Annotated in this window: 41 protein-coding genes and 2 tRNA genes; 9 read left to right on the forward strand and 34 right to left on the reverse strand. The window is 37.7% G+C overall.

The features are described from left to right. Nucleotides 1-152 precede the first annotated feature (152 nt). Nucleotides 153-599 carry a hemolytic protein gene (locus EPJ90_RS06610; protein WP_125163671.1) on the reverse strand — a complete coding sequence of 149 codons (447 nt, stop codon included), beginning with the start codon at nt 597-599 and terminating at the stop codon, nt 153-155. A 234-nt stretch (nt 600-833) separates the two neighbouring features. On the opposite strand from EPJ90_RS06610, the gene EPJ90_RS06615 reads away from it, so the two are divergent. Genes EPJ90_RS06615 through EPJ90_RS06625 form a run of 3 tightly spaced genes read left to right on the forward strand, consistent with a single transcriptional unit; the run spans nt 834 to nt 4,297 of the window. Next, entirely contained in the window at nt 834-2,258 is a 1,425-nt protein-coding gene (locus EPJ90_RS06615; RefSeq protein WP_200542830.1) for an ABC transporter permease, read from the forward strand. Between the two features lie 10 nt (nt 2,259-2,268). After that, nucleotides 2,269-2,961 carry an ABC transporter ATP-binding protein gene (locus EPJ90_RS06620; protein ID WP_161637423.1) on the forward strand — a complete coding sequence of 231 codons (693 nt, stop codon included), beginning with the start codon at nt 2,269-2,271 and terminating at the stop codon, nt 2,959-2,961. Continuing rightward, nucleotides 2,954-4,297 (forward strand): PASTA domain-containing protein, encoded by a 1,344-nt coding sequence (locus EPJ90_RS06625; RefSeq protein ID WP_200542831.1) that lies wholly within the window; start codon nt 2,954-2,956, stop codon nt 4,295-4,297. The genes EPJ90_RS06620 and EPJ90_RS06625 overlap by 8 nt, the downstream gene beginning before the upstream one ends. 40 nt (nt 4,298-4,337) lie before the next feature. Here EPJ90_RS06625 and ppdK read toward each other — a convergent pair whose 3' ends face one another. Then, the gene (gene ppdK, locus EPJ90_RS06630) at nt 4,338-6,932 is read right to left on the reverse strand and encodes a pyruvate, phosphate dikinase (protein WP_200542832.1); all 2,595 of its coding nucleotides are present in this window, start codon (nt 6,930-6,932) and stop codon (nt 4,338-4,340) included. 179 nt (nt 6,933-7,111) lie between these two features. Between ppdK and EPJ90_RS06635 the strand changes: the two genes are divergently transcribed. Then, nucleotides 7,112-7,558: a hypothetical protein gene (locus tag EPJ90_RS06635; RefSeq protein ID WP_125163667.1), complete on the forward strand. Its 447-nt coding sequence runs from the start codon at nt 7,112-7,114 to the stop codon at nt 7,556-7,558. Between the two features lie 34 nt (nt 7,559-7,592). Here EPJ90_RS06635 and galE read toward each other — a convergent pair whose 3' ends face one another. The 3 genes from galE to EPJ90_RS06650 form a co-directional block, all read right to left on the reverse strand. Further along, nucleotides 7,593-8,606: a UDP-glucose 4-epimerase GalE gene (galE, locus tag EPJ90_RS06640; protein WP_161637426.1), complete on the reverse strand. Its 1,014-nt coding sequence runs from the start codon at nt 8,604-8,606 to the stop codon at nt 7,593-7,595. A 130-nt stretch (nt 8,607-8,736) separates the two neighbouring features. Then, nucleotides 8,737-9,495 (reverse strand): hypothetical protein, encoded by a 759-nt coding sequence (locus EPJ90_RS06645; RefSeq protein ID WP_200542833.1) that lies wholly within the window; start codon nt 9,493-9,495, stop codon nt 8,737-8,739. Between the two features lie 19 nt (nt 9,496-9,514). After that, the gene (locus tag EPJ90_RS06650) at nt 9,515-11,275 is read right to left on the reverse strand and encodes a MucBP domain-containing protein (protein WP_200542834.1); all 1,761 of its coding nucleotides are present in this window, start codon (nt 11,273-11,275) and stop codon (nt 9,515-9,517) included. 335 nt (nt 11,276-11,610) lie between these two features. On the opposite strand from EPJ90_RS06650, the gene EPJ90_RS06655 reads away from it, so the two are divergent. The 4 genes from EPJ90_RS06655 to EPJ90_RS06670 are packed head-to-tail and all read left to right on the forward strand — an operon-like array spanning nt 11,611 to nt 15,147. Continuing rightward, nucleotides 11,611-12,573 carry an ABC transporter permease gene (locus tag EPJ90_RS06655; protein WP_200542835.1) on the forward strand — a complete coding sequence of 321 codons (963 nt, stop codon included), beginning with the start codon at nt 11,611-11,613 and terminating at the stop codon, nt 12,571-12,573. After that, nucleotides 12,563-13,477, forward strand: coding sequence for an iron chelate uptake ABC transporter family permease subunit (locus tag EPJ90_RS06660; protein WP_161637430.1), 915 nt, complete (start codon nt 12,563-12,565; stop codon nt 13,475-13,477). Before EPJ90_RS06655 ends, EPJ90_RS06660 begins: the two co-directional genes overlap by 11 nt. Continuing rightward, nucleotides 13,470-14,243, forward strand: coding sequence for an ATP-binding cassette domain-containing protein (locus tag EPJ90_RS06665; RefSeq protein ID WP_161637431.1), 774 nt, complete (start codon nt 13,470-13,472; stop codon nt 14,241-14,243). The genes EPJ90_RS06660 and EPJ90_RS06665 overlap by 8 nt, the downstream gene beginning before the upstream one ends. Next, nucleotides 14,233-15,147, forward strand: a complete 915-nt coding sequence (locus EPJ90_RS06670; RefSeq protein WP_161637432.1) for a siderophore ABC transporter substrate-binding protein — start codon at nt 14,233-14,235, stop codon at nt 15,145-15,147. The genes EPJ90_RS06665 and EPJ90_RS06670 overlap by 11 nt, the downstream gene beginning before the upstream one ends. 29 nt (nt 15,148-15,176) lie before the next feature. Here the strand turns inward: EPJ90_RS06670 and EPJ90_RS06675 are convergent, their stop codons facing one another. From EPJ90_RS06675 to EPJ90_RS06800, 26 genes are all read right to left on the reverse strand, one after another. Next, complete coding sequence (locus EPJ90_RS06675; RefSeq protein WP_200542836.1) at nt 15,177-16,157, reverse strand: ArsR/SmtB family transcription factor; 981 nt, start codon at nt 16,155-16,157, stop codon at nt 15,177-15,179. An 11-nt stretch (nt 16,158-16,168) separates the two neighbouring features. Further along, complete coding sequence (locus EPJ90_RS06680; protein ID WP_200542837.1) at nt 16,169-17,902, reverse strand: ABC transporter ATP-binding protein; 1,734 nt, start codon at nt 17,900-17,902, stop codon at nt 16,169-16,171. After that, the gene (locus tag EPJ90_RS06685) at nt 17,886-19,607 is read right to left on the reverse strand and encodes an ABC transporter ATP-binding protein (protein WP_200542838.1); all 1,722 of its coding nucleotides are present in this window, start codon (nt 19,605-19,607) and stop codon (nt 17,886-17,888) included. Before EPJ90_RS06685 ends, EPJ90_RS06680 begins: the two co-directional genes overlap by 17 nt. Nucleotides 19,608-19,739: 132 nt before the next feature. Further along, nucleotides 19,740-20,543, reverse strand: coding sequence for a hypothetical protein (locus EPJ90_RS06690; protein WP_161637439.1), 804 nt, complete (start codon nt 20,541-20,543; stop codon nt 19,740-19,742). A 101-nt stretch (nt 20,544-20,644) separates the two neighbouring features. Further along, nucleotides 20,645-21,334 carry a pseudouridine synthase gene (locus tag EPJ90_RS06695; protein WP_200542839.1) on the reverse strand — a complete coding sequence of 230 codons (690 nt, stop codon included), beginning with the start codon at nt 21,332-21,334 and terminating at the stop codon, nt 20,645-20,647. 131 nt (nt 21,335-21,465) lie between these two features. Beyond that, nucleotides 21,466-23,589 (reverse strand): SpaA isopeptide-forming pilin-related protein, encoded by a 2,124-nt coding sequence (locus EPJ90_RS06700; protein WP_200542840.1) that lies wholly within the window; start codon nt 23,587-23,589, stop codon nt 21,466-21,468. Nucleotides 23,590-23,887: 298 nt separating this feature from the next. Beyond that, complete coding sequence (locus EPJ90_RS06705) at nt 23,888-25,753, reverse strand: lantibiotic ABC transporter permease (RefSeq protein WP_200542841.1); 1,866 nt, start codon at nt 25,751-25,753, stop codon at nt 23,888-23,890. Then, nucleotides 25,750-26,604, reverse strand: a complete 855-nt coding sequence (locus EPJ90_RS06710) for an ATP-binding cassette domain-containing protein (RefSeq protein ID WP_200542842.1) — start codon at nt 26,602-26,604, stop codon at nt 25,750-25,752. Before EPJ90_RS06710 ends, EPJ90_RS06705 begins: the two co-directional genes overlap by 4 nt. Next, the gene (locus tag EPJ90_RS06715) at nt 26,585-27,622 is read right to left on the reverse strand and encodes a hypothetical protein (protein ID WP_200542843.1); all 1,038 of its coding nucleotides are present in this window, start codon (nt 27,620-27,622) and stop codon (nt 26,585-26,587) included. Before EPJ90_RS06715 ends, EPJ90_RS06710 begins: the two co-directional genes overlap by 20 nt. Nucleotides 27,623-27,849: 227 nt before the next feature. Next, nucleotides 27,850-28,542, reverse strand: a complete 693-nt coding sequence (locus EPJ90_RS06720; protein ID WP_200542844.1) for an ATP-binding cassette domain-containing protein — start codon at nt 28,540-28,542, stop codon at nt 27,850-27,852. Further along, nucleotides 28,543-30,684, reverse strand: a complete 2,142-nt coding sequence (locus tag EPJ90_RS06725; protein WP_200542845.1) for a bacteriocin transporter — start codon at nt 30,682-30,684, stop codon at nt 28,543-28,545. 173 nt (nt 30,685-30,857) lie between these two features. Further along, nucleotides 30,858-30,933, reverse strand: a tRNA-Arg gene (locus EPJ90_RS06730). Nucleotides 30,934-31,000: 67 nt separating this feature from the next. Further along, the gene (locus EPJ90_RS06735) at nt 31,001-31,933 is read right to left on the reverse strand and encodes an alpha/beta hydrolase (RefSeq protein WP_161637442.1); all 933 of its coding nucleotides are present in this window, start codon (nt 31,931-31,933) and stop codon (nt 31,001-31,003) included. A gap of 137 nt (nt 31,934-32,070) precedes the next feature. Further along, entirely contained in the window at nt 32,071-32,580 is a 510-nt protein-coding gene (locus tag EPJ90_RS06740; RefSeq protein ID WP_200542846.1) for a hypothetical protein, read from the reverse strand. Continuing rightward, nucleotides 32,574-33,221 carry an ATP-binding cassette domain-containing protein gene (locus tag EPJ90_RS06745; RefSeq protein ID WP_200542847.1) on the reverse strand — a complete coding sequence of 216 codons (648 nt, stop codon included), beginning with the start codon at nt 33,219-33,221 and terminating at the stop codon, nt 32,574-32,576. Before EPJ90_RS06745 ends, EPJ90_RS06740 begins: the two co-directional genes overlap by 7 nt. Continuing rightward, nucleotides 33,208-33,897, reverse strand: a complete 690-nt coding sequence (locus tag EPJ90_RS06750; protein WP_200542848.1) for a hypothetical protein — start codon at nt 33,895-33,897, stop codon at nt 33,208-33,210. The genes EPJ90_RS06745 and EPJ90_RS06750 overlap by 14 nt, the downstream gene beginning before the upstream one ends. After that, a complete protein-coding gene (locus EPJ90_RS06755) occupies nt 33,894-34,496 on the reverse strand; it encodes a hypothetical protein (protein ID WP_200542849.1) in 603 nt (200 codons plus the stop codon). The genes EPJ90_RS06750 and EPJ90_RS06755 overlap by 4 nt, the downstream gene beginning before the upstream one ends. After that, entirely contained in the window at nt 34,483-35,391 is a 909-nt protein-coding gene (locus EPJ90_RS06760; protein ID WP_244660392.1) for a hypothetical protein, read from the reverse strand. The genes EPJ90_RS06755 and EPJ90_RS06760 overlap by 14 nt, the downstream gene beginning before the upstream one ends. Before the next feature lie 306 nt (nt 35,392-35,697). Next, nucleotides 35,698-35,773, reverse strand: a tRNA-Val gene (locus EPJ90_RS06765). Between the two features lie 96 nt (nt 35,774-35,869). Beyond that, a complete protein-coding gene (locus tag EPJ90_RS06770) occupies nt 35,870-36,865 on the reverse strand; it encodes an SIS domain-containing protein (protein WP_123171107.1) in 996 nt (331 codons plus the stop codon). 9 nt (nt 36,866-36,874) lie between these two features. Further along, a complete protein-coding gene (locus tag EPJ90_RS06775) occupies nt 36,875-37,699 on the reverse strand; it encodes a PTS system mannose/fructose/sorbose family transporter subunit IID (protein ID WP_013853305.1) in 825 nt (274 codons plus the stop codon). After that, nucleotides 37,686-38,456 carry a PTS mannose/fructose/sorbose/N-acetylgalactosamine transporter subunit IIC gene (locus EPJ90_RS06780; RefSeq protein WP_123171105.1) on the reverse strand — a complete coding sequence of 257 codons (771 nt, stop codon included), beginning with the start codon at nt 38,454-38,456 and terminating at the stop codon, nt 37,686-37,688. Before EPJ90_RS06780 ends, EPJ90_RS06775 begins: the two co-directional genes overlap by 14 nt. 15 nt (nt 38,457-38,471) lie before the next feature. Further along, nucleotides 38,472-38,936, reverse strand: coding sequence for a PTS sugar transporter subunit IIB (locus EPJ90_RS06785; protein WP_003774783.1), 465 nt, complete (start codon nt 38,934-38,936; stop codon nt 38,472-38,474). A gap of 9 nt (nt 38,937-38,945) precedes the next feature. Continuing rightward, entirely contained in the window at nt 38,946-39,359 is a 414-nt protein-coding gene (locus EPJ90_RS06790) for a PTS sugar transporter subunit IIA (RefSeq protein ID WP_161637443.1), read from the reverse strand. Further along, on the reverse strand, nt 39,360-40,172 hold the full coding sequence (locus tag EPJ90_RS06795; RefSeq protein WP_161637444.1) for a sugar phosphate isomerase/epimerase family protein: 813 nt from the start codon (nt 40,170-40,172) through the stop codon (nt 39,360-39,362). Next, nucleotides 40,169-42,871 carry a sigma 54-interacting transcriptional regulator gene (locus tag EPJ90_RS06800; RefSeq protein WP_161637445.1) on the reverse strand — a complete coding sequence of 901 codons (2,703 nt, stop codon included), beginning with the start codon at nt 42,869-42,871 and terminating at the stop codon, nt 40,169-40,171. Before EPJ90_RS06800 ends, EPJ90_RS06795 begins: the two co-directional genes overlap by 4 nt. Before the next feature lie 462 nt (nt 42,872-43,333). On the opposite strand from EPJ90_RS06800, the gene nagE reads away from it, so the two are divergent. Further along, nucleotides 43,334-44,770, forward strand: coding sequence for an N-acetylglucosamine-specific PTS transporter subunit IIBC (gene nagE, locus EPJ90_RS06805; protein WP_161637446.1), 1,437 nt, complete (start codon nt 43,334-43,336; stop codon nt 44,768-44,770). 41 nt (nt 44,771-44,811) lie between these two features. On the opposite strand, the gene EPJ90_RS06810 is transcribed toward nagE, so the two are convergent. From EPJ90_RS06810 to EPJ90_RS08620, 3 genes are all read right to left on the reverse strand, one after another. Beyond that, the gene (locus EPJ90_RS06810) at nt 44,812-45,660 is read right to left on the reverse strand and encodes a PRD domain-containing protein (RefSeq protein WP_161637447.1); all 849 of its coding nucleotides are present in this window, start codon (nt 45,658-45,660) and stop codon (nt 44,812-44,814) included. A gap of 123 nt (nt 45,661-45,783) precedes the next feature. Continuing rightward, nucleotides 45,784-48,366 carry a calcium-translocating P-type ATPase, PMCA-type gene (locus EPJ90_RS06815; protein WP_161637448.1) on the reverse strand — a complete coding sequence of 861 codons (2,583 nt, stop codon included), beginning with the start codon at nt 48,364-48,366 and terminating at the stop codon, nt 45,784-45,786. Nucleotides 48,367-48,701: 335 nt separating this feature from the next. Then, nucleotides 48,702-49,602: DUF1542 domain-containing protein (locus EPJ90_RS08620; protein ID WP_244660393.1), on the reverse strand; the 901-nt coding region annotated here is incomplete at its 5' end.

The following is a 49,602-nucleotide window of genomic DNA, read 5'->3' on the forward strand; positions in this document are numbered from 1 at the left end:
GTCTTTCATTTTTTTATCTAATTGTTTATACTTCATATGGGAGCTCCTTTTAGTCGGGTGGGCTCCTTTTATTATACAAAAACAACCGCACCTTGGGTGGTGCGGTTGAGATTTGAATTTAGGAAAGCACCCGAATCCGGGTGCTTTTTATATTATTTTCCTGAACAGCTGAATGAACCTTCTGATTCAAGAGCTGCTTTAACAGCATCAACGCTTAAGTCTTCTTGATCAAGAATAATTTTTTGACCGGACTTGCTTAGATATGAGAAATATTTCTCTAATTGAGTCCCTTTAGCAACTGCAAGATCAACAGTTGTTTTAACTGTGATTGCGGTATCGGATTTCTCATATTCAAAGGTAACACCATCCGTTACTTTTGATTCAGCAAATTGCTTATACAAGTCATCATAGGTATTCATTTGAGTTGCTTTATCCATTTGGATTACAGTTTCTTCTTCTAAACCAACAACTTCAGAATTTTTCACATCCAACTTAAGTGTACGTTTAATGCCATCAGCTTCTACTGTACAAACGTTCTTATTTGCGGAACATCCAACAAGTACAAGTGAAAATAATACTGCGACAATTATTTTTTTCATTTCCTTCTCCTTTTAACCTTATAAATCATATCATAGATTTAATTTTACGGAATGAAATTTTATTAAAAATCACCATATTTTTGAAAATTTCATACACCACCTTACGGATTGCTGTATCATCCCTTATGGAATATAAATATCTTTTCCACTTATGATATTTTTCTTGCTTTACGGTAATGTAAACGCTATTATAATCTCAGGCGTACTATTGCAAGTAGTACAGTAGGAGGTATCATGAATCATTTTAAAAGAGCCTGGTTGAGTGTCTCACGACGCAAAGGGAAGTCTTTCATTCTTTTAACCGTTGTATTTATTCTCGGTAACTTAATTGCAGGAACATTTGCCATTAAACAAGGCACATCCCGTGTTGAAACTAACCTTAAGGAGAAACTTGGTTATAATGCAACCGTAGCGCTTGACTACGAAGCGTTTGATCGCATTGATTTCGAAACGCTGAAGATTAGCGAATCAACCATTCAAAAATTAGGAAAACTACCTGAGGTCGCATTTTTTGATTATGCGCTAAAGCATGATATTCAATCGCGTTCTCTAAAATCATACCAAATGCCACATGCGCGAGATCGTGCCGATTCTGAAGAACCGATTCACTATTTCTCATTTCAGGGTGTCGAATATCTTGACCTTCTTGATACAAAAACCGGGCGGATCGAACTCACGTCAGGCCGTACCTTTAACGATGATGATTTAAAGTCTGATGTCTATCCAGTCATTCTTTCGGATATTGTGATGACTGAAAACAACATTCGTCTTGATGAAGTCATCGAACTTAAAACGATGCTCCCTAATTATGGTGTTAATGAGAGTGAAGCAGCGCAAAACATAAGCTTTAAAATTAAAGTGGTTGGATCGTTTAAACCGGTCTCGTTTAGTCAAAAATCTGATAATGAAAACTGGGGTCTAGCCTCGATGTATAACCGAATCTACATTCCTAATCATCGTTTACGAACGCTCCGCGCTGAAGAAGCGAAGATTGCGGAAACACAAGGGATCGATATCCTCGGTAATGACTCAATCTATAATGAAGAAAAATATAACTATAGAGATTCCGTATTTGTAATGGAATCGGAAGCAGATTTAAACGCCTTTACACAACAAGCAAAAGATCTTTTGGAAGATGGCCTCATGGTTCGAACCTCCCAACAATCGTTTGAAATGATTGCAGCACCCATGGCAATGTTGAATGTAATGGCAGACTATACCTTAAAGGGTGCAGCCATTACCACAACCATCGTGCTATCTCTTGTGGTGATTCTCTTTTTAAGAGATCGTAAGCATGAGATGGGTATTTATCTTGCGTTAGGAGATCGCCAATGGGGCGTATTGGGGCAAGTAACCTTGGAAGTTCTCATGATTACACTTATGGGTTTAACCTTGTCGTTTGGAACGGGTTTAATGCTTGCGAATAAGGTTTCTGATGTTCTTATTTCGGATTCTTATATGGATGACGTATTTATTGATACGGAAAGTTCGTATCTCCCTTCAATTAATATGATTGAAGTAAATGGAGATTATCGCATCGAGCTGTCCCCTTCTTATGTCTTGTCTGTCTATCTCTTGGGTGCAGGTGTTGCGGTTGCTTCAAGCATCCTTCCAATGTTTTATGTTACACGCATGAAACCAAAGAAAATCTTAATGTAGGAGCGCGATCATGAAACTATTAGAAACCAAAAACATTAATTATTTTTACCAAGATGGCGATCAACGTCGCTTCATTTTGCGCGATGTGAATACCAGTTTTGAAGCCGGTACCTTTTATGCCATTTTGGGCCAATCCGGGTCTGGAAAAACGACCTTTTTATCCCTACTGAGTGCACTGGATACACCGCGTGAAGGTGCTGTTTATTATAAAGATAAAAACATCTCTGAGATTGGGCTTGCGGAATATCGGCGCAATCAAATTGGGATTATCTTTCAAAGTTATAATCTAATTCCTCATTTAACGGCTGTTGAAAATGTACTTGTAGCCATGAACATCACCACCAATCAAATTCCCGAAGAGACAAAAGAAGTTGCATACAATCTGCTTGATTTTATTGGCATTACCCGAAGTAAGGCCGATCGTCTTGTCACCATGCTTTCTGGAGGAGAACAACAGCGGGTTGCCATCGCGCGTGCCTTATCAACCAATGTGGATGTAATTCTAGCGGATGAGCCTACTGGAAACTTGGACGAAGAAATGGAAGCCGAAATTATTAATATCTTCCAACACCTTGCCCATGATCACCAAAAATGCGTTATTGTTGTGACGCACTCCCAAGAAATCGCAAAGCAAGCAGATAAAATTTTATATCTAAAAAAAGGATCGTTGGAAGAAATTAGTAGAGGTGACTTGCATGAGTAATTTTCTTGATCAATTTAAACCCGGTGTTTATGACCGTCATAAAGTTCATATCGGAACTGAAAAATCAGAGAAAAACGTAATGGAAATGGATGACCTTGAAACCACAACTACCTATCAAGATGAAGAGCGTTTCTATGTTCGTGAAGAAGAAACGGAGCTGGATCCTTCTTATAAAGCAAAAAAACAAAAAAGGACGGTCCTTATCGGAATCGCTGCCGTTCTATCACTCCTGCTTATTGGTTTAATATGGAATAAACAATCACATACACTCATGCCTGATTTTACGGACAAGCAACGTCAAGAAGTCGAAATCTGGGCAAAAAAACATAAAGTAGAAGTTGACTTCAAAGACGAATTCAGTTTAGAGTACGATGAAAATGTTGTCATTTCACAAGAATTTGAACCTAAAACTAAAATCCGAAAAGGCAGCATGGTAAGTGTCGTCATAAGCAAGGGACCCGATCTCGAAGAAGTCGTGACACTCCCTGATTTCGAGAAACTCAGTGGAGCTGAAATCAATGCATGGATTGAAGAACAAAAAATGCGTTACATCCAAGTCGAAAATGTATTCTCCAAAGATGTCGCAAAGGGTAATTTTATTTCGTTTGAAATCAAAGATAAAAACGTCACAAAAGATCATTTCCAACGTAAAAACAAAGCACTCATTAAAATTTCAAATGGCCCCGAACAATACGAAAAAAACATCATCGTTCCAGACTTTAAAAATCGTACAAAGATGGATGTTGAACTTTGGGCAAAAGAAAAAGAATTTGTAAGTACCTTTACGTATGAAGAACAATTTGATGACAAAATCGAAGCGGGCGGTGTGATCTCACAAAGTGTGAGTGCAGCAGAGAAAGTTGCGAAAAATGACGAACTTACCTTCGTAATTTCAAAAGGGAAAGCCGTACGTGTCCCGGATTATTCCTCTTCTGATCTCAATACTTTCGACACGATTAATTCCATGGGAGCCCAAGTGATTCAAAAACAAATTTATACAATGAATTACCCGTATGGCGCTTTTGTTGAACAAAACACAGAACCCGGAACCATCCTAAACGATGATCCGGACACGATTGTGATTGTTTACTACTCCATGGGTCAGCCTTATATTAAAGGGCTTGTCGGTCTTACCGAAGGCGATTTACCGGCATATTTCTATGAATTCAGTGGTAAAGGCGCACACATCACCTATGATGTGACACGCGTTTCGGAATGTGGTGAAAAAGGAACGGTCGTACGTGCTTCCAAGAATAACCAATTTGTATCCACCACCGACCACATTAATATTTACATCAGTGATGGTACCAAAGCTTGTGCCACACCCGATGCCTAAACAATACAAAAAACACCTCGTGTAAACGAGGTGTTTTCTATTAGACAGTTTGCGCTGCACTAATGCGTGCAATTGGAACACGATACGGTGAACAGGATACATAATTAAATCCTGCATCTCGGAAAAATTTAACCGAACGTGGATCACCACCATGCTCGCCACAGATTCCAATCTTTAAGTTTGGCTTTACGCCACGTGCTTTTGCTATCGCAAGTTGAATTAATTGCCCAACACCCTCTTGATCTAATGACGCGAAGGGATCCTGTTGATAAATGCCTTGCTCATAATAATCTTTTAAGAAAGATCCTGCATCATCACGGGAAAAACCATAGGTCATTTGGGTTAAGTCATTGGTTCCAAATGAGAAGAATTCCGCTTCTTCCGCAATCTTATCCGCAAGTAAACACGCACGCGGAAGCTCAATCATCGTACCAATCCGATAATGAACTTCTACACCCGCCTTCTCAATTAAGGCGTCCGCAAGGTTTCGAATACGACTTGCAAGATAGTTGAATTCCTGAACGTCTCCGACAAGAGGAATCATGATTTCTGGATTCACATGGTAACCTTTTTGATTGACATTGATTGCAGCTTCAATCAATGCTTGTGTTTGCATGAGTGCAATTTCAGGATATGTGATTGCAAGACGGCAGCCACGATGTCCCATCATAGGATTATATTCATGCAAGGATCTCATAACCGTCTTAATCTCTGCAACACCCATGTTCATCGATGCCGCTAATTCCTCAATTTCTTGTGTTGTGGTTGGCATGAACTCATGTAGGGGTGGATCAAGGTATCGCACGGTAACACTTCGATTTTCCATGACCGTAAAGATTGCTTCGAAATCCTTTCGTTGAATGGGTAAGATTTTCGTTAATGCAGCCTCACGTTGTTTAGGCGTTCGACTTAAGATCATCTCACGCATCGCCCGAATACGATCGCGTTCAAAGAACATATGTTCAGTACGAATTAAGCCAATTCCTTTCGCACCAAACTCAATTGCGGTTTGCGCATCACTTGGCGTATCCGCATTGGTGTATACATCTATTGGACTCAATTCATCAGCCCATTCAAGGAGGGTTTCAAATTCCTGTGACATGGTTGCTTCTTGTGTTTTAAGTCGGCCATGGTAAACACAACCAGTTCCTCCATCAATTGAAATTTCATCACCAAGTTTATAAACCTTGCCATCAATCTCACACGTATTATCATCATGCACAATCACATCACTGCATCCTACAATACAGGATTTCCCCATACCACGCGCTACCACAGCGGCATGTGAAGTCATCCCACCACGACTAGTTAAGATACCCTCAGCAAGATGCATCCCTTCAATATCCTCAGGAGACGTCTCTAAACGAACTAATATTACAGGTTTTCCTTTTTGAGTGTATTTGACTGCCGTAAGAGTATCAAAGACAATCAACCCGCTTGAGGCTCCAGGTGAAGCCGGTAATCCTTTCGCAATCGGTTCAATTGTTTTAAGATTTTCGGTATCAAATTGAGGATGGAGTAATCCATCCAAAATGGATACATCGAGATTGTTGATGGCTTCTTGTTTGGTAATCGTTCCTTCATGAACCATATCATAAGCAATTTTCACAGCTGCTTGAGCCGTTCGCTTTCCACTTCGTGTCTGCAACATATAGAGTTTTCCTTTCTCAATCGTAAACTCCATATCTTGCATATCATGATAACGTTTCTCAAGTTTCTCTGCAAGGCGTTCAAATTCATGATATGCCTCGGGCATTGTTTCTTTTAAAGTTGAAATGGGTAAGGGTGTATGCGTTCCCGCAACAACATCTTCACCTTGAGCATTGTATAAAAACTCTCCATAAAGCTCATGTTCTCCCGTTGCAGGATTTCGTGAAAAGGCTACCCCTGTAGCGCACCCGTCACCACGATTTCCAAAAACCATTTCTTGAATGTTTACAGCGGTTCCCCAATTATCGGGAACATCATGCATTCTGCGATAATACTTCGCTCTTGGATTATTCCAACTTCTAAAGACTGCCTCTACAGCATGAACCAATTGAACTTGAGGAGAATCCGGGAAGGGTTCACCCACTTCAATTCGATAAGTTTCTTTAAGACGCTGAATCAATTCCTTCAAAGCAATAACACTTAAATCATGATCACTGTCTACACCATATTTATGGACCACCAATGCGACTTCTCGGTCCATCTTCACTTTCTCAATCCCCATAACCACATCCGCATACATCTGAATCAGACGTCGATACGAGTCATAAGCCATCTTTTCATTATCTTTCGCCAATGCTTCAACCACTTCATCATTTAAACCAAGGTTTAAGACGGTATCCATCATCCCTGGCATGGAAACACGGGCACCACTTCGAACGGAAACAAGCAATGGTTTCTCTGTTCCCCCAAACGTTTTCCCCGTCAACGCTTCCAATTGACTGAGGTTTGCGAAAATTTCATCCAGTATATTTTGTGCGATTGCATGGTCTTTTTCATAATAATGAAGACACGCATCCGTACTGATTACAAATCCTTGGGGTACCGGTAACCCCAAATTCGTCATTTCACAGAGGTTTGCGCCCTTACCACCGAGAGTTGGACGCATCGCTGCACTTCCTTCAGAAAACATGTAAACATATTGCATATCGAAAAGCCCTCCTTATACACTTTTCATTATACATTGTCCGTTTTATTTTTTGGGTGCACGCCAACAAGGTAGTACCTACAAATTATAAATCTCACCGTAATTACACAAGGATAGCAATATCCTTAAAGCAACTGTTATATCTTAGTGATACAATGACTGTAAAGGGGGGCGTGTTTATGAAGCGTTTCATGGTTTTTCTAATCTTAATTACTGCACTTACTGGATGTAATGCGAAAAACAGTGCTGAGTCGATGCATGATGGAATCCGAACGGTAAGTCATACAGATCTTTGTTTATCCACCATTCAAAATGAACTGACTACCGTCAACGAAGGGTTTTACTTCATACGCGACACCCAGGACAATGCTTATTTTTATATTTATTCGAAAGCACGCAACTTTGAACAGATGAGTGTTTCCAATAAAGTAATTGATAGAGTACCTCATGTCATCTTTACTGCCACAACCAAAAATCTTGTCGATCATTATGATGAGCCAAAGCTTGATGGATTTATGGCTGTGAATGTGAATGAACAAGTGGAGCAATTTAAGTTTATGGTTGATGGGAATGAAATTTATCCACAAATTATTACCTCCCGCATTCAACTTGAATCAGCACGTTAAAAAAGAGATCGCATGCGATCTCTTTTTTTTAAGATTATTGTTCGTATCCGTTTGGATTTGATTTTTGCCAGTTCCATGAATCTTCACACATTTTATGAAGATCACGTTTTGCTTCCCAACCTAACTCTTCACGAGCCTTTTGTGGATCAGCATAACATTCCGCAATGTCACCCGGACGACGTTCTTTAATTTCATAAGGAATTTCATGTCCCACAACATCACTAAATGCTTTAACCATCTCAAGAACCGAATATCCTTGACCTGTACCAAGATTATAAACGCGGTATTCCGGTGTTTCGGTCATTTTCTTAAGGGCTGCCACATGGCCTAAAGCAATATCAACCACATGAATGTAATCGCGAACACCACTACCATCAACTGTGTCATAGTCATCACCAAATACAGATAGATGATCTAATTTTCCAACTGCTACTTGAGTAATGTAAGGTACAAGGTTATTTGGAATACCTTTTGGATCTTCGCCAATCGTTCCCGATTCATGGGCACCAATTGGATTAAAGTAACGTAAAATCACAACATTCCATGAAGGATCTGCAATATTTAAATCGCGCAACATATCTTCTGCCATGAGTTTTGTACTTCCATATGGACTCGTCGTGGAAAGTGGGAATGATTCATTAATTGGAACCGTTTTAGGTGCTCCATAAACCGTTGCGGATGAACTAAAGATAATATTCTTTACATTATTATCACGCATTACCTCACAAAGTGTAAGTGTTCCTGTAATATTATTTTGATAATATTCTAAAGGTTTGGATACACTTTCACCAACTGCTTTTAGGGCGGCGAAATGAATGACGGCATCCACGGATTCCTTTTCAAAGATTGCATTTAAGCTTGGTTTATCCAAAACATTGGTTTCATAAAACGTAACGGTTTTTCCAGTAATTGCTTCAACACGTTTGAGTGCTTCGACACTTGAGTTACTTAAATTATCAACCACAACAACTTCAAATCCTTGGTTTAATAATTCAACACATGTATGACTCCCGATATAACCAGCACCACCTGTAACTAAAACTTTCATACTACCTCCCAAGGCCAATTCTTGGCTTCTTCTATGTTTATTTTATCAGTTTACAAGATTAATGCAATGTAATAAAAAAACAAGAAATGTTATTTTCTTGCTTTTTTTATTGCGTAAATTTTACTAATGTTTACTGGTATAACTGAGTCATGTCGATGAATGTATCAAAGTTTGGGAACGACATTTCTACTGAATCGTTTAATCCTACAACTTCAATATTAATCAACATTTCCAAGGATTCCATCGAATTTTTTTCAGTTACCATGAAGCTTAAATCGATGGTCTCAATTTCGTCCCCTACCTTCACAATTGCTTGACCTTGCTTGAAGTCTAAGTCCACATCTTGCCCTTGTTCAGCCAATGCTTTTTTAAATGTATCAGACTGTAAGAAGTCATTTAGGTCGAAGGTATAAACAAGTTGATTATTTTCCGATACAACGGTTGCTTTTTCAAAGTTAATATCTGCCGGTTCGGATTGCACATCATTAAATGGTAATTCTAAGAACATACCCACTTGTGGAATTTGTTTAAGATCAATCTTCATTTTTTGTTCCATAAAGTCCATATAAACATCAGTACCTTTTTTATAGAAATTCATTGATGTATCGTCTTCATCAGGTATGTTAATTTTAAAAATCAAATCAAAATCAAGCGGTAATTTTGCTTTCGCATATTGGATTTCCATATTTGCGGATACCGCATCGTTAAGCTGTTCACGCTTTTCTGGTTTCATCTCAAGTGTTAAGTCCATATCAATTGCATTTGCATTCATTAAACGATCTGAAGCTTCATTGAGTTTTGCTTTTTGTTCATCATTTGGTTTGTTTGATTTGGAACATCCTGATACCAAAACAAGAACGATCAATGCAGCAGTAATAATTTTTTTCATATTTGATTCCCTATTCAGTCTAGGACTGACCTTTTCTATTTTTTTGATTCAATAAAGATCCTACACATACAAGTACTCCTGCAATTAGGATCATTGCACCTGTATCATTCGCTTGGATTCCAGTTTGAGGCAACGTCGGTGTTTCCGGTGCTGGATTTTCTGGAGTTGGCGTCTCTGGCGTTGGGGTTGGCACTGGTTTCTCAGGAGTTGGCGTATTTTTGGGGGAATAAATGTACGTCACATTTAAAGTTCCATTAATATACAAGCCGTCCACATTATCACCTTTTACTTCTTTAAAGGTATAGCCATCCACTATTTTTTGAATTGTTTTATATGATGTTCCGACATCACCCGTAGTGGTTTCGAGATCCGCAATGATGTTACCGTTTTCATCCACATAGTGGGCATTAACGGTACCCTTTTGTGGAATCACAATGGGCACATCTTTTTCATAAACATATACGACGTTAAGGACACCATCAATGTAGTTTCCTTTAATTGAATCCCCTTGATTCACCTTAAATGTGTAACCTGGGAATGAAAGTTTCTCAGTATCATAAGCTGTCCCAACGGGTTCTTTCGTTGTTTTCGTTGCTTCTAATGTATTACCATCAGTATCCACATAAGAAACATTAAGCGTTCCTTCAATGATTGGATTTTCCGTTAAGATGGCTTCGCGACCTAAGGCATTTTCGCCTTCGGCTTGTTGCGTATCAAAAGGTGATTTCCAATTTGTTTTTGAAATTGCGGTATTAAAGTCGGGTTGGTAGCGACTGATATCTGTGATTCGTCCTATCAAGACTTCATTGGACGATGCTTCGGTAACGGCAGCTCCGTTCACATCCCACAATTTATAACCATCATGATTTATGCGAACTGTAAGTGTATTATGACTGTCCGTAAATGAGTAAGCTGCTCCTTTAGTATTTGAGAAGATAAACTTACCATTCGCATCGGTTGTGGTTGTCGCAACATCCACATCCCCGGCTGGGGTGTTTTCGACAAGCGTAATGGATACACCTTCTTTTAAGTTTGCATCATTCCATACTGGTGTCTCCCCATCATCAATGATTTGATGCTTGATCGTACCACTGATTTCAGGTTGGATTACATAGATGTTTTGATGGTTTGGTGTTGCGGGTTGATTTGCACTTCGGCTGTCATTCCAGCTCTCCAAGGGCTCATATCCCTCAAGTTGACCTTGTGTCATATTATTATAATTAAGTTCGATATTGTGATTAAGCGCAATCGCTACGGTTTTATCCGTTACAGCACCCGGAATTAGTTTATCCACGCTGAGTTTATACCCTACAAGGGGTTTAGCGTATGAGTAGGCATGGGTTTCCGTATTAAAATCAAGTTCATCTGTTGCTTCCACAAAATTTACGTAGTCTGTAGTAACGTAGAATTTGAAATCGAATCCATTATCATGCATTTCTTGAATGGTATGATCGTCATCATGATAATTATTACTGAGATAGAATTCTAAACTTCCTGTTTCAAAGTCTTGTATGCCATCATCGGGTGAAATTGTAGTCCACACCATATGATTATCAGAACTTAAAAAGTTTCGAAGTTGAACGTAGTTTTCACGATACATGCGACGGTTTTCCGCATTGGGATAGATCAATACCCCACCGTAATCAGACTGCGACTCAACACCTGAAATCACGGCCTTTTGGAAACTCCCTAAGGCATCAATCGTTGTTGGTCTATTTGTGATTACAAGTGTTGTGAATGTAAGCATTAACACGAGTAAACTTTTATAGATTTTTTTCATAAGATTCCTCCTCTTGTAACCACATCGTATCACTTCCGCACGTAAAGACTGTTTTCATGTTCTTAAAAATTCAATTTCTGTCATAAAATGAACGCACTTCACAAAACGTTCATTTTAGAATCCCAATCACCGTGATTTTTGTAGATGAAGCGTAGTTTTTCACAAGATAACGAAAACCAATATCAATTAGACCTGAAAAACGTCATTTTAAATCAGAACAAGCGCTAAATATCGAGAATTTGTGAAAAAAGAGCCAAACTTAATTAATGTTTTGCTTGTGTGTTATTAAGCACTTCCATACACTAAAAGGGCAGTAACAGAAAGGAATCAAGAATATGTTTGTTCGTTTTACGCTTAAAGATCGACACACCACATGGGCTGTTATGATCTTGTTTGTTTTAAGTTTTGGATCATTATTTGTAGGCGTCTTGCCATTGTCTTTTAACGCCTTGATTACAGGGAGTGGTGATGCGTGGTCGATTCTGCTTACAAGCCGTCTTCCCCGTCTTTGTGCGATTATTCTTACCGGTAGTTCGTTAGCCATTTCGGGAATGATTATGCAAAAGGTGACGCGTAACCGATTTGTATCTCCCTCAACCGCTGTAACGATGGATGCAGCCCGGATGGGAATTCTCATCGCGTTGATTGTCTTTCCAGGGGCATCATTACTGCATAAGACTTTGCTTGCCTATGGCTTTGCGATTTTAGGTACCGCCCTTTTTTTGAGGCTCTTACGTCTAATTCCCTTAAAAAATGTAGTCTTTATTCCACTTCTCGGGATTATGGTCGGAACCATGATTGAATCGATGACCACCTTTTTAGCCCTTAAGTTTGATTTAATGCAAGCTTTAGGAGGGATGATGACGGGATCGTTTACTCAAATGATTGTAGGGCGTTATGAGTTGCTTTTTACGGCCGTTCCGCTGTTATTGTGTGCATTATTTGCCGCCCGTACATTCGATATTCTATCCCTTGGCGATGATTTTGCGCGGAATCTTGGCTTAAAACCTAAGTCCGTAATGAACCTTGCTTTGGTGCTCGTATCACTGCTTACCGCTTCGGTCGTGGTGACGGTGGGAACACTGCCTTTTATAGGCTTGATTGTCCCCAATATGATTGCCATGCGTTATGGATCATCCAACTCATTTTTACTGTGTGGGCTTTATGGGTCATGCCTGGTCTTAGGATGTGATCTTATTGCACGCATCGTAATCTTCCCCTACGAGCTTCCCGTAGGATTTATTTTGGGAATTGTTGGGTCTTTGGGATTTCTAGGAATGATTCGCCATGAATTATAAAAAAATCTTAGGATGGATTGCCTTTATCTGTGCTGTTTATTATTTGGGGAGTGCCTTAAACAGCGCGTATATCTTTCAGCGACGATGCGTTCAAATCCTCACCCTATGCATCACTTCGTATTTAGTTAATCTGAGCACAACGTTATTTCAAAGGCTAACCCATAACCGCATTGTCTCTCCGGCTTTATTGGGCTTTGAACGCCTGTACCTTTTGATTCAAATCGGGTGTCTTATGATTCTAAACAATCCGATGCTCAATCCACTAATCGCCTTATTCACCATGTCAATCATCGGCCTCATGATCTACCCAAAAATCTTAAATCGATGTGGAAATGACATCTATTTGATGCTTCTAATTGGGACAGTCTTTTCAACCTTAATGGGTGCACTCTCCACAACCCTACAAATGATGATGGATCCGCTGGAATTCAGTATCCTTCAAAGTCAAAACTTTGTATCCTTTAATGCCATCCAACCACAATTTTTAAGAATTTCCGTGTTGCTTACGCTTCTCATCATCGGCATATACAACCACAAACGCCACCAGTTTGATGTTTTAGTCCTTGGGGATGATACTGCACAAAGTTTAGGTGTGGATGTCCCTTTGGTCCACAAGGAAGTCTTATTTCTTGTCATTCTCGCAAGTTCCCTTGTCACAAGTCTTGTCGGACCACTAACGTTTCTTGGTCTACTGACCAGCAATTTAGCCCAAGAACTGTGTCCAAATGCTAGAACAAAACCGATTATCATCACCGGAACGCTTCTAGCCTTTATACTGCTTCTCGGTTCCCAACTTATCTTTGAACGTCTTTTTAATTTCACCGGAACCATCACCGTTTTTATTAATTTGATTGGCTCATTGGCACTGATTATTTTTATGATTAAGGAGCGTAAACATGATTAAAACAGAAAGTCTTACTAAAACCTATGGGAGCCTTGATGCCTTAGAGAACTGTGCAATCACAATTCAAAAAGGTACTATGACCGCCATTCTTGGCGAAAATGGATCGGGCAAATCAACCTTACTCAATCTGATTGGACGATTATCCCATCCCTCATCAGGGAAAACATATCTTCACGACAACGATATCCAAACCTTCAAAGCTATTGATTTTGCGAAACACGTTTCGATTTTAAAACAACGCAATCACCATAACTTGAATTTAAGTGTCTACGATCTTGTATCCTACGGTCGTTACCCCCATAATCCACGTCAACTAACGGAGGAAGATCATCAAATTGTGAGGACATGCCTTCAAGACATGGAATGCTGGGATTTTAAAGACCAATCCATCCAAACCCTTTCCGGAGGACAACTTCAGCGTGTCTATATCGCGATGGTCTTAGCTCAAGATACCGAAGTAATTCTTTTGGATGAACCGTTAAATAATTTGGACTTAAAACATGCCCATGAATTCATGCAATGCATGAACCATTTCGTAACCCATCGCAATAAAACCATCGTCATGATTATGCACGATGTAAATATGGTATATCGGTATTGTGATGCGGTTGTTTGTTTAAAAGATGGGGAATGCATTGCGCATGGCGCCGTCGATTCGACGCTAACACAACCCATCCTAAAACAGCTTTATGATTTAGACTTTACAATTTTCACCCATAACACAATCAAACAATGTTGTGTAGAAACGAGGAACTATGAACTTTAAAACATTAATCGTGTGCTTTGCCCTCATCTTCGTGACGGGATGTACACCTCAAAAAACAAAAGATACCCCCCTTTCCATTACACATAAATTAGGAACAACCGAGGTTAACGAAAACCCACAGAACGTATTTGTCTTTGATATGGGAATCATTGATATGATGGAATCCTATGATTTACCAATTTCCGGGGTCCCTACTGCCTCCTTAACGACAACACTGAAGTCGAAGTTGGATTCAAACCTCACCGATATTGGCACCCTTTTTGAGCCCAATTATGAACGCATGAGCGAAGCCCAACCAGATCTGATTATTATATCCGGTCGCAGCGCAAAACATTACGAAGCCCTCTCAAAAATTGCCCCTACCATCTATATGGGAAGAGACAGCCATCCCGATGGCTTAATCGCATCGATGAAGGCAAATACTGAGATACTTCATCAGCTCTACCCAGGACGTGATCTTGAAGGCTTGATGACTGATTTAGAAAGTCAGGTAGATGCATTCAAGAATGAAGCACAAAAACAAACGGGCACCTTACTTTTCTTAATGGCCAATGGTAATGAGATTAAAGCCTTCGGACCTGAAAGCCGCTATGATCATGTGTACCGTGATTTCGGATTTACGCCCGTATCCAAACAATTTGATGTATCAACCCATGGTTCTACCCTCTCCTTCGAACAAATCCAAGACCTTAGCCCTGACTTTATCCTTGTAATGGATCGCTCCCGGGTAACCGGTGGTGAAGGAAATGCGGAAGTCTTGATGGACAATGCCTTTGTGAAAGCAACGCGTGCTTACCAAAACGGCCATATCATCTATGTGGATCCTGAAGTTTGGTACCTAACCGAAGGGGGAACAACCGCAGTTTTATCCATGATTGAATCATTAAAAACTCTATTACCTTAAAAAAACACACTCTAAGAGTGTGTTTTTGTTTAAAGTTCCAATTCGTGTTCCACAAACACCAACAATTCTCGAACCCTGTCTTTCGCAATATTATAATAAACCCGTTTATTGCTGCTGGGTTCACATTGAATCAGCCCATCATTTAATAATTCTTGGATGTGATAGGAAATGGTTGCGGGTGTTAAATCAAGCAGGGTCGCGAGTTCCTTTCCGTATTTTTGTCCATGATTCAAGGCTTTTAAAATCGCAAATTTACTTGGATCACCCATACTTTTCATCATCTTACATGCATTTTTATCGCTGAGTTGATTTCGATTTAAAAATGCTTCTGTCATCGTAATTCCCAAATACGTTACATCCACAAATGAATTATTAGCCATCACACTTGGATAAATAATCCCCTCATGATCATCCCAAACAATTCCAAACGTATCACGAAGATATTCAATATAAGTATTTGACTCAAGACGCGCGGTCCACTCTTGGTTTAAGACCTCAATTTCTTGATCAAACACCGATAACATTTGTTTCAGCGGTTTTGAAAGGTCTGTCACAATACCTTTAAACTCGTGATACAGCACATCAACGGACTCGACCATACTTACCAATGCCCACTTTTCAGAATAACTTAACGATGCATGATTGATTACCTGGAAAATCCCTTCATGACGCGTGGATCCTTCACTAAAAAATGCTTTTAAAATATCTTCAATGGTTTCAACCAATAAAGCCTTAATCTCGTTTTGATTACGTGTTTGGATTTCAAGAAAACATTTAAAGGGAATATAGTACAGTTGGGCTTTTTCATTGCCAAGTAATTCAAGAATTTCAGTTGCATGGGGGTAATCTTTTTGAACTTGAAGCATCGATGCTTCACACCCTTTATAAATTGAATCAATGCGATCATGAATCGCATGAGCATCCTCTGCATAAGGGGCCTCTTGGGTCAAAAAACGTCGAAACATTACATAAGCTTCGAATTCATAATTTAGTTTTTTCTCAAATTTCATTGTAAACTCCTTTAAATATGTTGGGACTGCACAAAGCGTTCATAGACACCGTGCTCTGTTAACAGTGAATCATGGGTTCCCATTTCCACAATCACACCCTGATTTAATACAATAATTTTATCAGCATCTCGAATGGTGCTCAATCGATGTGCCGCAATAAGAATTGTTTTTTCGTTTTGGATGTTTGCGATGGCTTTTTGAATCAGTTGCTCTGACTCACTGTCCAATGCGGATGTTGGTTCATCCATAATGAGAATGGGTGCTTCACTTATTAGTGCTCGTGCAATCGCGACGCGTTGACGTTGTCCCCCTGAAAGCATTCCACCTTGTTCGCCCACATGTGTATCATACCCTTGGGGAAGCGATACAATAAAATCATGGATTGCGGCTTTGTGTGCGGCTGCCTCAATCATCGCATCACTGACAATGCCTTTACTGCCTAGACGAATGTTTTCTCGGATGGTGGTGTTGAACAAGGGGGATTCTTGTTGGACATAACAAATTTGATTTCGGACACTTTGCAGCGAATAATCTTGCACATCCTTTCCATCCAACAAAATCCGCCCCTGATCGGGTTTATAAAAGCCAAGAAGTAATTGAAAAATGGTTGACTTCCCACTTCCCGATTCTCCGACAAACGCCACCTTAGATTGTGGACTGATCGTAAAATCAACAGACTTTAAAATGGTATAATCTGGTTGATATCCAAATTGAACCTGATCAAAGGTAATTAAATCATGACGCTTCCCAAGACTTAGGTCTGGTCTATCAATACGACCCTCTTCACATTCCATGTCCAACATCGTTAAGATGCGATCCGCAGATGTTTGAACTTCCAAAATATAGTTCCAAGCAACACCAAAGTTTCCAAACATATATCCAATAGATGCCTGTAATGGTAACAACAACATTACCTTCGCAAATTCAAAATCAGTGGTCCGTGCTAAGTAAAAGCCAATTCCTACAAACAATATTTTACCCAAAGCCCCAAATCCATCATTCCACATAGTTACTCGATGCTTTTTAACTTCCGCATTTATGAGGGCCTTTGCATGCGCTTGATTTAAATCACGATAATCATCCACCACCGTATTCTGTGCATTATACAAACGCACCATCGTTTCATTTGCGATAATATCGGATACGTGATTGGTTGCTTTGTTTTGAAAGTTTCGTGCTGATACGTAATCAGTTTGAATTGCGTCTGCGTACCGTGTTGCCACCCATACACTCACAATTCCCAACACAACCGCAATTATCCCAAATCGTACATCCACAAAAAATGTTGTGATTAAAGCTGCAAGACCACCCACAGTAGGATGAATAAACATGTAATTGAATCCTTGGAAATAATAATTATTAATGACATCCGCATCACTGGTTAATAAGGTCATCATATCTCCGGTATGTGAAGCACGAATTGTTGCTTCTTTTTGACGTAAGATATGATGAATCATGTGTTCTTTGAGACGTTTCTCTGCGTTTAATCCCCCCATGAGATTTCCCGTTTGTCCCATTACAAGAAGTGGAAACATAAGGAGGAATAGACCGGTTATTGTGAGGAGGATTTGTAAATCAAAAGTTCCAGCTGTAGCTTGTTCGATGGAAATCTGCGTCATCTTTCCAAACGTAAAGTTAAGACCAAAATTTGCGAGACTGGCAACACAACCGCCTAGAATTGCGCCAACAAAAGCCCACGAACCAATTTTGGATATTCGTCGCATGGTTTTAAATACGTTTGTCATGATGATCACCTCCATTTTGAATTGCGATTAAACTTGCATAGATCCCATCTTGATCTATTAGTTCTTGATGCGTTCCACTCGCAACAACCGCCCCTTGATCCATCACAATAATGCGATCACAATTGCGTAAGGTTGCAAGACGATGCGCAATAATCAGTTGCGTACGTTCTGTCGTATCCATAACATGCTGGATGAGCTGTTCTGTTTCCACATCTAAAGCTGAAGTTGCTTCATCAAACAACAAGACATCACTCTCTTTAAGCAGTGCTCGTGCAATCGACAAGCGTTGACGTTGTCCCCCGGACAAACGGTTTCCCTTTTCGCCAACGATAAAGTCCAAGCCGTTTTGATCCACAAAGTCTGAGAGATGAACGTGATCCAGCACCTCATGAAGTTGCTTATCCGATACCATCTGATTGCCATACTGAAGATTTTGACGAATGCTTTGATTCATCAATTCACTATTTTGAAATACAACCGCCAAGTCATTGCGTAAGGCTTGTTTATCCCAATCTTGAATCGAAATCCCTTTATAATAAACCGCCCCGGCTTGAGGCGTATACAGTCCTAACAGGAGCTTCATCAGCGTTGATTTCCCTGAACCACTGGTTCCCACAACACCAACGTGTTCCTGATCATAAATCTCAAGATTGAAGCCCTTTAATACGAGAGTATCCGTATTTGGATATCCAAAAAATACATCTTTAAAAGCAATAACAGGATCGCTATCCTCTGATCCCACCGCATTCCCGAATGTTTCTTTCGCAGCATCCCAAATTGGATAAATTCGTTCGGTTGAAACCAATAATTGCGGAATGTTTTGAACCATATTCGCAATAACATTAAATTCATTTGAAATCAGTTGAACTAAAAGAAAGGCACTGACAAGTTGACCCAATTCTAGCTCACCGTGTGCGATAAGATAGGTTCCACCAATACCAATGAGGAAATTGGGAAGCATGGCAAAGACTGAAAATGGAAATTGCAGTAAGTAGAGGGAACGGATTCCGTAGATTCCCTTATCCCGTGAATCCACCAGTGCTTTTTCGACCCATGAAGCAACCGTATCATACAAACCAAAGGTTCTTATGGTCGTTCGGTTATTCATCACATCTTGCGTTAGGGCATTGGTTTTACCCATAGCCGTTTTCCATGGAAGGATGAAATCACTGGATTTTTGTGAAGCATAACGTTGAATGATAAAAGCCAATGGAAGGGGAATAAAATACAAGATTAATAAACGCACATCAATATGAAGAATCCCAAAGGATAAGATTATTAAAAGGACAACCGCTTTGGATAAGGTGACACTTAAATTTGTTGCGGAAACAATACTGGAAACATCATTTTCAAGCCGTCCAATGAGATCACCTTGTTCCAGTTGTGAACTGACACGATAATCACTTTCCAAAATGCAATCAACTGTTTTTGTTTTAAATTGACTGCGCATTGTTTCAATCACTTGAGTTTGATATTTTTGGGTCTGATAGGTCATCAATACCGCAAGGAGGGTAAGACAACCAAACCCTATTAAACTGGTTTGAGTTTGGGTAAAATCACGCAGTAATATCGATTGGGTTAGTGCTCCAAAATATTGCGATGCCATTAATTCCATGGCACCAATTAATACGAAACTACAAAGGAGTACCACATATCGATTGAAACGATTGCTTTCGCGCCATGCGCGTTTTAATTTCTTGATCATAAACCATCCTCCTGCACTTAGTTATATCTTCATCTAATGTTATGTTAGATAAACATTAACACAAGCGGTCTTTTCAGTCAACAAATATCTAACATCGTGTTAGACATTAATGAGAACCATAAAAAAAGAGTCTTACGACTCTTTGACTTGGATACGATCTAAATTTATAACTCCGGCATTTTTTAAGATTTGATACATCTCTTCGGAAACATTTTCCAGATCTACATAATAGAGATAGACTTGATACTGCGTTTCATTGACTCCATCAGAAGCTTCAATTTTAAGCTGTGTCGCCTCTTTCACCGGTGATTTTGAGGCATTGAATTGAATCTCAATATCGTGATCAAATCGCGTATCCGTAACACGCAATTCCCCTTCATCATTCCCCGTTTGGACCACAATGCGTGCACCACTTTCAACTTCTTTATCATCCACGCGATACGTTATTTTGGGTGGAATTGTATCAACGGCTTTAAAGATTTTCTCAAAGGTTGCTTCTTCACCGTTTGAAAACGATGCGATAAAGCGCATTTCTAAATCACCGACAACAGGAATTTCATCCCCGTTATCTAGCAAGTCCATAATTCCCTTATCATCAAACCCTTCTGGAAATGGATAGGGAATGTTATGCATTGTTGTATACAACTGGATTTGTTCTTGTCGGATGGTCTCTGGATCCACAATCTTACCATCTTTCAAAAACTCAACGTGATACGTTCCAAAATTACTCTTCTCGAGATCAATCGCATCTTGTAGTGCGGCATTACTTAAGTAAGTGTATTGTTCTAATTGCGCATTATCTTTAAATACAATTACTGGTTTGGATCCTTTTGTAAAATGATAAACAAAGGAAATGATGATCACAATTAAAATAATCGCAACCGATCCAACATATTTAAATTTTTTAACTTTGGTTGATTGATTTGTTGTTTCCATCTTCATGCTCCTCTCGCGTAAACCAACTCTAACTATCTTCATAATAATACCTTTCGGCCAAAAAAGATATGGACCTCACAAAAGACTCATCGCATTACCACTTATTTGATGAATAAGTTGATTTCTTCCTCCGATAAATCTCGATATTCACCGGGTTGTAAGGATGAATCCAGTTCCAACGCACCAATCTTAATGCGTTTTAAATACGTAACTTCATTATCGCAGGCATGCATCATGCGTTTCACTTGATGGTATTTCCCTTCACCGATTGTTAAGTGGATAGCGCGTTCCCCCACAACCTCAACTTGAGCAGGTTTCAAGAGTTCATCCCCTAACATCATCCCTTTTTCTAATTCCTCACAAAAGCGCAGGTCAAACGGTTTATTCAACTCAACATAATATTGTTTATGAACATTACTTTTACTGTGCGCAACACGATGTGAAAACTGGCCATCGTTTGTAATTAAGAGTAACCCTTCCGTATCCGCATCCAAGCGACCGACAAAAACCAAATCACGATGATACGATTCTATCAGTTCTAAAACAGAGGGATACATTTCAGGATTATGTTCACAAATATATCCAGCCGGCTTGTTCATCATAAAGTAAATATCCTTCTGGTACGATACGCTTTCCCCTTGAACAAAGACTTCATCCTTTTCAAGGTTTAAAACCATACCTGCATCCCGTACCACATCATGATTTACCGTAACCATACCCTTTTTCACAAGAATCTTTACATCTTTTCGTGTTCCAAATCCATTATGAGCTAAAAATTTATCCAATCGCATATCTCATCCTCATTTCAATATCTTCTATTATATCGTATTTAAAGCATTGTATTCGGATAAACATCTTGATATTTTTGTCTTCGTATAAAAAAAGTTAACCTACCAGCATGAAGATAGATTAACCTTTAAAATTATACGGATTCTTTTTTGTTTTTAACGATGATTAACGCAAGGCCAACCATAATTAATGATCCGGCGAAATAATGACCGTTATTTGAAACACCTGTCGAAGGTAACACGTTTTCTGGTGTTGTGGGAACTTCCGGTACTTCCGGTACTTCCGGTACTTCTGGTACTTCTGGTATTTCTGGTATTTCTGGTATTTCTGGTATTTCTGGTACTTCTGGTACTTCTGGTATTTCTGGCACATCAATGTTCACGTTTATTTTCTCAACCTCAAGTAAAGTTGTATCACCAAGCGTTACTGTAAATGGAACAGATTTTGTATCCAAGATAAATCCATCGGGTGCATTTGTTTCAATAAATTCGTATGATCCAGGCATTAAACCCGATACTGTGATTAACCCAAATTCATCGCTGACTAAATTATTTTGAAGTTCAATACCATCGTGTGTTTGAAGTTTAAAGATTGCACCACTCAATGGATTTCCAAGCGTATCACTTTTCTTAAGCTGTACACTTCCTTTTAGAATATCATTTTCCACATGAATTTCGTGTGAGGCCATGGATTCATTAATCGTTACATCTTTTACATACCCCAACACTTTGTACCCTGTTGGTGCTTTGACTTCATAAAGTTCATAATCCCCGAAGGCGATGCCATCAAGGGTTGCGATACCATTTTGATTTGTAGCGGTAATTGAATAAATTACTGAACTGTTTTTATCTCTTAATTCAAAAACAGCACCACTTAGATATGTTTGATCATGCGAAGCAATTTTCACAATTTTCAGTGATCCACTTGCTCTGGTATTTTCATAAGTATAGGTTTCCAAAGCACTTGTAGCGGTTGAGACATCAATCACGAAAGATGGTTGCGGTGTATCGTTTAAGATGTAACCATCCGGTGCTTTCGTTTCTACAAATCGATAAGTCCCAAAAGTTAAATTTTCAATTTTAATACCGTTTACATCATTAACATCAAGATTATCCTTGTATGTATTCCAAGTATTGGTTGCTTGATTAAGCTTTTCGAGCTTAAACAAAGCGCCAGCAATCCCTTGTTGGGTGTCTGCATCGATTTTACGCAAGATGACGGCACGTGATTCCCCAACAATGATGCCACTTCCACCGGTTACAAAAGATTCCATATCGCGAATTTCTGAACCCAATTGTGAAGCGGTAATCGAAACGTTATTAAAATACGTATCTTTCTTTTCGGTAATTCTTGTAAGATAGCGTACACGGATTAAATCATGTTTATCATTATGTTCTACAGTTGAAATTGGATTTCCTTCTGCACTGGTTCCATCATAATATAGAGTTCCTACATTCAACGTAAACCCATCAAAACCATTAAACACTGGTACCAACTCAGGAGCACCACTATAATGAGCATTTCCTGAAGCATCAAAGTGTGTTGTTTTATCAACGACAAATGATTCAGGAACAATTTCTTGGCCTTCCGTATGTGTATCATTCATAACAACATCGGTAAGATCTGTAAAGGCTGAAATATAAATTTCCCACAAAATCGTTTGATTATCAGGTTGTAATGTTCCACCTTTCCATACATAAGCATGTTCTGGCTTCACACCTTCTCCCGGAGGCATCACCTCAACATCGATTGTGGATAGACCATTAAATTCAATCGGATATTTTTGTTGTGTTGTGATTTGAGCTTCGTCAAATTGCGTGAAGATTCGAATCGTCCCAGTGATATTTGAATTATTTACAAGAAAACTATTATCTGTAAACGTTAACTTCATATCGAGGGTTCCAGGCGTACGAACCAGTTGAGCAATAAGTTCTCCATTTTGGATTATATCTAAATTTGTTACGGTTTTATTTGCGTCAAAAATAGAAGGTAACGTAAACTCCGTTGTTTTATTTTGATAATTAATGGAATCATCAAGTTTAAATTCATAATTCACAATAATCATGTCATAAGCTGAAACAATTGTATCATTACCGATTACCTCGACTGGATTTGTTCCAACTTTACGTTCTAAATTTACGTCTTTGATAATATTTAGACTGTCATGACCAGCGGCTTGAATTGATAGTGGTCGTGCTTGACTAAACATTCCGATTGTTAGTATTAAAGTTATAAAACCTAAAAATATTTTCTTCATAAATACTCCTCTTCTTCACATTCTTAAATATTCTACATAATTCCAGAATATCTCATGAGCAAGATTGTATAAAAAAGCCCATTCATGTCATGAAAAAAAATATGGAGTGATTTGCCTTTACGTTCGTTTTTTAAGTATAGGAGCGCTTTAACGGAATCTTAGTCTTTTGATTCGCTTTTTATCTCATTCCAAAAAATTTAGCAAGAATCGACTCTATCTTGAAGTTCCGTGAATTGGATACCATAATAAAAAGTCCTGATATATCAAGACTTTTCTGTGAAGCGATTTAATTTGAGCCCTACTTATCTAAATAGGAACTGAATTTGGATTTCATTAAGTAAACTTGGTTTCCAATGCGTCCGATACCATAACTCATGAGCGTCAACATAACCCACACTAAAACAACGCCTGTTTTTAACGTGACTGGAATCGATGTAATGAGGAGGTCTTTCATTGTATTTGAAAAATCTACATTTAAGACTTTGGTAATTTTTAGAATATGCATCGCAATCATTGTGAAACTCATCATCATTGAATAAATCAAGAGTGAATATCTATGGGTCTTTCGATAGTTTTTCATTCCCGTTTTACTTACATGAATAAACCCTTCATTACGGCGATCATAGATAAGGTGGTATTGCTGATAGCCTAAGAAAAACATTGGGACCAATAATACACCCATAAAGATAAGACGATAGAAGACTTGGTTCTTCATAACGATGAGTGAGGCACCACGATTATCAATCATGGTATCAACACCCAACATTTGTGCCTGCTTCAGTTCTTCATCAAATCGGAGTGCATTTGAAATTTCATGGGCACGTTTAAATACCGCATCATGCTCTACGTAGAGATCATGAGCGCGCTCAGGTTCCTGGTCAATCATTATTTGAATCTTTTCTTTTTCTCTTGCAGCTTCTTGAATTATCGCAAGTGCTTGGTTATGTCTTATGATACTTGAATCATCAATGGGGCCAAGATAATTTTGTTTATAAAGTTGATAAGACTGTTCATTTGACGTCGTACTGATCGAAAAGGTTTTAATATTATAGATACCAAAAATTAGTACAAAAACAAGAATTATTAACCCATAAGAACTTATCCAAAGTTGATACATGCTATGTACAATTCGATGTGTACTTCGAATCGGAATCCCCGCCCCCTTATGCTTACGAATTGGTCCACGCTTTACGTAGCACCCATATGAAACAATGCCCAAAATTCCAGTCAGAACTACACTAAAAAGAAGTAAATTATAAGGGAAATCGCCTTTATCTTGGACAACCATATAGTAAATATTATAAAACTTAAGGAAGCCATATTTTGAATGAATCGGAATCATTGCATATTGCATGCCTTGCGCAAAGAAAACACTTAATCCTGCGATTACTGTAAGAAGTGTATTTCGCGTAAGGGTCATAAAAATTAAAGTTAACAGTAAAAGCATTAGGGTCACTACAAAAATTGAGATATACCTAAACATTGAATAGTGAAACACACTTCCCATAAGCCAAACATGTTTGAAATAGGGAATGCTGTGAATGGATGCCTTTGAAAACCCCAATCTAAACCCATCAAATAATATTAGAAGGCCCATCACAACGAAGAGTAACCCCGTTAGTACCACCATTTTTGAACGAAATAATTTTGAAAGACCTCTTTGTGTTGGCTGATAAATCTCAAGTGTCCCTTCTAAAAGATCTTCTCCAAAAAGTAAGGAGAGTAAATAAAAACCAAAGAGCAGCATCACAATCTTAGGCGTTGGACTGCGTAAAATTAGTTCATGGCGTTGGATGTTTATAAATTCAACGGGTTCAAGTTTGAGCTTCTCATAAAAATCATGTTCCTTATTCAATTTATGAACATCTTTGGGATCTTCAAAAAGGCCCGTCTCACGTTTGTCATTGATTTCTTGAAGCTCTTGATCAATGTTTTCATGATAACCTGATATGTATTTAATCTGTTCTTCAAAATACATTGTGGCATCATCTACTGAATCATTTGTGAACAAGTCGGTATGCTTAGAATATTCCTTATAAAGTGCATCATACGCACTTGTAGATTTCAAATAAACCATATTTAAAGAGACAAAGGCTAAAACAATCACCACGAGCATTCGAAAATTCATGCGCATTTTTAGATTTTTGAGTTCAAGATGGATCATGATAGTGCGTACAGGTAAAGATCCTCGATTGTTGGATTAACCTTTACCCCTTCAATGTCATCACTAAAGTGGCGAATTCTTACCTGATCCCCAATGCGAATGCTATTGATAATTTTATGTTCTTGAGCGAAACGTTTATACGCCTCAAAAGATAGCGTGGATTCAAAGACACGCATCTTTAAAATAAGTTTATCCGGTGTATCAAATTCAATGATATTTCCTTTTTGAAGAAGCATTATTTTATCGGCTATATATTCGATATCGGATATAATATGCGTTGCAATCAAAACAATTTTATCACCAGAAAGTTCCATGATTACATTTCTTAGATTGCTCCGTTCAACAGGATCAAGACCTGCGGTTGGTTCATCCAAGATTAAAACTGCGGGATCATTCAACATCGCTTGCGCAAGCAAGACCCGTTGTTTCATCCCACCGGAAAGAGAACTTAATTTATGATGTTTCTTTGTTTCCAAATTAAAACGCGTCAAAAGATCTTCAATCCGCAATCTCGCTAAATCATTTGGAATCGCCTTTAGGGATGCGATATAGAAGAGAAAATGCTCGACAGTCATCTGTGCAGGTAACGGTTGATTTTGAGGCATATAACCCAAAAGACTTCGAAATACGGTGTAATCTTTTATCAATTCTCCATTAAAAGATACTGTTCCCGAATCTGCTTTCATCAAGGTTGCAAGTATTTTAATTAAAGTACTCTTCCCTGCACCATTATGCCCAACAAGCCCATAAATCCCGTTCTCCATATCAAAGCTAAGATTATTCACAGCTTTCGTAGCGCCATAAGCCTTATTTAAATTCCTTACTTCCAACCTATTTAACAAGATAATCACACTCCTTCATCGCCAAATCGCATATAAAGTGAGCTTCCTGTGATTTCCCGAAAACATAACGATCATCCACGACGCGTAACATCAGTGAAAAATCACTACGCGTAAACATCGCACTCTCCGGTCCGCGAGATGTGATTGTCTCAGCGGGTACTACGCTACTGATCAACGTTCCATTATGATCATACTGTTCATATGCTTGTATGCCATCAAGACTTGAAGTATAGAAATAATCTTTATTTGCATACATAATAATTTTATTATCAAGTCTAATTTCGTAATCACCCTTTGAAAAAACTGCCGTCACGCGAGCATTTTCTAAAGAAGTGTTTGAATCATCCGTTGTCCGATGGATCTCATAGTAAAGTCGCATGGTCTCATCTTCATAAACGGTCAACGGTTCTTCTGGAATTCTCAATTGCCCTTTATCAATGAAGAATTGATATGTCTGTATGGATTCAGGATACAGATTACGTTCAATTAGTTTAAAATGATGGTCATAAACTTCAATAATGGATTCCCCGGTTACTTCATCTTCAAAAAGAACATAGATGAAGCCTGAATCAATTCGAAAACGAAGCGGTAAGGTTTCAAAGCGGAGAACTTCTTCATAAGCTTCCCCTTTGCGATTCAAGCGTCCAAGCGAATAAGCACTTCCACCATCGGCACTCATTCGCGCGAAAAGTCCATAAAGATAATCCCCATAATAAATTAAGTCGCTATCTTGCACAAAACTCTCAAAGTAGCGTGTATAGGATATCCGATCATTTTCAACTTCTTGGTCATCCGCAAAGGACATCCCGGTTAATCGTGCTACTTTTTGTCGGTTGATATTATAGTAATAAAGCGATGCATTCTCGACAAAATACACATCGTGATCCGTTTTAGCAATGGATGATTCGATTAAAGGCGTTGATAAATCAAATGGCTGAATCTGAATTGAATCTGAACCTAATGTTGTCCCACAACCAGATAACGGAAGCAATAATCCCACGCATAAAAGCTTTTTTATTTTGAACATAGTTCCCCCCTTGGTACGTTCTTTCTAACTCTATAATAGCATTCACACATAAAATGTAAACGCTATCTAAACATTTTTAACACGAAGTCAAAAACAGCGTATTCATCCACCCGATTCACTCTTGATTTATATCCACAAAAAAATCTCAAGTTCAAATCTCGAGATTTTTTCACGAACACTATTATTAATCACTTTAAATTGAAGGTCTTATAAGATTCCATGCCACTTCAAAATGATAACGTCCCAGATTTTTTATTGATTGAAAAACCTGGTTCACCATCATTACTTTCTAAGACTAAGTGTGTATCTGCCAGTGTCATAAGATAGGAATCATGAGTAACAATCACCACTGTCTTCCCTTCATCCTTCAACATCATCAATAATTCTATGATTTTATCTCTGTTTCGCTCATCTAAACTCCCTGTCGGCTCGTCACACAAGACAAGTTCACAAGGTTTTAAAAGGATTCGTGCAAGTGCGATACGCTGTTGTTCTCCCCCGGAACATTGATAAACAATTTTATCTTTAAATCCATCGAGACCTACTTTTTTTAGGACCTCACTCACCTTTTCTTTTTTGTTCTTTAGCTTAACGTTCTCTAAAGCTAACATTAAATTATACTCGACGGATTTGTTCTCGACGAGCGCAAAATTTTGAAAAAGATAACCGATTTTTGTGCGTAATAATGCCGTTGCTTCTTTAGAAAACGGTTTAGGATTTGCTTTTCCAAACAAGGTCACTGTGCCTTCGTCTGGCGTATCCAGGAGTCCAATAATATTTAATAATGTACTTTTACCACTTCCTGATGGGCCTGAGATTACAATAACTTCATGAGATGGCATTTCTAGATTAATTTCAGTTAAGATTGGTATATCGTTAAACTGTTTAGAAATCCCTTCTAACTTTATAATTGATTCCATTTAGTCATCTCCTTTTAAAATTGTAGACACTTCCGTCGATTCATATTTTCTTATGCTCGCCTTAATGGTGATCCATTCCAAGATTAATGTCACGACAAATATTCCTAATAATACCGCAGCAATTGCTTTGTCTCCTGAAGCCTGGTAGAGAAGATATGTAAAGGCAGCAATTGTTGAAAAGACTGAACCGTTAATGAGCATTGCATAGCGATTGTAATAATTCGTCCCATTGAGATATCTAATGGCAATTTTTTTGCTATAGCCATCAACATAGATTTTAATTGAAGTATAGTTTATTATTAGATGTATTAAAAAATATAATCCAATCAATTGTAAACAAACTAAATAATCATTTTTTATTTCAAAAATACTTAATTCATAGACATCTCGCGATTTCACAACTTTATAGCTCGCATCATAATCTTGATCCATACGTTCCAAGATATTTGTAAGGCTATTGGTTTCTCCGTTGTATAACAAGCTCACAGTAAAGTTATCAATCCCTCTTGAGTAAACATTGTCTACAAAGTAAATAGGATCATCTATGGTCCCTGCTGGAATGGCTATCGTTCTATTGGCGGATACATAAGTTGAATTTGGTTGAATATAAAGAATTTCATAGTTACTCATATATGGCTCTAAGTAAGTATAATACGTATTAGCTCGTTCCTTAGAAACCAAGATATAATTTTTATCTTTTGATAACATTTTAGGATTTAACATTCGATTTGTTTCGTCAGTGATACTGACATAATCTAAATAAGCATTATTAATGTGAACAGATGGTGGTACATATTCATCCATTGATAATTCAATATTCTTGTACTGATCATGTTTTAGCACGGTGAGGTAGAAATCATATGCATCATGGTTTGCGTATGCAATATCATTTTGACTTACAAGCTCAAACAAAGCTTTCTCATAGTCCTTATAATCTTTATCCACAGGAGATTTTGATGCATAAGCAATTCGTTTAGAATTTAAAACCATTGGATTTTCTGTCAATGAATTTATATGCCCCTGTTTGTATTCAATGCTTTGAATTCGAGTAAAAATAGGAATAAGAAGAATAACTATGGAGAGACCTTTCAAAATAAGTGTTAGTACATAGATCGGTACAATTGACATACTCGATTTTAAAATTTCATTAGACGTTCGTTTAACAACCCAAAAATATGTAATGAACAAACATCCTAAGATACTAAAAACATAAATAAGAACAAATGGAATCAGTTTTACTAAAAACTTAAATAGTAACGTTCCATAAGAATCCGAGATGACAAAAGCTGTACAAAAAATCGTAAGAGCGAATAGAATTGATAGAACTATAATGTCTTTTAAAAATAATTTTTTTATAATTTGTATTGTTGACTGTCCTTGCAAATAACGTATCCCGATTTCCTTACCATTTTTAAGTACTGTAAGTACCATTAACATAAGAACACCGATAACAGCAACAACCGTTGCCGGCTGTAATTCTCTATCCACACTTATATTATTCATTTGTCCTAACTCAGATACAAAAAATCCGGAAGGTCCATTCATATAATTATAAACTTGAAAATAATCAAAAATTATCTCTTGTATCTGTGTTGAATATTCGTCAACAAAAATTGTAACTAAAGTTTGAATACCACTTGATGGATAGTATTCTTCTATTTTGGACAAGGGATAGATTGAAATGGAATCTTTATAAGTTGAATCAAAATCATAGAAACGATGATCAAGATAATCAATTAAATAACTCGGCTTTTTGAGTTGATTATTAGATATAACCCAATCATCATTAATAAAAAAACTTTCCTTTAATCTCCCCTCTTTCACAGTAATGTGGCTTAAGAGTTCCGATTCATTACCACTTATAAAATAAAAGTAGCCATTTTCTTGATTGGAATAGTCATCCTCTGAAGTTGTAATCGCAACATTATATTTGTATCTTTCACTAAAAGTTCTAACGTCTTCGATCAAATCATCAATCGAACGATTCACTTCACTCGGAGTAATATTAATATAGTAAGGTTTTAAATGCTCTCCATGAATTTGGTCCGCACCTAAAATCCCAAATTCTACCTGGTACTCAAAATTGAATACTTGAAAGCTGCTTGTAGTAATTAAGATTGCTAACAATATCGTAAAAACCATATTTATTTTTTTGATAAGAAGGCCCCCCCTTTCCTTAAATGTACCATAAACGCACACCTATTCATATTATAGTTATGTGTAGATTAATCCCCCTAAAGCTGAAGAACCTAATGATTTCAACGAAAGAAAAAAGTCTCAAGATAATATCTTGAGACTCTTAATTAATTATAAATTGGCACGCCCGACAGGAATCGAACCTGCAACCTTTTGAACCGGAATCAAACGCGCTATCCCTTGCGCCACGGACGCATATCAATGCATGGATATAATACCATAGAATTGATATTTTAAAAAGACCGTATTTCATTCTTTAAGGTTAAGAATTATTTGGTGTTTGAGTTAAATAACGAGTCAGAAATGACTCAATGGATTTTTTGTAATATACAGGATCTTTTTCATAACTCTCTGCATGATTTGCACCTTTTATTACGATCTTTTCTTTGGGACCAGGATGTGCTTGGTATAAGGTATCCAACATCTCATAAGGTACAAAGTCATCTGCATCCCCATGAATAAATAACGTAGGCAACGTGCTTCGTTTTAAAGACTCGACTGCAGATGCTTCATAGAAATTAAAGCCTGCTTTGACTTGCGTAATCATACTTGTAATTGGAATCATTGGAAAGGCGGGTAGATTATACATATCTTTGAGTTTATAAGACAGTTGATCTGCAACACTGGTATAACCGCAATCTTCAATAACCGCCATGACATTGTCTGGGAGATCAAGACCACTTGCCATCATTACCGTTGATGCTCCCATACTAAGACCAAATAATGCGATTCGAGAATCTTCACCATTTTGATTTATGATTTTTTGGACCCAAGCTTCAATATCAAATCGCTCTGGCCAACCAAATCCAATAAGGTTTCCCTCACTTTCACCATGTGATCGTGCATCCGGTGCGAGCACATTAAATCCCATCTCATGGAACAGTCGGATATAATGACCCACACGGTCTTTGTTATTGCCATAACCGTGTGCAACTAATATTGTATCTTTCGTTTCTGCTTTCGCAGGAACATACCACGCTTTAAGTTTCAAACCGGAATCACTGACAAGTTCTTGAGACGTTTTATTCACCGATTTTAACCATTCTTGATCGGGCTTCCATATAGCTTTCACATCCGCGTCTATAAAATCTTTCTCCCCCGGTATCAATGCAAGTTTAAAGAAGTACCCACCCGCAAAACCAAGCAGTACCACTAATATACCCGCAACGATTATTAATTTTTTTAAATGTTTCATTGTCACCTCATATACTTTGATATTCAAAGTAATAAAAGAATAACATAGATTATTAAGTTTGTAAATCTATAAAAAACAGAACCTTAACAACAGGTTCTGTGAAAAATTTCAGGATTCAAATCAATTAAAACAATGCATTATTGATCTAAAAAATCTAAAGCGGTTGGTTCTAGATAAAAATTTTGACCGTAAGCGTGGATGTCGGTGGCTGGATAATCACTCGGATTTGACTCTAAAATACACACTCTTAAAAAATGACGATCAAAATCGAGGTAGATAAAATCTGATTCATAACTTGTATCATTGTATTCAGCCTCAAAATAGTATCCAAAACCTGGCTTCTCAATCAATGGCACTTCTTCAGATTTTACAATTTCAAGAATTTCATCTTCCTCGCTATCCATTACTACTTGATAAATTGTGGCGTTATTGTGATCGCCAAGCGATAAATAATATTGAGTATAACGATCGGAATAGGATTTAATTACCGGATCTTTATAGTTATCATTAAAAATAAATGCGGAATTTCTAATTTCCTTTAACACTTCTTCATTTAATGACAATGTCGGTTCTTCTTGATGTGTACATCCAACAAGAATGAGTGTTATAAGTAACGAAAAAATGAGAACCCGTCTTTTCATTAACATTCCGATTCCCCTTTGATGAGTCTTAGTTTTTTATCATCAATTTCATATACAACATCGGCAATTTCAAAAACTTCTTCCCCATGATTGGTAAAAACAAGGGTACATCCTGTTTCTTCAACATATTCATCCAACATTGCTATCACAATTTTTTTACTTAATCGATCCAGTCCATCAAAGGGCTCATCAAGGATTAAGTAATCAGGACGTTCCATTAAAGCTTGAATCAGTCTCATTTTTTGTTTCATTCCTAAGGAATACGTTTTATATTTCTTAGATAACTCCGCTTCAAAATTAACCTTTTTAGCGAGAAGGATAATATCCGCTTCTTTCACACATCTTCGAATGCGTGCAATTTCACGAAGGTTTTCAAGTCCTGTTAATGAACCAATAAACTCTGGCGCATTAATACTTACACCGCCATTGGGTACAAAATCGATATCCTGCTGCAATTTCTTCCCATCAATCACAATACTCCCTAATGTTGGGGCAGAGTAGCCGACGATGAGTTTCAATAACACACTCTTACCACTACCGTTTGGACCTACGATGGCGGTCTTTTTTCCTTCTCTTATATTAATATTGACATCTTCAAAAAGAAGTAGGTCTTTAAACTTTTTAGAAACGCCATTAAATTGAATCATAATAAATACTCCTTTTTAAAATAAGTATGGAACCTCCGAAGGCAATTAAAACAAATACGAAAGCTAAAATCATTCGCATCAATTCAAGTTCTAATTCACCAACAAAAGAAACAATACTTATTGAACTGTAATAATCAATTGATATCATAATCATAATCATAAAATATGGAAAAATTGATGTAACCAAATTCTCACTGAACCGGATACTGATTGCTTCAAATAACAGTCCAATCGCTAGCATTAAAGTTGTTAATCGGGTGAGATAAAATATGGTCACAAGCATTGTAGTTAATGTACTTTTATAGACTAAAGTCATGAAAACAAAAAATAAAAACGTCATGACCATCATCTTAATTGCATTCAAAACATGATACTTCGCTAGAACTGTATAAGAAGTGATTATATTCTTCCGATAAAGTAAGAGACCATAAAATGATTGTAAGTCTTTAAATTCCCTTAAAACGGTATTCATTAATGTAATTGTAATTAACGTAAACACAATGACATTTTGAATGCTTGCTTGATCAATTCCGTACAAAGGAAAACTATTAAAGTTTAAATATAATACATTCATAAGATCACTCAATGTTATGACTCCATGCGGGCCTGGGAACATTTGGAGTGAAGAGATTATAATTCCAAGTATCAAGGTGATAAAATAAATCAATACTGTCATAATTCTAAATCCTCCATTTTTAAGTAGAAAACTAACATCAACAAGAATACATAGGGTAGATAGTTTAAAATAATCACCCCACAATTTAAGCTTTCTAAATGATAAAAAATGTAGAACGGATTCATGGGATTATCCAATATTGGCATATAGTAACTTGTAGAGGAAAGAATTAACAGAAATTCCACAAAACTTGTTATGGGTAACTTTGAGCCAAGACGTAAAAGTTTTACGAGCACTTCCGATATCCCTAACACTACCACCAGCACCATTATTTTCAGAAAATAATAAAAATCGAAACCCGAATAAAAATAGATTGATAGGATCAGATAAAATAGAACTAAACTAAAATAAAGCACTGAAGCATGATACACAGCGTTCCCAATTGTTTTTAAAGCAAAATTTATTTTTGAGCCATATCGATATACCGTCATCATCTCACAATCTTCTTTTATATAGATCGAAAAGTACAAGGCAATCGTACCAATAACAAAATATATATCATTGAAAAGATTTTGGAATGAAGCTGCATTACCGATCAAAAATATAAAGCTAATATACATGATATAGCCTGCAAATGCTGCTTTTCTAACTAATCTCAAGATGCTTACCTCGCGTCTTATGGTTAAATAATACATAACCTAAAATAAGGGGCATTGAGTTTGTGATAAAAAGCAGTATTGTGGGCGCTGTATTGTAATCACTAATCGAAAAAATAGTTGATGGCGCAAACAACATGGCAATTGGAAACTTATCAATTGTTCCCACAGAAACCAGAGGAAACATAAGAACCGAGAGACCAAAATAATAAATTAAGAGCCCAAACACCACCGTACTCTTTTTAGTTGAGAAGAGCGCAATTGATGTTGATAAATAAGCTAAAACAAATGGAATGAGTAAATACTTTACAATCCCCAGTAAAAAATAATAAAACTTGAGGTGTTGATAGTAAAACTTATTTCCAAGTACATCTAAAAATAAATCTGTGTGAATTGTGTATGCGTCAAATCGTCCTCCACTTATAAATAGAATGATTAGGTAATATAAAACGTATGCGCTAAAAATTGAACCCGCCACGCTTATCGCGATTCTTAACTGTTCATTGCGAATAAAGTTACGATATTTTTTTACACGGTATGATTTTAAAACATTACAACTGGTTTGGTTATGATACATTATTAATCCCGCAAATGAAGCAAGTAAAGGAACCACGATTTGGAAAAGTGACAGAGCCCTTGTTAAGCTCGCTTCAAAACTTGAATACTTCAATGCATTATGGAGTTCAATTGAAGTATATTTGATAAATGTGATCTCACTGCTGTCTGAGAAGAATATCCCGACATCAGAATTAAATAAACTTTCGTTACTATTTTGGAAATACGAAACGATGATTTGATAGATGTCCAATTCATTTAAGAACATAAAGCCAAATAAAAATAGTGATACACAAAAAAGCAAAACATAATACCGAAATTCATTTCTTCTCTTAATAAACATTCCCCACCCACTTATCCAAATTCTATTTGCATCCATTTCCCCAAAAAATGATGCGCTATTTATTACCGAGTTTACTCTTGTTTTTCTAAAAAACAAAAGCTTAGCGGTTTCATTATAGTCATAAAAGGAGCCGTAAGTCAAAAATGAACCTACAAAGGTGCATTTAATTTTGAGTTAAACTGTTCTTGGATTTCCTTGTCTTCTATTTTTATTTGCCCTGAAATTAGACGCATTCCCCATACTCAAAATCCACAGATGAGAAAGCATAAAAAAACCACCCTCGTCGTGGGTGATCCAGAATAAAAATGGTGGAGGTTAACGGGCTCGAACCGCTGACCCTCTGCTTGTAAGGCAGATGCTCTCCCAACTGAGCTAAACCTCCATGGAAGATAAGTCTAACATATGTATAAGCGAATAACAATGCGTTTGAACTGAAAATTTAAGAAAGAAAACCCACTTGTTTAAAGTGGGTTTTCGCTTAATAATCCAATTGTCGGTAATAACGACGAATTTCTGTAGGATGACAGTTTATTTTCTCAATATGAGCATCAATACGACGGTTAACCGCCATCATTACAAGATGACAAATGTGACCGCGATATTTTTCACTGATCCCTTTCAGTTCATAATCTTTACTATCAATGACTTCATAGTTTGCGCATATACGCGGAATAAAATCGACAACACGTGTTGATAATGGACGAGATGTATCTTCTCCTACGAAGATCGTTACAGGGGTGTCGCGTTCTACAATCTCAAACATACCATGGAAGAATTCAGGTGCTGTAATTGATTTTGTAGGAAGCCAATGTTGTTCTTCCCAATAACACATCGCATAGGAGTACGTTGCACCCCATTGATTCCCTGCACCCACAAAGTAATGCATGGCATCATCGTGATGACGTTTCGCATAAGCTTCCCCAAATGCATCGGCTTTGATTTCCACATCAACAAGTGCTTCAGGTAAGTATTGATCAAATTCTTGATACATTGCTTCATAATCATCAAAATCACCCTTACGTTGCATTAAACGATCCATAAACATAAAGAACTTAAGTTGTTCATTCAGACCGTAAGAGATGGTGTAATCACCCAATTCCGCAAGGATTGAATTGGGTTCATCGACGAATGCGACAATCGTACACCCAACTTCTTTTAAAACCTTAACCGCGGCCACAACCTCTTGTGTTGTCCCAGTTACAGAAGAATAAACGATAATTGAATCTTTTGTAATGTTCTTATTCCCGGTTACTAAGTATTCCGCTGCATGTTCCACATAAATTGGCAGTGTACTCATCTCTTTTACGTGATGAGCAACTTGGAGTGCAGAAGCATAAGTTCCTCCAATCCCTACAAAATAAATACCGTTATAACCTTTATCATGAATTGCATCGGCAACCTTTTCAATTTCAGGTCGAAGGGCTAATCCCCCTTTAAAACTCGCTAATTGCTTTTCTTTATCAAATTTTAACATACGTTTCTCCTATCCAAAGATTCCTAAATAAACACCAGCAATACCTACTACCATCGTCCCAACAATAAGAATAAGGGGATTTACTTTTTTCTTAAGTAACCAATAATAAAGCCATGTTGTTCCTAGACCGACAAGTCCTGGCATAATACCATCCAATATTTCTTGGAAGGGTTGTGCCGTTTCTCCGGTACCAATTTGCAAGGCCAATCCTGTATAAACCATTTCTTTCGACATACCACCAATAACCATGATCCCTAAGATACCTGCTGCCGCAAGAACTTTATCCATCACACCACTCTGTTGCATTTTCTCAAGATAATTAAAACCAATATTGTAACCGAGATGTGCTCCAAAATAACGTGCTAAGAAAGCAGGAATGTTATAGATTAAAAAGTAAGCGATGGGTCCAAGGATATTCCCACTCATCGCAAGTGATAAACCAACACCTAATGCAATAACTCGAATACACCCTACAAAGATCGAGTCTCCAATTCCAGATAAGGGTCCCATTAACGCCGTTTTAATCGCACTAATCGCCGTTGCATCGACCTCTCCATCTTTATGTTTCTCTTCCATCGAGCACACAATACCACCAACAAATGGTGCTAATTGGGGTGTAATATTAAAGAATTCAATATGACGTTGTAACGCTTCCGCATACCCTTCTTGATCATCCTTATAAATTTTTTTAAGGGTTGGATCCATCATCATGCCAAATGCAAGATGCATCTGACGTTCATAGTTCCAAGAAAACTCCATGCCTAAACTTCCAGCATTGAAGGCCATCTTGGTAATGTCTTGTTTGGTAATTACACTGTTGTTAGAAGTCATCATCATCGTCCTCCACATTTAATCCTGCCGGTGCTTGTCTAAAGCCCCCTAAGAAGTCAAATTTTTCAATTACAATAATGACACCGATAATCGCAATCCCTAATACCGGTACATTGAGATAAGCAGATAAAACAAATCCTAAGAAATAAAATGGTACAAGTTTCTTGTTTAAAATCATACGCATTAACATCGCAAATCCAAGCGCAGGAAGAAGTCCCGCAGCTGCATCCATACCGGCAATAATTTGTTCTGGTATTGCTGCAATAACATTAGACATTGCTTCAGCACCGAAGTAAAATCCTAGGCAAACTAACAAGAAACGACGGACCACTGTAATCATCCCAATACTCCAGTGTGCTGTTTTAATACCACCAACACTACCTGCCTCTGCCGATTTATCAGCAATGCGTAGGATAAAGGAATTGACAACGTTAAAGATATTTCCAATTGCAAGTGAGATTAATGCAAGTGGCATAGCAAGCGCAATCGCTGCTTCGGTTCCAGATCCCATCGAGATTGCAAACGCTGTAGCCAATGTCCCACCAACAATTACATCCGGTGGAATATAGGCACCAATTGACACGGCCCCCATAAAGAATAATTCTAAAGTAGCACCAATAATAACACCTTGTTGAACATCTCCTAAGATAAGTCCAACAATGGGTCCAAGAATAATTGGGCGATTAATATACAGTGATCCTAGTTGATCCCCGAAGACACCCAATGCCGCTACTAAACCAATCAATATTGCTTGTAACATGAATTCTTCCTCCTTTTATAGTTTTACTACCTGCTTTGAGTCGCTGGATAACATCCGTATTTCTACTTCTTTTCCAGCATCCATTAATTCCTTCAACAATTTCTTATCGGTTTCACTGACAAAGATGGCTTTACTGATTTGTTCATCATCACCTTCTTTTTTCGTTCCACCAAGGTTAATGGATTGAATCTGTGGACATGCTTGCGCAAGCTTATACGCAACGTCAATGGTCCGTACGACAATTAACAGCTGATACTTATCTGTAACGCCACTGTTTAATGCGTTTATTGCATCTTCAACATTCTTTATGACTAACTTAACATTGGCTGGTTTTGCCAGTTTCAATGTGGTCTTCCAAATATCATCGGAAACGACATCATCATCTGCAATCAAGATACAGTCTGCACCAAGGGCATTGGTCCAAGAGAATGCAACTTGTCCATGTAAGAGACGATGGTCAACACGACATAATACAATCATAAGTTCCTCCTAAAATTCTTCTTCGACGTCCATTCCAACAAGATCGTCATTACAATATCGTAATGACATACGACACTCTTCGATCTTTTCTATAAGTTCTTCACGCGTTATGGGGCCTTGAATTTCAACCATGATTGAAATAATAAGCGCTAGGTTAACGCCGGCAATGAGATGGAAATCACGGCTGCCCAATAACTTCATAAACTCTGTATTGACACTTCCGCCATAAATATCCGTCATGACCACTAAATCATCTTCAAGAGGGATTCCCTCGAAGCACATCATAATTTCTTGTGTGAGATCATGATGATCAACGTAGGCGGAAATAATATGAACGGAATCCACATCTCCGACAATGGCTTTGACGGCACTGTAGAATCCTTCTGCCAGGTGTTTATGACTTGCGATAATATAGTGTTTCATTTAGATCCCTCCCTGTTCTTTATATTTCGTTAAACTTTGTAAATCCGCATCACCTGGTTTTGTTTCATAACATTGTTTGGCTGTTTCCAGCGAGTAATAACCTTGATACTTATATTGATTAAATTTTGTAAGATCTTCCTGCATGTTTCGTTGTCCATCCCCCCATGCACAATGTCCTGAATCCACAAAATGCACATGAACAATATCTTCTTTAAAAACATTAAAGTAATCATCAATTGTTTCTTCAGCCTGGGTCATTGCCCCAAGGTCCAGACAAATTTTTAAGTTTTCACACGCCACAGCATCTTGATATGCTTTCAAATCTTGAACGGTATTCACCAAGCGTGATTCATAAGGCTGTAATGCCTCAATGGCAAGAAGAATTCCTTTCTCTTGCGCATATATACACAATCTTCGCATCATTGCGACACTGCGTTGATAGGCTGCTTCTAGGGGTTCGTCATAAAATGCCCAACCACTTGTTACTACCACCAGTTTCGCACCGACTGTATGCGCAATATCAATCATATTACGGAAGTAAGCATACACACGATTTTGTTGTTCAAGAGATCCTGTCGCCATGTTATGGGGCTTTGGATTTGTCTGTTCTGGACAGATTGCGATAATCTCTAACCCAAAATGCTCTGCATGGGTTTTAAGTGCAAAAGGATCATCATACTGTTGGTAATCCACAAAGAAGTGATGTGGACTGGTCCATATCTCACATGCATCAAAGCCCAGACTTGAAATGGTTTTAAAAAATGTATTCAAACTATAATATCGATAGTGACTGTTCATTGCTGATAGTTTCAAAATGAATCATCCTCTCCATGCTCTCGATTTTTATCATTTTCAATATAGTCATAAAGGAGTGCAATCTCTGATACCGGCAACATGACATTATAATGTTCGAGCATAGGGCCAAAACTATCATTCACATCACGAATAAAGGCTTGGTGGTCATGTTCAAAGCGTTTCACGTCCTTATAGTCGTCAATAGCTGTTTTAGTTACCAGACGTTCGATCAAAAAGCAGACATGAATATAAATACCGACAATCGTCTTACTTTGGAATGTCTTTTGCATCTTGCGTTCTAAATGAGATGTGGAATCACTGACAAAGTTCAAAAGTTTGTTTGCATTTAAAATGGTTAGATTCTGCATCACATTTTGAAGTGAAAAGTTTTTAAGCAGATTCCGGTTAAACACCTCAATCTCATCTGCATCCAGATAATCTTCCAAGGCCTTATCCACAATGGAAATATCTTTAAAACTGACAATATCCTCCAAACTTACACTGCGAATCGAATCCAGTGGTAATGAGTGTGGTTTCACCATCAACATCACTTCAAACTTATCAAATAAAGGATCCTTTAAACCATTTGTTAATAATTCTTTAAAGTCATACCGAATAAAACGAAGATCAATGGATTTAGGCAAGGACTGTTTAAAGAGGTTGACCATCCGATCTGCAACGGATACCCCTGCATCACTTACAAAGACCATGGCTTTTGTTTTCTCTGCACGATTCAAGATTTTATACTTGGTTACGGCTTGTTTCGAAGCTTTCGCTAAGATTTCTTCCAGTGGATATTCTTGACGAACCATTGAACCAATATGCAAGGCAATTGCCGTTGAACTGTTATTAATGACACCAACATTTAAATCTTTAAGAATGCGATCCCCAATTAATTCCAACGATCCCATATCGACCAGTAAAATCAAATTCTTATAATACGGATTTAAGGCGATATAGTCATTCACCTTCATAATGATTTCTTCACTGCTACTATCCAGTGGCATATCAAAGGCATCAAAGATATGTTCCTCTAACAACTGATTGGCAGCATCCGCAATACTGCTTGCCGTCGAGTATCCATGTGATACAATCACGGCTGCCGTATCTTTGTGTTTAATGTTGTCGTTATAGAAATAAATATTTAGGATTAGAAAGATTAGATTGAAATCATTAAGCTTTAACTCTAAAGCTTGGTATACCATCTTTGAAATCTCATTTGAAATCATGAAAATGTCATACATTTCTTCTTTTAGGAACTCTAATAAAGCATTGATATCGTTACGATGTTTATACGTCCATCGATCAAGTTTTATTTTTTCATGTGATGTTGACAACAAAACCCGTGATAAGACAAAACTGCAATTGCTGGGAATGTTGATTTTGTTTTTTTGTTTCACATCTTCAAGCACATCATCAATAATTTTCTCAAGTCCATATACTTTTTGAAGGCTATACGATTGATCAAAAATCATCAAATCATAATAATTACGCATGGACTCAAAATCTTGTGCTAACATCTCACGATACGATAGCTGATTGCTTTGGAAACCGTTAAACGCTTTTAAGATATTTTTAAATAAATGCACGATCTTATCCGTTGATTCATGAATGACATACGTATCAATTTCAATAAGCTGCTTCATATCTTGTTCATTTGAGATGCTGTAGTTCAATTTATCTTCTGGTAAATGATATAAGTGACAATGCATGACACCTTGTTGCGCTGATTCCAGGGCTGTTGCGCAGATGCGCGTGATGCATTTTTTTAACTCATGAATGTCTTCATCAAATTTGAGTTGAAGTAATGCTTCTAACAGCTTGTATGAAATAAATATTTTTAAGCCGAGTTTTTGTTGTTCTTGCTTAAAGAATTTCAGGATGAAGTGTTCCTTTTCCTGAGTTCCCCGTTGATCAAAGTGCGGAATCTTACATATAATTGGAAGACTTTGAAGTAACGAATAATCAAAGGCATCTTCCGGATTATAAGAGGTTCCAAAAACCAAGCGACAATGAACCTTCACAACCTTGTGGTTTTTGGTGTAATAGCCATCTTTAATGACATTGGATACTTGGTATTGGATGTCTGGACGCATTCGATCTGCATGTTCAAGATAGAGCACACCAATTTCTTTTTGTTCCAACAAACCACTTTGTGTTTCATCCCCAAAAAGCAGGCGTTCATAATCACATTGCGGATCAATAAATTTTAGATGGTAAACGCTTTGTCCTGTTTGAATTAAGTCATGTTCCACACAAAATTTATGAATCATACGCGATAAATACGTCTTACCACTTCCGCGTTTTCCAAACAATACAATCGGCAATCCACGGCCTGGATAAAGCAGGGCTGACTTAATTTGTTGAACGATGTGACTTAATGATCCATCAAAACCAATTAAATCTTGGAAGGAATCATACCCTTCCGAACTCTGTATTTCATCCATGAGCGCTTTAACACTTAAATACTCACGCGATACATTTTGAACACGATAGCGCTTCTCAAATTCGTGTTTATCAAAGTAATACACCGGTCGTGACGATACCTTAATTAAGAGCCCTTCCTGAAACAATTCATTTAAGTATTGCGATACTAAGGAACGGCTTAAGTGTAACGATTCTGAAATCACTGCGGTTGTGAGTAAGGAAAAGTCATGATCGAGTAGAATTTGTGTTTCGAAAACAAGATACTGATAAATTTGTTCTTTTGTATTCATAGATACTCCTTCTTTTTCAATGGTGACTTTAACTGTCTCTATTGTACGAAGGGGATGAGATTTCGTCTTTAGTTTCATCATTCTTCGACAAAAACACTTAAAATCCATGATGTTCTAACACTGAACGCATGGTTCGACACTTATTTGTCGGTAATAACCGATATTGTGGGGATAGTGTCGAAATATGCGTTGATACCCTTAGAGTACCACACGCCGAATTTAAATCGACGGATTCCATAAATGTCTCATCATATCCTCATTTACCACTTATCACATAAAGACACACATTTCTTTCACTTTTTATTGACAGCGGTTACACCTCGTGCTAATATGTGCTTGTAAGATAGGATTGTTACTGAAGAAGGCAAGACCTACAAATATGGCGATACGCTATTTTTGTAGGTCTTTTTATATCTTCAAGCAACAATCTCTAAATCATATAGAAAAGGAGAAGTGACTTATATGATGAAACATTTACAGAAATTAGGCCGTGCCCTAATGCTTCCAGTAGCGGTATTACCGGCTGCAAGTTTATTAATGGGTATTGGTTATTGGATTGACCCTGTTGGATGGGGAGCTAACAGTGTTCTTGCCGCTTTCTTAATTGGATCGGGTAAAGCAATCATTGAAAAACTACCAATTATCTTTGCAGTAGGGATTGCTTATGGATTATCAAATGATAAAGATGGGGCTGCTTCCTTAAGTGGTCTTGTTGGTTTCTTAATGATTACCACATTACTCTCTGTGGGTTCCGTTGCAAACTTAAAAGGGATTGCTCCTGAAGCCGTGAATGCTGCATTTGGAAAAATTGATAATGCCTTTATCGGTATTATTTCTGGGGTAGTTGGAGCGTTAATGTACAACAAATTCTCCAAAACAGAACTCCCAACCGCACTCGCATTCTTTAGTGGTAAACGCTTGGCACCAATTATGACTGCAGTTGTGATGATGCCAATCTCCATTGCATTACTCTATATCTGGCCAATCGTTTATGGTGGACTTGTATCCTTTGGTACCGCAATTTCTGCGATGGGTCCTCTTGGAGCAGGTTTATTCGGTTTCTTCAACCGTCTCTTAATCCCTACAGGATTACACCACGCTTTAAACTCCGTATTCTGGTTTGACACAATTGGTATTAATGATATTGGAAACTTCTGGGGTGGTACCGGTGTTAAAGGTATTACCGGAATGTATCAAGCTGGTTTCTTCCCAGTTATGATGTTTGGACTCTGTGGTGCTGGTCTTGCAATGTATCAATCGGCAAAACCTGAAAATAAAAAAGTTGTGGGATCGCTCATGCTTGCAGCAGGTTTCTCAGCATTCTTTACAGGGGTAACAGAACCAATTGAATTCTCATTTATGTTTGTTGCGCCTGCATTATACTTAGTACATGCAATCCTTACGGGACTTTCATTATTTATTGTTTCATCCTTTGGATGGACGGCAGGATTTGGATTTAGTGCTGGATTTGTTGACTTATTCTTAAGCTCACGTCTACCACTTGCAAACAAGCCTTATATGATCGTTGTATTTGGAATTGCATACTTCGCAATTTATTATGTACTCTTCCGCTTCTTAATTGTTAAGTTTAATATTAAAACACCAGGTCGTGAAGAAGTCCTACTTGATGATTCAGTGCTTGCTTCAACCGACAGTAAATTTGCACACCAAGCTGAAGTTATTCTTAATGCACTTGGTGGTAAAGAGAACGTTAAGAGCGTTGACTACTGTACAACACGCTTACGTCTTGAACTCTTTGACACAGGAAACGTTGACGAGAAAGCTATCAAAGGAACCGGTGCTGCTGGTATTGTAAGACCCGGTGGAAGCAGTCTCCAAGTTATCGTTGGTACAAACGTTCAGTTCGTAGCCGATGAATTCAAAAATTTAATCAAATAATCGTATACGTATTATCCTACTCTATAAAAAAACCGGTATCGCTACCGGTTTTTTTCATGCTTCATAATTTGGTATAGATGTATGGCAAGATACATGCGCTCATCCATCGAGAGTTCATAATCGAATCGTGTATTGACGTATTGATTAATCTTCGCGACACAATCGTTATACTTTTTTAGCTTCGCCGCAATAAATAAATTGAGTTCACCTATACTTTCATCAAATGGATGACTGGAACTTGGATTGCCAATAATTCGCTGTGCAAGATATTTTAAGTGGGTTGCTAGACGTGTATACGCAGGTTGACTGGTATTCATCTTTATACCCAACTCACTCTGAACAATCGCCATAACATCCTTTAAAAACATCATAGTATTTTGAGCTTGGTGCGATATATTCCCATTACTTGCATTCACAATATGAATGACAAGGTACCCAATTTCATCTTGAGGCAAAGAAACCTCAAACCGTTTATTAATATAATTCAAAGCCCATGTACCTACTTTAAATTCATCAGGATAATACATTTTAATCTCTTCTGTAAACAGTCCTGGTAATTCCACATCCTCTTTCGATCTGAGTACTGCATAATAGATATGATCTGTAAGTGCCACGTTGATCGTATCACTCAGTGATATATCCAAAACAGAATGTGCATATTCTACGATGGCCCGCGTCGCTTCAAAATAATCCACTGGTATTTTATTAAGTAGTTGTTCAAAGTCGTCTTGGCTATCACTTACCACTTTAAACATTTTTTCGATGCGCGAAGCATCAATTTCGTCCCCTATTTTATGTTGGAAACCGATTCCTGAACCCGTAACAACCATATCTTCTCCATCGATAAATGTAGCGACACAGTTATTATTAAAGATTTTCGTTATGTGCATATCAAAAACCCATCCCCTTTTTTATAGGCCTATTATAACATAGACCCTTCTATTTAAAGGTGAAACTCGTCTTATCGTGATAAAAAAAGAGAGGTTATTCCTCTCTTTGGTTATTCAATTTAATTAATGTTTACCGTTAAGTTTAAGTAGTTTCATAATTTCAACAATAATCATTGGTACAAACATCAACATCACAACAATCATCCAATGATGAGCATCTAATGTTCCAAGTTTAAATAAATCATTGAGAACCGGAATGAATAATACCGCAAGAATCATGAGCCCATTAATGAGCGTTGCCATGATAAGGTATTTATTTTTCCAGAATGATGTGAATACTGATTTTTCACTTGAATGAATGCTGTAGGAATGGATTAATTGTGAGAATGCTAATACGATAAATGCCATTGTCGTTCCAGTTTCAGTATCTCCAACTGCCCATAGACGCCCTGCACCGTACATGTAAGCAAAGAGTGCAACGCCCCCTACAACAGCACCTTGGTACCCAATTCGCCAAAGCATTGATTTACTGATGAGTGAGCCTGTACGATCCGGTTGACGTTCCATAATACCATCTTCTGCACCATCAACACCAAGCGCTAATGCTGGAAGACTATCGGTTACAAGGTTAATCCATAATAAGTGAATTGGTAGAAGGGGTGCATCCCAGTCAAGAAGTACGGCAATTAATAACAGTAACAATTCTCCAACATTACATGATAGTAAGTATGAGATTGCCTTCATAATATTATCTTTAATACGACGACCTTCTCCAATAGCGGTTACCACTGTTGCGAAGTTATCATCTGTAAGAACCATGTCCGCTGCACCTTTAGCAACTTCTGTACCAACAATACCCATTGCAGCACCAATATCAGCACGTTTTAAAGCAGGAGCATCGTTAACACCATCGCCTGTCATCGCCACAATATCGCCATGACGTTTCCAAGCGGAAATGATACGCATTTTATGTTCTGGAGAAACACGTGCATACACGCCAATATGTTGAACTTGTTCAAACAATTCATCATCTGTCATTGCATCCAATTCTTTTCCAGAGATAACACGTTGTCCATCTTCAAGCAGTCCAATTTCACGACCAATTGCGGATGCAGTAACAGCATGGTCACCGGTAATCATTACAACACGAATACCTGCTTTTTTACTTGTTTTGATAGCTTCTGTTACTTCGGGACGTGGAGGATCAATCATCCCTACCAAACCAACAAAAGTAAGTTCACTTTCAATTTCTGTTGCTTCCAGATCCGTATTTGAAACAGATTTCTTAGCAAGTGCAAGAACACGAAGTGCCTTAACACCCATTTCTTGATTATGTTTTTGAATGCGTTCAATATCTTCTTGCGTAATAGCACGTATACCTTTTTCATCTTGATACTGCGTTACAACGGCAAGAACTTCATCAACGCCACCTTTTACAAATACCGTAGCATCACCATCAATATCATTGATCGTACTCATACGTTTACGTCCTGAATCAAAAGGAACCTCATTTAATCGTGTATGCTTTTGAATCAAGCCAACAGCATCAAGATCAAGCGCTTCTGCCCATGCAGATAGTGCTGTCTCAGTTGGGTCTCCAAGCCAATTTCCATCGACCTTACGTGCATCATTACAGAGTAATAAACCACGTGATAATTCATTTACGTCACTCTCAGTCCAATGCTCTTTTACCGTCATCACGTTCTGTGTTAAGGTTCCCGTTTTATCGGAACAAATAACCGTTGCGGACCCAAGCGTTTCAACGGATGGTAAATTACGAACGATTGCATGACGTTCAACTAAACGTTGAACACCAAGCGCTAAGACAATTGTAGCCACAGCTGGTAAACTTTCAGGAACAACTGCAACCGCTAGAGAAACAGCTGTTAAGAACATTTGTAAGAAATCATGATTATTCAATACACCAACAAGGAGAATAATTCCACATGCAATAATCGCTCCAACACCCAGGATTCTACCCAGTTGATTTAATTGTTGTTGAAGCGGTGTCGGATCTGATTTTGTTTCAGTTAGCATTGTCGCAATCTTACCTACTTCGGTATCCATACCAACAGCAACTACAACACCTTGCCCACGACCATAACTCACCATTCCAGATGAATATGCCATATTTTTACGATCTCCCAAGACCGCATCTTCAGCACAGACAACATCTGCATGTTTTTCAACAGGTACAGATTCTCCCGTTAATGATGCTTCTTGTACTGTTAAAGAATTCGATTGAACAATACGTAAATCGGCAGGCACTAAATCCCCTGCATCCATTACAACCAAATCTCCAACAACTACATCATTAGAATTAATAGTTTGTTCTTCTCCACCACGTATTACTTTTGCGGTTGGAGTAGACATATCTTGAAGTGCTTTAAGAGACTTCTCAGCTTTATCTTCTTGAATCATTCCAATAAGTGCGTTCAATGCAACGATTGCGAAAATTAAAATCGCATCAGCATGTTCCCCTACAATACCACTTATTAAAGCTGCAACAAGTAAAATAATAATTGTTACATCTTTAAACTGATCCAAAAGACGCATCATAAAACTTCGTCCCTTTGCTTCAGCCAATTTATTCTTGCCATATTTCTCACGTGATGCCTCAATTTGCGCATCCGTTAATCCGTTGACGATATCCGTCTTAGCTGCCACTTCTTCCAGTGACTTTGCATACCATTTTGTATCTTTCACAGGCTTCCTCCTTATACATTGGATAGTAAGTAAAATAAAAAGACCCTATCCGTGCCTAAAAAACTTGGATAAAGTCTCGAATTTATACACGTTCCGGACTCTAAAGTCGTGTTGACGAAACTGTGGACCTAAAGAATAGGCTTCTACTCCCTTTATGTATTAATAATAACAAATGCACCTATGGGTGTCAAAGTGTTTTGGGTGATATTGTACGATATTTTACACACTTTAAATGTTGAAAGATACGGATAAAGAGTTTGAATTTCATAAATAAAACCGAAACTCAAATGAGGTTTGAGTTTCGGTTAATAAAGGGCTATTTATAATAAAACATTTTAATGATTATAACGATTTTTCTTTGTTTGGATTACAAAGATTAGCATACCAACAAGACTTATGAGTAATCCATAGAGACGGATACTGCTTGCCGTAATCCCAGCGGCTGGAAGAACGGATTGTGGTTTCGCTAAGTTTTTAATAATTTTATCCATTTGATTCATTGATTGATTTAGTGATTTCTTAACATGGTCAAGTTTTGAACCGGAATTGATTGATTCAAGTCCTTCTTTTAAGACTTTATCCACTTCTGCTTTAGCTTTATCTTTTGCTTCTTGAGAAATTCCAGGAAGGCTATCAATCGCTTTTTTCGTTTCATCAGCTTTCGCTTCTAAATCTTTTTTCGCTTTATTTTTTGCATCTTGCAATGTACTTTGATCAACAATTTCTTTCACCGCGTTATCTGTTGTATTTATTGCTTCTTCAACATCTTTAGGTGTCGTTCCTTGATCAATCGCCTCTTTACCTTCTTCAGTTTTTTGATCGATATCATCTTTAGCTTTTTGCTTTTCATCATCGCTTAAGTTTGGTAACTTATCGATTTCTTTCTTCGCATCTTCAGCTTTTTTATCGAGATCTTTTTTCGCTTCATGCTTTGAATCGAGAAGTTTACTATCATCAATAACTTCATTGATGCCCTTATCGGTTGTATCAATCACAGCTTCAATTTCTTTTGGATTGTTTGATTGATCGATCGCATCTTTGCTGTCTTGAGTTTTTTGATCGATATCATCTTTAGTTTTTTGCTTTTCATCATCGCTTAAGTTTGGTAACTTATCGATTTCTTTCTTCGCATCTTCAGCTTTTTTATCGAGATCTTTTTTCGCTTCATGCTTTGAATCGAGAAGTTTACTATCATCAATAACTTCATTGATGCCCTTATCGGTTGTATCAATCACA

Source organism: Erysipelothrix sp. strain 2 (EsS2-7-Brazil) (genome assembly GCF_016617655.1).
In the GTDB taxonomy this organism is placed as follows: Bacteria; Bacillota_I; Bacilli_A; order Erysipelotrichales; family Erysipelotrichaceae; genus Erysipelothrix; species Erysipelothrix piscisicarius.

Excerpts from the sequence above, each read along its gene's own strand:
- EPJ90_RS06610 (WP_125163671.1), bottom strand. The coding sequence starts at position 599 with ATGAAAAAAATAATTGTCGCAGTATTATTTTCACTTGTACTTGTTGGA.
- EPJ90_RS06615 (WP_200542830.1), top strand. The coding sequence starts at position 834 with ATGAATCATTTTAAAAGAGCCTGGTTGAGTGTCTCACGACGCAAAGGG.
- EPJ90_RS06620 (WP_161637423.1), top strand. The coding sequence starts at position 2,269 with ATGAAACTATTAGAAACCAAAAACATTAATTATTTTTACCAAGATGGC.
- EPJ90_RS06625 (WP_200542831.1), top strand. The coding sequence starts at position 2,954 with ATGAGTAATTTTCTTGATCAATTTAAACCCGGTGTTTATGACCGTCAT.
- ppdK (WP_200542832.1), bottom strand. The coding sequence starts at position 6,932 with ATGCAATATGTTTACATGTTTTCTGAAGGAAGTGCAGCGATGCGTCCA.
- EPJ90_RS06635 (WP_125163667.1), top strand. The coding sequence starts at position 7,112 with ATGAAGCGTTTCATGGTTTTTCTAATCTTAATTACTGCACTTACTGGA.
- galE (WP_161637426.1), bottom strand. The coding sequence starts at position 8,606 with ATGAAAGTTTTAGTTACAGGTGGTGCTGGTTATATCGGGAGTCATACA.
- EPJ90_RS06645 (WP_200542833.1), bottom strand. The coding sequence starts at position 9,495 with ATGAAAAAAATTATTACTGCTGCATTGATCGTTCTTGTTTTGGTATCA.
- EPJ90_RS06650 (WP_200542834.1), bottom strand. The coding sequence starts at position 11,275 with ATGAAAAAAATCTATAAAAGTTTACTCGTGTTAATGCTTACATTCACA.
- EPJ90_RS06655 (WP_200542835.1), top strand. The coding sequence starts at position 11,611 with ATGTTTGTTCGTTTTACGCTTAAAGATCGACACACCACATGGGCTGTT.
- EPJ90_RS06660 (WP_161637430.1), top strand. The coding sequence starts at position 12,563 with ATGAATTATAAAAAAATCTTAGGATGGATTGCCTTTATCTGTGCTGTT.
- EPJ90_RS06665 (WP_161637431.1), top strand. The coding sequence starts at position 13,470 with ATGATTAAAACAGAAAGTCTTACTAAAACCTATGGGAGCCTTGATGCC.
- EPJ90_RS06670 (WP_161637432.1), top strand. The coding sequence starts at position 14,233 with ATGAACTTTAAAACATTAATCGTGTGCTTTGCCCTCATCTTCGTGACG.
- EPJ90_RS06675 (WP_200542836.1), bottom strand. The coding sequence starts at position 16,157 with ATGAAATTTGAGAAAAAACTAAATTATGAATTCGAAGCTTATGTAATG.
- EPJ90_RS06680 (WP_200542837.1), bottom strand. The coding sequence starts at position 17,902 with ATGACAAACGTATTTAAAACCATGCGACGAATATCCAAAATTGGTTCG.
- EPJ90_RS06685 (WP_200542838.1), bottom strand. The coding sequence starts at position 19,607 with ATGATCAAGAAATTAAAACGCGCATGGCGCGAAAGCAATCGTTTCAAT.
- EPJ90_RS06690 (WP_161637439.1), bottom strand. The coding sequence starts at position 20,543 with ATGGAAACAACAAATCAATCAACCAAAGTTAAAAAATTTAAATATGTT.
- EPJ90_RS06695 (WP_200542839.1), bottom strand. The coding sequence starts at position 21,334 with ATGCGATTGGATAAATTTTTAGCTCATAATGGATTTGGAACACGAAAA.
- EPJ90_RS06700 (WP_200542840.1), bottom strand. The coding sequence starts at position 23,589 with ATGAAGAAAATATTTTTAGGTTTTATAACTTTAATACTAACAATCGGA.
- EPJ90_RS06705 (WP_200542841.1), bottom strand. The coding sequence starts at position 25,753 with ATGATCCATCTTGAACTCAAAAATCTAAAAATGCGCATGAATTTTCGA.
- EPJ90_RS06715 (WP_200542843.1), bottom strand. The coding sequence starts at position 27,622 with ATGTTCAAAATAAAAAAGCTTTTATGCGTGGGATTATTGCTTCCGTTA.
- EPJ90_RS06720 (WP_200542844.1), bottom strand. The coding sequence starts at position 28,542 with ATGGAATCAATTATAAAGTTAGAAGGGATTTCTAAACAGTTTAACGAT.
- EPJ90_RS06725 (WP_200542845.1), bottom strand. The coding sequence starts at position 30,684 with ATGGTTTTTACGATATTGTTAGCAATCTTAATTACTACAAGCAGCTTT.
- EPJ90_RS06735 (WP_161637442.1), bottom strand. The coding sequence starts at position 31,933 with ATGAAACATTTAAAAAAATTAATAATCGTTGCGGGTATATTAGTGGTA.
- EPJ90_RS06740 (WP_200542846.1), bottom strand. The coding sequence starts at position 32,580 with ATGTTAATGAAAAGACGGGTTCTCATTTTTTCGTTACTTATAACACTC.
- EPJ90_RS06745 (WP_200542847.1), bottom strand. The coding sequence starts at position 33,221 with ATGATTCAATTTAATGGCGTTTCTAAAAAGTTTAAAGACCTACTTCTT.
- EPJ90_RS06750 (WP_200542848.1), bottom strand. The coding sequence starts at position 33,897 with ATGACAGTATTGATTTATTTTATCACCTTGATACTTGGAATTATAATC.
- EPJ90_RS06760 (WP_244660392.1), bottom strand. The coding sequence starts at position 35,391 with ATGTTTATTAAGAGAAGAAATGAATTTCGGTATTATGTTTTGCTTTTT.
- EPJ90_RS06770 (WP_123171107.1), bottom strand. The coding sequence starts at position 36,865 with ATGTTAAAATTTGATAAAGAAAAGCAATTAGCGAGTTTTAAAGGGGGA.
- EPJ90_RS06775 (WP_013853305.1), bottom strand. The coding sequence starts at position 37,699 with ATGATGACTTCTAACAACAGTGTAATTACCAAACAAGACATTACCAAG.
- EPJ90_RS06780 (WP_123171105.1), bottom strand. The coding sequence starts at position 38,456 with ATGTTACAAGCAATATTGATTGGTTTAGTAGCGGCATTGGGTGTCTTC.
- EPJ90_RS06785 (WP_003774783.1), bottom strand. The coding sequence starts at position 38,936 with ATGATTGTATTATGTCGTGTTGACCATCGTCTCTTACATGGACAAGTT.
- EPJ90_RS06790 (WP_161637443.1), bottom strand. The coding sequence starts at position 39,359 with ATGAAACACTATATTATCGCAAGTCATAAACACCTGGCAGAAGGATTC.
- EPJ90_RS06800 (WP_161637445.1), bottom strand. The coding sequence starts at position 42,871 with ATGAATACAAAAGAACAAATTTATCAGTATCTTGTTTTCGAAACACAA.
- nagE (WP_161637446.1), top strand. The coding sequence starts at position 43,334 with ATGATGAAACATTTACAGAAATTAGGCCGTGCCCTAATGCTTCCAGTA.
- EPJ90_RS06810 (WP_161637447.1), bottom strand. The coding sequence starts at position 45,660 with ATGCACATAACGAAAATCTTTAATAATAACTGTGTCGCTACATTTATC.